Source organism: Rhodonellum sp., from assembly GCF_030656585.1.
GTDB classification, from domain to species: domain Bacteria; phylum Bacteroidota; class Bacteroidia; order Cytophagales; family Cyclobacteriaceae; genus Rhodonellum; species Rhodonellum psychrophilum.
The window spans coordinates 1-55,332 of record NZ_JAUSPP010000021.1; the positions used below are offsets into that span (position 1 = coordinate 1).

The 55,332-nt window shown below is 43.5% G+C and carries 34 protein-coding genes and 1 tRNA gene; 18 read left to right on the top strand and 17 right to left on the bottom strand.

The window, feature by feature from the left end; genetic code table 11:
• Positions 1-331 precede the first annotated feature (331 nt).
• Complete coding sequence (locus tag Q7J63_RS04675; RefSeq protein WP_304884354.1) at positions 332-544, top strand: hypothetical protein; 213 nt, start codon at positions 332-334, stop codon at positions 542-544.
• Between the two features lie 43 nt (positions 545-587).
• Here the strand turns inward: Q7J63_RS04675 and Q7J63_RS04680 are convergent, their stop codons facing one another.
• From Q7J63_RS04680 to Q7J63_RS04700, 5 genes are all read right to left on the bottom strand, one after another.
• A complete protein-coding gene (locus Q7J63_RS04680) occupies positions 588-1,628 on the bottom strand; it encodes a hypothetical protein (protein WP_304884356.1) in 1,041 nt (346 codons plus the stop codon).
• A gap of 139 nt (positions 1,629-1,767) precedes the next feature.
• On the bottom strand, positions 1,768-3,321 hold the full coding sequence (locus Q7J63_RS04685; protein ID WP_019597599.1) for a hypothetical protein: 1,554 nt from the start codon (positions 3,319-3,321) through the stop codon (positions 1,768-1,770).
• The gene (locus tag Q7J63_RS04690) at positions 3,318-5,015 is read right to left on the bottom strand and encodes a DUF6044 family protein (protein WP_304884358.1); all 1,698 of its coding nucleotides are present in this window, start codon (positions 5,013-5,015) and stop codon (positions 3,318-3,320) included. Before Q7J63_RS04690 ends, Q7J63_RS04685 begins: the two co-directional genes overlap by 4 nt.
• Complete coding sequence (locus tag Q7J63_RS04695; RefSeq protein WP_304884360.1) at positions 5,008-6,633, bottom strand: hypothetical protein; 1,626 nt, start codon at positions 6,631-6,633, stop codon at positions 5,008-5,010. Before Q7J63_RS04695 ends, Q7J63_RS04690 begins: the two co-directional genes overlap by 8 nt.
• Before the next feature lie 162 nt (positions 6,634-6,795).
• Positions 6,796-15,495 (bottom strand): glycoside hydrolase family 94 protein, encoded by an 8,700-nt coding sequence (locus tag Q7J63_RS04700; RefSeq protein ID WP_304884362.1) that lies wholly within the window; start codon positions 15,493-15,495, stop codon positions 6,796-6,798.
• Between the two features lie 349 nt (positions 15,496-15,844).
• On the opposite strand from Q7J63_RS04700, the gene Q7J63_RS04705 reads away from it, so the two are divergent.
• Positions 15,845-18,022 carry a DUF5916 domain-containing protein gene (locus Q7J63_RS04705; RefSeq protein ID WP_304884363.1) on the top strand — a complete coding sequence of 726 codons (2,178 nt, stop codon included), beginning with the start codon at positions 15,845-15,847 and terminating at the stop codon, positions 18,020-18,022.
• Between the two features lie 1,313 nt (positions 18,023-19,335).
• On the opposite strand, the gene Q7J63_RS04710 is transcribed toward Q7J63_RS04705, so the two are convergent.
• Complete coding sequence (locus Q7J63_RS04710; protein ID WP_304884365.1) at positions 19,336-20,076, bottom strand: NYN domain-containing protein; 741 nt, start codon at positions 20,074-20,076, stop codon at positions 19,336-19,338.
• A gap of 191 nt (positions 20,077-20,267) precedes the next feature.
• Between Q7J63_RS04710 and Q7J63_RS04715 the strand changes: the two genes are divergently transcribed.
• From Q7J63_RS04715 to Q7J63_RS04730, 4 genes are all read left to right on the top strand, one after another.
• On the top strand, positions 20,268-20,432 hold the full coding sequence (locus tag Q7J63_RS04715) for a hypothetical protein (RefSeq protein ID WP_019597609.1): 165 nt from the start codon (positions 20,268-20,270) through the stop codon (positions 20,430-20,432).
• Positions 20,433-20,470: 38 nt separating this feature from the next.
• Positions 20,471-20,543: transfer RNA gene (locus Q7J63_RS04720), tRNA-Gly, on the top strand.
• Between the two features lie 153 nt (positions 20,544-20,696).
• The gene (locus tag Q7J63_RS04725) at positions 20,697-21,020 is read left to right on the top strand and encodes a YbjQ family protein (RefSeq protein WP_026333606.1); all 324 of its coding nucleotides are present in this window, start codon (positions 20,697-20,699) and stop codon (positions 21,018-21,020) included.
• A gap of 579 nt (positions 21,021-21,599) precedes the next feature.
• Positions 21,600-24,395 carry a TonB-dependent receptor gene (locus tag Q7J63_RS04730; RefSeq protein WP_304884367.1) on the top strand — a complete coding sequence of 932 codons (2,796 nt, stop codon included), beginning with the start codon at positions 21,600-21,602 and terminating at the stop codon, positions 24,393-24,395.
• A gap of 550 nt (positions 24,396-24,945) precedes the next feature.
• On the opposite strand, the gene Q7J63_RS04735 is transcribed toward Q7J63_RS04730, so the two are convergent.
• From Q7J63_RS04735 to aceB, 6 genes are all read right to left on the bottom strand, one after another.
• Positions 24,946-25,182, bottom strand: coding sequence for a ferredoxin (locus Q7J63_RS04735; RefSeq protein ID WP_019597614.1), 237 nt, complete (start codon positions 25,180-25,182; stop codon positions 24,946-24,948).
• 80 nt (positions 25,183-25,262) lie between these two features.
• Positions 25,263-26,516, bottom strand: coding sequence for a DUF819 domain-containing protein (locus tag Q7J63_RS04740; protein WP_019597615.1), 1,254 nt, complete (start codon positions 26,514-26,516; stop codon positions 25,263-25,265).
• Positions 26,517-26,571: 55 nt separating this feature from the next.
• Positions 26,572-27,210 (bottom strand): CoA pyrophosphatase, encoded by a 639-nt coding sequence (locus Q7J63_RS04745; RefSeq protein WP_304884370.1) that lies wholly within the window; start codon positions 27,208-27,210, stop codon positions 26,572-26,574.
• Complete coding sequence (locus Q7J63_RS04750; protein WP_019597617.1) at positions 27,207-27,884, bottom strand: hypothetical protein; 678 nt, start codon at positions 27,882-27,884, stop codon at positions 27,207-27,209. Before Q7J63_RS04750 ends, Q7J63_RS04745 begins: the two co-directional genes overlap by 4 nt.
• A 513-nt stretch (positions 27,885-28,397) precedes the next feature.
• Positions 28,398-29,678 carry an isocitrate lyase gene (gene aceA, locus Q7J63_RS04755; RefSeq protein WP_304884373.1) on the bottom strand — a complete coding sequence of 427 codons (1,281 nt, stop codon included), beginning with the start codon at positions 29,676-29,678 and terminating at the stop codon, positions 28,398-28,400.
• Between the two features lie 52 nt (positions 29,679-29,730).
• On the bottom strand, positions 29,731-31,332 hold the full coding sequence (gene aceB / locus Q7J63_RS04760) for a malate synthase A (protein ID WP_304884375.1): 1,602 nt from the start codon (positions 31,330-31,332) through the stop codon (positions 29,731-29,733).
• A gap of 165 nt (positions 31,333-31,497) precedes the next feature.
• Here aceB and Q7J63_RS04765 point away from each other — a divergent pair, with 165 nt between their 5' ends.
• Positions 31,498-32,967: a helix-turn-helix domain-containing protein gene (locus Q7J63_RS04765; protein WP_304884377.1), complete on the top strand. Its 1,470-nt coding sequence runs from the start codon at positions 31,498-31,500 to the stop codon at positions 32,965-32,967.
• Positions 32,964-34,691, top strand: a complete 1,728-nt coding sequence (gene aceK / locus Q7J63_RS04770; protein ID WP_304884379.1) for a bifunctional isocitrate dehydrogenase kinase/phosphatase — start codon at positions 32,964-32,966, stop codon at positions 34,689-34,691. The genes Q7J63_RS04765 and aceK overlap by 4 nt, the downstream gene beginning before the upstream one ends.
• Before the next feature lie 312 nt (positions 34,692-35,003).
• On the opposite strand, the gene Q7J63_RS04775 is transcribed toward aceK, so the two are convergent.
• The 4 genes from Q7J63_RS04775 to Q7J63_RS04790 form a co-directional block, all read right to left on the bottom strand.
• Positions 35,004-37,295, bottom strand: a complete 2,292-nt coding sequence (locus tag Q7J63_RS04775) for a BamA/TamA family outer membrane protein (protein WP_304884381.1) — start codon at positions 37,293-37,295, stop codon at positions 35,004-35,006.
• Entirely contained in the window at positions 37,285-42,327 is a 5,043-nt protein-coding gene (locus tag Q7J63_RS04780; RefSeq protein WP_304884383.1) for a translocation/assembly module TamB, read from the bottom strand. Before Q7J63_RS04780 ends, Q7J63_RS04775 begins: the two co-directional genes overlap by 11 nt.
• Positions 42,328-42,495: 168 nt before the next feature.
• A complete protein-coding gene (locus Q7J63_RS04785; RefSeq protein WP_304884385.1) occupies positions 42,496-44,010 on the bottom strand; it encodes a catalase in 1,515 nt (504 codons plus the stop codon).
• A gap of 104 nt (positions 44,011-44,114) precedes the next feature.
• Positions 44,115-44,693, bottom strand: coding sequence for a DJ-1/PfpI family protein (locus tag Q7J63_RS04790; RefSeq protein WP_304884387.1), 579 nt, complete (start codon positions 44,691-44,693; stop codon positions 44,115-44,117).
• Positions 44,694-44,946: 253 nt separating this feature from the next.
• Here Q7J63_RS04790 and miaB point away from each other — a divergent pair, with 253 nt between their 5' ends.
• Genes miaB through secG form a run of 5 tightly spaced genes read left to right on the top strand, consistent with a single transcriptional unit; the run spans position 44,947 to position 49,480 of the window.
• Positions 44,947-46,407 (top strand): tRNA (N6-isopentenyl adenosine(37)-C2)-methylthiotransferase MiaB, encoded by a 1,461-nt coding sequence (gene miaB / locus Q7J63_RS04795; RefSeq protein ID WP_019597628.1) that lies wholly within the window; start codon positions 44,947-44,949, stop codon positions 46,405-46,407.
• 15 nt (positions 46,408-46,422) lie between these two features.
• On the top strand, positions 46,423-47,706 hold the full coding sequence (locus Q7J63_RS04800; protein WP_019597629.1) for a sigma-54-dependent Fis family transcriptional regulator: 1,284 nt from the start codon (positions 46,423-46,425) through the stop codon (positions 47,704-47,706).
• Positions 47,693-48,238, top strand: a complete 546-nt coding sequence (lptE, locus tag Q7J63_RS04805; protein ID WP_019597630.1) for an LPS assembly lipoprotein LptE — start codon at positions 47,693-47,695, stop codon at positions 48,236-48,238. Before Q7J63_RS04800 ends, lptE begins: the two co-directional genes overlap by 14 nt.
• A gap of 35 nt (positions 48,239-48,273) precedes the next feature.
• Positions 48,274-49,119, top strand: coding sequence for a hypothetical protein (locus Q7J63_RS04810; RefSeq protein WP_304884390.1), 846 nt, complete (start codon positions 48,274-48,276; stop codon positions 49,117-49,119).
• Positions 49,120-49,123: 4 nt separating this feature from the next.
• A complete protein-coding gene (gene secG, locus Q7J63_RS04815; protein ID WP_304884392.1) occupies positions 49,124-49,480 on the top strand; it encodes a preprotein translocase subunit SecG in 357 nt (118 codons plus the stop codon).
• A 49-nt stretch (positions 49,481-49,529) separates the two neighbouring features.
• Here secG and Q7J63_RS04820 read toward each other — a convergent pair whose 3' ends face one another.
• The gene (locus Q7J63_RS04820) at positions 49,530-50,237 is read right to left on the bottom strand and encodes a hypothetical protein (RefSeq protein ID WP_304884394.1); all 708 of its coding nucleotides are present in this window, start codon (positions 50,235-50,237) and stop codon (positions 49,530-49,532) included.
• Positions 50,238-50,449: 212 nt separating this feature from the next.
• Here Q7J63_RS04820 and groES point away from each other — a divergent pair, with 212 nt between their 5' ends.
• The 5 genes from groES to proB form a co-directional block, all read left to right on the top strand.
• Positions 50,450-50,728 (top strand): co-chaperone GroES, encoded by a 279-nt coding sequence (groES, locus tag Q7J63_RS04825; protein WP_019597634.1) that lies wholly within the window; start codon positions 50,450-50,452, stop codon positions 50,726-50,728.
• Positions 50,729-50,776: 48 nt separating this feature from the next.
• Entirely contained in the window at positions 50,777-52,405 is a 1,629-nt protein-coding gene (gene groL, locus Q7J63_RS04830; RefSeq protein ID WP_304884397.1) for a chaperonin GroEL, read from the top strand.
• 218 nt (positions 52,406-52,623) lie between these two features.
• Positions 52,624-52,998, top strand: coding sequence for a response regulator (locus Q7J63_RS04835; protein WP_304884399.1), 375 nt, complete (start codon positions 52,624-52,626; stop codon positions 52,996-52,998).
• Positions 52,999-54,006, top strand: coding sequence for a magnesium/cobalt transporter CorA (gene corA / locus Q7J63_RS04840; RefSeq protein WP_304884401.1), 1,008 nt, complete (start codon positions 52,999-53,001; stop codon positions 54,004-54,006).
• Between the two features lie 529 nt (positions 54,007-54,535).
• A partial coding sequence (gene proB / locus Q7J63_RS04845; protein ID WP_304884403.1) for a glutamate 5-kinase occupies positions 54,536-55,332 on the top strand: 797 nt, incomplete at its 3' end.

Consider the following 55,332-nt stretch of genomic DNA (forward strand, 5'->3'; position numbering starts at 1 on the left):
AGGATTCGGAGAGCGTGAAGAAAATGAGTTAGCTCGTGAGTTTTTCCGAACGAGATCCACTCATTTTTAGCTCGCCGAAGCCAGACAAAAATCAAATTGGAAGCGAATCGTTAAACCTGATAAACACCCGCCCCAATTTGAAGAAGAGATATCAGCCTTGATTTTTTGGTTCCTTTTTGATCAAGCAAAAAGGGACAAAGGAAAAAAATCGCGATTAATGTCAACTACCTGCTTTGGCGAAAAACCTTTGAGATTCAATCTTTTTCTTTAGCCAAAGACAAACAACCACGACATTCCAATTCCCACGGGTTCAACCCGCGGCTATTCAAGGTTGAAGTCCTTCAGACTTCGCGGATATTGGACGGTAATTGGGAAGTGGTCTGCGAGGACACAGACCACGGATGGAACGGATGGAGCTAATGACAATGGAAATACAAGCCAAACGACCTCAGGACCAAGCCTGAAAGACTTGAATTTGAAATTGATTGAAAACCCATTCATCGTTGGAAACACAATAGACAACATCCTATTTCATGACCTTTAAACCTTCCGGAATACTACGAACCCAATTGGGAACTTGGAAATACCTAGTGGTACTTGTCCAGCCACAGCAGACGGATGAGATACAGCATGCCTGAAAATACATGAAGGGAATACAGAAAAAGGAGCATTTGGGTTTTCCATGGCAAGTCCTTGAGCTTGGGGACAGATTGGATTTCGAAAAGGAGATGTTTTACGAAGACCAGATAGAGGATAAATAGGGAAATGGGAATTTGCCAATAGAAATTGGCATCCAGCATTCTGGTTCCGGATTCCGCAATCAAAAAATAAATGGATATGGCTCCCAATACCATAATCAAGGCATATTGGAAATGCCAGTCATTCCACAACCGCTTTCCCATCAAAAAAATCCCCGCGAAAACAAACAGAAAGCTGGTGGCCACATCCTGAAATTTGTTCTCCACATAGAAATCCCAAACCTCAAAAGGTGCTAAAATAATTTCAGATTTAGCCGAAACACCAAATACTTGGTCCGTAAAGGGATTTTGATGATAAATCAGGTATTTCTGAAAGAACACACCTCCCAAGAGCATTCCTGATAGCAATACTGTCAGAGCAAAGTTTTGGTCAAATCGCTTTCTTTTGAGGAGATCAATCAAGGGCAGGGCGGGAATAAACACAAAAAGAAAACTGGGTTTGATCGACAATACCAAGACGCCCAAGAGCAATTGCGCCCACCACCACTTTTGTTTGGGAGATCCAATCCATTCTAAACTCACAAAAAACAAGGCAATGGAAAAAGGAAATACAAAGATCGTGGTGGAATTGTGCCAGACATTGGGCGTAAACTTGCCTAGATACCAATAGAGTCCCTCAAAAACATAAACATAAACTGGAAAGAAAAACATCAAGCCAAAAACAAGCATTCCCGAAAACCAAGAATGTGCGCGGAAATCAATTTCTTGGGATTTCAGATAAAAAAGAGAAATGAAATATTTGGCTAGGGAAGCAAATCCCAATACAAGGATAGCTGCCAATACAAAAGGATACCGGAATGAGCAGAATTTATCGACAAGCCCGATGGTCCAATAATAAAGGGGCGGCATTGGAAGTATATCTTTTTCCAATAAGTCCATATAGATATAAACATGGCCCTTCATATCCGTGGAAAAATTGTATTTGAAAATCTAGGAAAAGGCAAAAAGCACTATCGAAAAATACAACATGGAAAGGAATCCATTGACTATCCCCACCTTTAAAAATTCCTTATTTTTCATATTTCAACATTTCAAATATAGTATTGCTTAGGATTTTGGTTTTAGTCAATTCCAACTCTAAATACTGAAAATAGCCGGGCATCTGACTGGACTCATCCGCCTTTTGCTGGACCAAGTAGTACCGGTCAATTTCTCTGAAAGCATTGACCCCGAACCTCTGAAAAGCCCTTTTTTGCATGGGACTACGGGAAATCCAGCCCGTCTGAAGCATCGGCGGTGGATTTTGGAAATCATACTTTCGATTCAGCAATTCAACACTGTACGCATGCACAAAAACCTTTTCCCCATCAGGGACCTGATCCAAAAGCTGATAAAAATCCTTGTTCCATACCGCCCATTTGGCCTCCGCTTTCACAACATTGAGGGAATGAATACCCATTAGCGCCAAACAAAGGAGGACAAACACTGACCCTAGGATCATTGGTATTTTTGCCAACCGGTTGAGGAAGGCAACACCCAACAAAATCAGGATAAACAAGGTCTGCACCCTGCCTGCTAACAAGAAAAAATGGTTGACCGACAAAAAGAAAACCACCCAAATGAAGAGAAACCAAAACGTCTTTTTTTGTCGGAATCCAACCCATAAGGCCAGGGAAAAGAAAAAGAAAAAGAGCGCTTTTTTATAATACTCATATTTGGTGCTTACCAAAACCCTTGACAAAGCAGTTTTGAAATAAAATAAATCGAAATATCCCTTGTTCAATCCCTTCTTTTTTTCGACCAGATCCGCTGTGGATATTTTTTGGGCATCCTCAAAAAGCCATTCCTTGAAATAAAACCATTCCGGCTCCTCCTCCCTGTCGATCAGCGCCTTATTCATCTGAAAAACTGGATGGTCAATGACGCCCGACCGGGCCTTGTTGAAGGCGACATAGTCTTTGATTTCCTCCCGATTTTCGTAGTGAACTCGGTAACCAATCAGAAATAAAACCCCGAAAATCAGCCATTTTTGCCTCCAAATCACCAGATGGATTTCCTTGAACCCTTGATGCAACAGCCAATAGGTGCCAAATCCGATGACCATCAGGAAAAAGGCGTCTGTTCTGATCAGGACCGAAAGGAGGATCAGGACGTAGGCAAGAAAACTAGAAGTCCCCTTTTTGCCCTGCAGCTGGAGAACAAGACCCAAAATTCCTGAAAATGCAGCAATCCCGGCAACGGCTGTAAACTGGAGGAAATAAAGATGATGGATGGCATAGGTCAGAAACAATACAATCCAGAAAATCCTTTGATTCAATAGCTTTTCCTGGGAAAGTACGATCCGGACCCACTGCACATAGGCCAGATACACCACCAGAAACCAAGTCAGAGGATACCAGGGAATGGATGGGAAATTGCGGTAGCAAAAAGCAAAAAAATGGGAGAGCAAGGGATGGATAAACACCGCATAAGTTTCGAATTCGCCCGTATAGGCGCCCGATACTAACCACATCATCAAGACGTCATCATTGACCTGAAACCTGAAAGGTAGCAAGTAGGCGACCATATACAGAATTGCCCCAATAAGGATGAATATATGGTAAGTGGTGATTTTAGCAATCATTTGATTTGATAGAGATAAAGATCCCAAGCGGATAATTCATTTTGAAAATAATGCAACAAGACAAGTTCCGGCACCTCCACCAAAACGGAGGAAAGGAGATAATCCACTTTCAGGTCATTTTTCAAGGTTGTAAAATCGAAATCAAGGTCTTGGATGGGTTGGTGAACCCTCCATTTGAAAGCTGTAAAATCATCCGGATAGGTGGCGTTCTGCAAATAGCATTTATTTCCCCAAAGGTAAAATTGATCAGATAAGAATTCATTTTTGTTTAACTCCTGGGCGATGGCTTTTCCCACAGCATGTTTGTGTGTCAAATCATAATTTTGGAGGTAACCGTCCAGACAGGTCAATCCATTGTAAGCACTCACGGCCGGAGGAAAATTGAGATGGCCAATCACTGCATGCTTCCACCCTTCTCCCAAATAGGTTTTGATCTCCTCAAATTGGGTTACCGCAAAATAAGACTGGAAACTTGGAACTTGCTGCTCGGTCCAAGGGACAACTCGACTGAGCCAATGTCTCCACTCATATTGATAGACGAAAATATTCAAGCCGATAAGGAGAATCAAAAGGTGGTTTTTGAATCGGAAATCCATTTGCAATATCAGGATGCCGAGAAGAGCAAACAACAGAAAGGGAAGCAGGTGATTGAACCTTAACAGGTTAATGGAATTCAATTTGGATATGACTGTCCCCATTTGGTCCAAGAATCCAAGATTGGAAATCCCCCAACAGCACAGGAGTATCCCCAACAATGAAACCAACAAAAGCAGGCTTGTCTCTTTTAGCTTTTTTTGGACTGCTGTGGAAATCAACAGAACACCCGCTAACAGTGGATAAACCACCGAATGAAAAATACCGCTGTAATCCCCGGATTTGAGCATTCCCCAAAGGGTCCAATCGGTCCATAAGCCCCAAGAAAATGTGAGTTCCTTTCTATGGCTTTCAAAACCATGGTTTCCAAACAATGCATACAACAACTGATATTCCTGGACAAGGGAACAAAACAACCAAAATCCCAAAAGAAAAATATGCGGAACATGCCATTTTCGATCCCTCCACATCCAGAAAATGGACCAAATGGAAAAGGTTACCCAGATAAAGAAACCTGCTAGGGCAAACATAGAATAACCCGCATACACAAAAATGATCCCGAAATGAAGGGCGGAAAGTTTCTGGAAACGCAGTTGGTCCACTAGCACAAAAATCAGTGGCAATGCCGCAATAGAAATCCCTCTGTGCGGATAAAAGACCAAGGTTGCCCAGACGAGGCTAAAGAGAACCTTGGTCAGGGAGGTACTGTTTTCTGGCTTTTGATGCGATAGGAAAACAAACATGCAGGCAAAAGCGATCAACCCAATCAGAAATTTATTGAGGGCATAGGCCAAAAAGGGAGGGAAAAAGAAATAGAGCAACAATTCCAGGTTCAAGCCGGAAGGATAGGACATCCTTGGGGTTTCGATGACCATGCCCTTTACCATTTCCATTGGTCCCGAAAAAATCATTCCCTGATCCCTGAGCATTTTATACCAGGCGACATTGGAATCCAAATTGTCCGACACGATGATGGGGACTTGCTCACCCAGCCAGAGATATGGAAACATCAGCAACCATAAAACCACGGTGACCAAGGACCATCCAGCGATGGAAATCTCCCCGAGACAGGACAGTGGATTATTCCCCCTTTCAATCATGGTTTTCCTTTAAAACATATATTTCTACCCCAATCAAAGGCTTTTCCGGGTGTTCATATCGCAAGTAATTTTGTTGAACTGCATATGGCAATGAATCCAAACCGTTGAATAAAATCACCTTTGCATTGAGGTCCTTTGCAAAATAGGCTTCAAAGTGGGAAGGGCTCCAGATCCCCGGCGTCTTGGGGATTTGTCTATTCAGTAAATACAAAGGTCCCGGTATACTATAGAGCGGAAGTACCTGTAAGTTTTCGGCTTGAAGTTTTTCTAAAATCCCTTCGAGATTTTGGAGGAACAGGATTTGTTCCCGATCGAGGAAAATGACTTTTTTTCCTTGATAAACAAACCTTTCCGTCTGATGAAAGATCGGTTCTAAACCAAAAGGTCGCCACCACAAACCATCCAAAACAAATGGGAGAAAAGAAATACAGATGGCCAAAACCGCTATTCTGAGTTGGTGAAATTCTCCATTCACTTTAAGCCAAACCATAATCCAAAGGATCCATAAAAAAAGATAATGCACGCCGAGCCGCATAAAATACACATTGCTCCCAAAATGGAGAACAAAAGGCAAGAAAAACAAAACCAAGAGCAGGAATTTGATTTTGGGACGGCTTGCCTTGGTTGATTTGTTCATTGTCAAAAACCCCATGGCAAACAGGATACCGAATAAGAGGTAAAACGTCGATTCCTCCGTAATGGTGATCCAATAAATACAAAAAAAGGCAATGGAAAGGGAGCAAAAGGCAAAGGCTGTTTTAATCCTTCTATTGTTGCTTTGAAAAAAAAGAGCGCCCAGAAGACCCGATCCAAAGATCAATCCACTCCAAAAAATCCCCACCAGAACGGACTTCAACACATGAAACAACCCATACCCGTCCCGCAATTGGCTGAATTGGAACCCTTCAATCATTGACAACAGTCCTGATTTCCCCAAAACCAAACCAAATATGGCTTCCATGATCACCAATGGAAGCAGCAACAGGAGAAGGCTGATGATTATTCTCTTTTTTGCGAACAAGTCAAATCCAAGAATCAGAACCAAAAAGCCAAAAAAGACCGTGATTTTGATGTAAAACAAAAAAGCAAGAAATGTTCCGGTGAAAAGCATTGTGATGAGACTGCTTTTTCCCTTCCAATATGCCGTTCCATAAACCCCAAAAAGAAAACAGGTCAAGACTACTGTCAGGGAATTGTAGGACAAAGACTGTGGCAAGAAAGCGTATCCGCCAAACAACGAAATCAAAATCAGGGGAACGATCTGCATCCCGGTTCCTTTTTGCCAATCGTCGGGAAAGAGAGCAAGCCAAAACCGGAAAACAAAACCCGCCGCCATAAAATACAACACCAATCTCAAAATCCTGAGTTGCACAATACCGAACTGGAAACCAGTAAACCGGTAAAACAATTTGAAAAAAAGATCATAATTCAACAAGCCGTACTGATTGGGTTGATGGGGATCGGTCAGCATCAGGTACATGCCCTCATCGGAAAAATCAAAGCCTTTGTCCAATCCAAAAAGGATGATCGCCACATAAATCCCCAATAACGCCGACACCACCAATTTGTCCATTTGGATAAAGGCATTTTTTACGAAGAGGCTGGACGATTTTTTCAATTCAATTGTTTTGAACACTATTCGGTAAAACTATCTGATTTTTACTTTTAAAGGAAATGAAATATGCGGACAATTTAGAATCCAAAAAAACCACCCAAATTTTTCAGTTTTGGGTGGCTTTGAATTGAATGAACAGAAAATTACTTTACGGATTTATTCAGGTCAAATCGGCACCTGCATCTCGATTACATGTTCCTTTCCATCATCTTCCAAAACTATTGAAGCACCCAATCCTTTTTGATCATCCATTTTCCACCAAGATTCGGTTTCCGCCGCAGTCTGGAAAACAGTGATCCGGTAGGTGGAACTTCCCTTTCGGTAAATGACGGATACCGATGGCCAAGACAATGGGAAACAAGGATTGAAGCTCAGTACATTGCCCTGGATTTTCATCCCGATAAGAGAACCTGTGATAAATTGATACATCCATCCCGAGGAACCCGTGTACCAGGTCCACCCTCCCCTACCTTCGTGGGATTCATTGGCATAGACATCCGCTGCCATCACATAAGGTTCTACTTTATAAACCTTGACTTTATCGGCATCAGAGGCATGACCGATGGGTTGTACCATACTGAATAGTTCATAGACTTTTTCTCTTTGGCCCAGGGCGGCAAAAGCCATCAGCGTCCAGATGGCGGCATGGGAATATTGCCCTCCATTTTCCCTTACACCGGGGACATATCCTTTGATATATCCTGGGTTCGGTCCTTCTTTGTCAAAAGGTGGATCCAGCAATTGGATGAGTTGGAGGTCTTTTCTGACCAGATGTTTTTCCAAGGAATCCATGGCTGTCAAGATTCTCTGACTGTCACCGGCGCCGGACAAGACCGCCCAGCTTTGGGAAATGGCATCAATGCGACAAGCCACATTTTGTTTGGAACCCAAAGGGCTGCCATCATCAAAAAAGGCCCGAAGATACCACTCCCCATCCCATCCCGATGCTTCAATTTTCGCTTTCAGGGTCTTGGCTGTTGTCCTGCAGGTGTCGGCAAATAGAGAATCTCCATAACCTGATGCAATGGCTTCATATCTACTCAATACATCATATAGGAAAAAAGCAAGCCATACGCTTTCTCCCTGGCCTTTGTGCCCCACCTGATCCATTCCATCATTCCAGTCTCCAGAACCTATCAGGGGAAGGCCGTGGCTACCAAACCGAAGAGATTGGTTAATGGCGCGGACACCATGTTCATACAGACTTGCCTTCAGGTTGCTTGTCGAGGGAAGGTCGTAAATGGAATCTTCACCTTCTGCCAACAATCTGCCTTCCAGAAAACCAACCTGTTCATCGAGTATTTGGGAATCACCTGTATCTGTGATGTATCTGGAAAGCACATAAGGCAACCAAAGCAAATCATCCGAACAGGTGGTACGAACACCTCTTCCTTCTGGTGGATGCCACCAATGCTGTACATCTCCTTCCACAAACTGACGGGAGGCACTCAGAAGGATTTGCTCGCGAGCCAACATGGGTTTGGAATGAAGCAGTGCCAATACGTCCTGCAACTGGTCCCTGAAACCAAATGCACCTCCGGATTGATAGAATCCGCTTCTGGCAAATATCCTGCAGGCAATCGTTTGGTAAGTCAGCCAACCATTGGTCAATATATCCAAGGCAGGGTCAGGCGTGGTCACTTGCACCGTACTGACCATTTCTTCCCAATATTCCTTTACTGCCTGAAGGGAAGTCTTCACAGATTCCTGGTCAGCAAACTTTTGGAGAAGCGCTTCTACTTCGGCTGGATTATTTCCGGTCCCTAGTTGAAAGATTATCTCTTTTTCTTCCCCTTCAAGCAAGTCGAACTTGACCTGTAATGCTGCACAGGGATCCAACCCTGCGCCTAGGCTACCAGAAAGTTTGGTCCGGTGAAGGGCTTGGGGATCTTCAAGATTTCTGTTTCTTCCGATAAATTCTCCGCGATCGCCGGTGAAACATCTTTCAGCTCCTTCCACTTTGAAAAAGCATATCTTCTCAGCAAATGCGGTATTGTACCTGTTCCTGAACAGAAGCGCCCCATTGGGCTGATCCCATTCGGAAAAAACATGCATGTTTGTTTTGGAGCGAAGATCCCCCAAAATCATTTCCATGAAACCTACAGCTGAAATTTTTCGATGCGTTCCCGATTGGTTTTTGATTTTCAGAACAATGAATTTTACAGGAAGGTCCTTATCCACAAATACACACATTTCCGAATGAAGACCCATTTCTGAATGCTCAAAAGTGGAATATCCAAAACCGTGTGTCGTGATATAGGGTGTTTTCCCCGCTCTTGGAAAGGGAGAAGGTGACCAGAAATGACCTGTTTTTTCATCCCGGAGGTAAAAGGCCTCCCCTCCTGTATCCGAGACAGGATCGTTGTGCCATGGGGTAATGCGGTATTCGTGCGCATTGATTGACCAGGTATACGCAGACCCATTTTGAGAAATGACCGAACCAAAACCAGGATTAGCAATCACATTTACCCATGGGGCTGGTGTGGTTTTCACCTTGTCTGTTAGGATTTTATAGGATTTTCCATCTGGAGAGAATCCACCCGTCCCATTAAAAAACAACAAGTCGCGAGGCAGAACCATTGGCGTTAGGTCCCCAAATTCAGGCATGGAAGCCGCTTCCAATAGTGGCGGAAGTGCTTTGGGTACAATCTCTCTGTTCACTTGTTCGGACAATGTTCCGTTGCTATCGTGAATGATGATGCGGGCAACACTTTCGAAAAGGACTCTGTCTTCCGGAGAAAGCTGATCAGCGGATTTGACGAAGATATTTCCAGGTTTGTTATTGGTTTCATGTCTGAAAGACTCCATGGTGATGAGACCAAGGATTTGTTCCTGAAGAACCTTTCTATAAGCTCCATGGTCCTCATTCCAAATGACCAAATCCACTGCCAAGCCCTTGAGACGCCAATAGCCATGGGCTTGGACCATTTGCTTGACAAGCTCCATGTTTTCGGGATTTTGAATATGCAACAAAACGATAGGGATATCTCCGGAGACCGAATGGCTCCAAAGCCCGGACTGTCCCCTGGAATTGGCAAGGATGACCGATGGATCCGCCCGAAGCGAAGGATGGGGATAAATCAAAGAAGCGGCCAAGCGGTCATATAGATGCGCATCTGACTCTGTGGCATTGATCTGTCTCAAAAGCACCTGATTATGGGTCCAAGAAAGTTCAAAGGCACGCTTTTTTAGGTGACGGTCACGGTACTTGTGCATCAGCGCCTCACAGCTTTCCCTCGTATCGCTGATCCCATAGATCAGGTCTACCGTTCCGGTTTGTTGGGGTTTGATGCTGATTTTTAAACGGATTGAGACAATTGGATCCAAGACAGACCCCTGCTTCCCCGACAACCTGTTCACCTTCAGGGCTTGCGGATGGGCCAGGGTGTTTCCCCTTCCAATAAACTCCATCCGATCGGTTTCGTATGAAACCTCTTCCAATTCAGCTCCATGGGTCTCCATCAGGTGAAACATCCACGGGGGAATTTCTCCTTCCGACCGGGGTCTGCGTGTACATATTACCGCTTTTTCTTCCGGAAGTATTTCTGTTTGGACAAAAAGATTGCTGAATGCAGGATGCGCTTCATCAGAAGCCTGGCTGGCCAGCACAATTTCGGCGTAGCTCGTCACTTCCAAGATCTTGGTAAAGTTGGTCTTGTTGGTGATTCTGATCCTTCTCATTTCGGTATCATCCTCAGGAGAAATGACAATTTCAGTTTTGGTTTCCACTCCATAATCCTGTCTGTAAAACTCAGCATGACCCTGGGAAAAAACCGCTTGATACACTTTCGCTGGATGCATGGTGGGTTGATAGGTATTTGACCAGAAAACACCACTGCTGATATCCTTGATATAGCAGAAAATACCCCTATTGTCTTGGGTAGTATCTTCCCGCCAACGCGTCACGACGATATCTTTCCATCGACTGTAACCTCCACCGGAATTGGTGACCATTACCTGATAATTTCCATTGCTGAGCAATTGTACTTCAGGCATTTGGGTGTTTGGTATCTGGATGATTCGGGCCTTGACCCCATCATCCGTTACTGAAGCATCCATCAGGTCGGCAGTGTGGGCGAAAAACAAAGTCGTCCTCGGTATCCGCTCCTGAAGCAATAAAATCGTCGCCTGAAAGCGGAGTTCAGAAACGAATCTCTGCTGCATGGGCTGATCCAGAAGCAAATAAGCCAGGGACAAGAGCCCCATTCCCTGATGATGTACCATATAGGAGCGTACAATGGCATTTTTCTCTCCCCTAGGCAGACGGCTTACGGTATAATCTATGGCTTCATAAAAACCAAATTCCCCTTCAAAACCTTCTTTGTAAAGCAATTCAAGATTTTGGTAGGCTTTTTTGGGTGAAACCATCAAAGCCATCATCGTTGCATACGGGGCGATCACCAAATCCTCTTCCAGACCACGCTTAAGACCGATTCCAGGAACCCCAAAGGCATGATATTGGTAATTCAAACTGGCATCTACCTGATTGTACCCGGATTCGGAAATTCCCCAAGGCACCCCCCGTTGCGCACCGTATTCAATTTGTCTTTTGACTGTGGCTTTGTTGGTTTGAAAAAGCAGGGTGTTTTCATAAACTGGCATCACCAATTGGGGCATCAGGTATTCAAACATTGACCCACTCCAAGAAAGTAAAATCGGACCTCCACCCGAATCGGTCAACAAGCGCCCGAGGGCAAACCAACTTTCCTGTGGCAACTTGCCTTGGGCAATGGCCACAAAAATCCCCAACCGTGCCTCTGAAGCCAGCAGGTCATAATTTCCACTGTCCTTTTTTCGTTCTTCGACATTGTAACCAATACTGAGGAGACTTGTGGATTTGTCAAAAAGAAAGTCGTAGTCAACCTCAGACAGTTGCTCGCAGTATTCGGCAAGTTGGGTGATCAAAAGGTTCCTTTTGCTTGCCATAATGCCTCCCTGTGCCAAGGCTTCCCTTACTTGGGCCAACCATTCCTTTTGCTCTTGACTATTTTGCGCCATGGCATATTCATCCAGTATTTGGGAATAGGTTTCTGATGCGGTTTGGATGGCGTGTAAAGTTGGGTTGTCGATTATTGGCGCAAGAAGTCCAAATTGTTCTGGAACTGGGGTCAATCCCAACCAAGGCGCCAGAAGAAGCCAATCTTCCCGTGTATTTTTGATTTGGGTCAACAATCTTTTGATCCACCTTTGGTATTCAGTTTCAATTCCCGGATTTTGGGTTTCTCCCTGTTCAATAAAAGAAACCAAATCATCTAGCAGGTTTTTCAGTTTTCTCAGAGAAAGGGTTTCTGTAGCCAATGCTGTTTCCAGCATGCCCATGATTTTTGCAGAAATTTCATTTTGTTTTCCAACAGAAAAGTCCATTACAATCCCGGCGGTAGTTCTGAGTCCTTCGATTACCCGCTTGCCCACAATCGGGTCTTCGGGCAAAGCCAATAGCCCCTGCCGAAAAGTAAGCAAGTGCCCGATCAGATTGCCACTGTCCACTGTTGAAATATATTTGGGCTGTAAAGTGGTTAAGGAAACAGTGTCATACCAATTGTAAAAATGACCTTTGTACCTTTCAAGTTCCAGCATCGAGGACATCGTCTGCCTGGATCTTTTGACCAGTTCACCGCTCCCAATGTATCCAAAATCATATGCGGATAGATTTGCCAACAAAGCCAGCCCCATGTTCGTGGGTGAAGTTCTGTGGGCGATTTTGGCAACAGGTTCTTCCTGAAAATTATCCGGAGGAAGGAAATTGTCAGGCTCGGCAACAAACTGCTGAAAAAACGACCAGGTTTTTCTGGCTGTTTTGTGCAGAAAAAAGAGCTCATCTTCAGGTAATCGCACATTTTTCTCCGATTTGGGTTTGCCTAGACGCCATGCAAGAGCAGGAGCCAAAAGCCATAACAATAGAATCGGAGAAGCCACCAGTAGGGATATAAATTGGCTGTTGTAAACCAAAATCCCTATCAAAACCAGTGACAAAAGTGGAGGAAAAATCATTTTCCCGTATATCTGTAGAAGTTTATTTTCGGTTTTCCTTGCTGTATTGGCTGAAGGCGTCCATTCCAGTAATTTTTTTCCGGAAATGAAAATCCTCCAAATGGTCCGAAAGACTGCATCTGCAAAAACGAAAGCCTCATAAGGCAAAACCGCAAGTCCAAAAACAAACCTGATCAAGAAATCCCTGACCACACCGCCCACTTCCGAAAGGTGTGCAGTTGAATTCAGCTCTATGGGTTTATGGAGCAATTGCCAGCCTGCGGCCATCATCAATGGCAACAATACTATCAAAGTCACGGCTGCAGTCCAGAACCAAGAAAAAGGCAAAATGGTCCAACCCATCAGTAAAACCAACAGCAAACAAAGAGGCACCAAGCTCCTTCTCAGGTTGTCAAACAATTTCCATTTGGAAAGGCTGGAAAGCGGATTGCTTTTCCATTGGCCATCTGCATCCTTTACAAAAGGAAAAATCCAGGCTGCAATCTGCCAATCCCCCCTTGTCCACCTGTGGTAACGTTTGATGTCGGCATGGTACTGGGAGGGATTTTCCTCATAAAGCAGCACATCGCTAAGCAAGCCCGAACGCACATAACAGCCTTCCAGCAAATCATGGCTCAATATCCTGTTTTCAGGAAACACCCCGTTCAATCCCTGTTCAAATACATCCACATCATAGATTCCTTTTCCGATAAAGGATCCTTCCCCAAAAAGATCTTGGTACACATCGGAGGAAACTCTGGTATAGGGATCTATGCCGGTGACATCTCCCTGCATTCGGGAATATAAGGATACTGCCGATTTAGAAATGGCCGCAGCCACTCTGGGCTGAAGAATACCATATCCCTCTGTCACTATCTGTCTTTTTGGATCAAAAACAGGATGGTTGAGCGGATGTGCCATGGTGGCAATAAATTTCCAGACCGTTTCCCTGGGCAATTGTGTGTCTGAGTCAAGCGTGATCACATATTTTACACGTGACAATATCCTTTGATTTCCAGAGATCAAGGAAAACTCATTTTTATCTTTCCCTCTTAAAAGGGCGTTCAAAGCCGATAATTTGCCCCTTTTCCTTTCATAGCCCATCCACTTTCCTTCCCGTTCATTCCAGGTTCTTGGACGGTGGAAAAGAAAAAATATATCCTCTTCGTTTTGATATTTCTGATTCAGTACTTCTATTTTTTCACTGACAAGTTCGAGAAAACCATCATCTTCCGGCATTAATTCAGAGCCCGCGTCCATAAAGTCGGTCAATAAACCATAATGCACATTTTTCTCCTTGTTGGCCAAAAACCTGATCTCCAAGGCCTCAACGAGTTCTTCGATATAAGCCTTACTCGAAAGCATTGTCGGAATGACCACCAGGGATCTGAATTCTGTGGGAATACCCCTTGAGAAATCCATTCTGGGCAGCATTTTGGGATTAACACTGATCGTTGCGATCCAATTCACCAATGAAACCGCAAGCTGTGCCGCACCTGAAACCGCAATCAATGCCAGCACTGCCAAGATCGGCCATTCGAAATTACTGTAGCGATTGACCAAATGGAGCATGCCATAAGAGGCAATTCCGGTCAGTGCAGCAATGGAGAAAAAATAAAGAAACATGGGTATTTTCCCGGAAAATCTTTTGAATTTTTGGGTGAAGGTGTACCTTCTTTCACAGATTTTTTCTGTCTGTTCCAACCCTTTGTCCACCAAGAAATAACCCACGTGGGACATCCTGGCCTCAATACCTTGGCTAATCGCATTTTCGTGTGCCAAATCCACCGCCTTTTGGGCAACTTCAGTTTCGGAAAATGGACTGTATTTGGCAATGGCTTCTACAACATGCCTGTACCTGTCCCTGGTCGCAAAATCCATGAAAGGATAGGTGCCGGAAACATCCTGTCTCAGGATTTCCTCCACGCTGCTGAGTGTTTCTACAAATTCACGCCAATCATTGGCTCCCAAAAATCTCAGGGTCCCGATGCTGTTTCTTACCGAAACTTGGTTGGCTGCCTGCTTTTGGTTTTCCTTGCCGACAAGTTCATTGCTGGAATAGCCCATTTCGACAAGCTTTTGCTCCATCCATGTCAGAGGCAATGCCAGAGCGGGTCCCTTCCCTTGAAGTTTCCTCACCATGCCAGCTACAAAAGGGCTGACCAAAACAGGATTTGACCTTGCCATATCGGCAAGATCCAAAACCAAATTTCCCGGACTTTCCTTCACCGTGGCAATCATCCTGTCTGCCCAATAATCGGCAAAGTTATGATCCACCATATCCAGTGCGATCTTATTGGCAATCCTGCGTAAATTTTCGATCACGGCCAAGCGAAGCATGATCGGAATGGCCCAGAGTTCTCCAAGAGTAAGGAGGCTTACTGTCTGATAGGCGGAGATGAAATTGCTCAAGCTCTTTACATCCACCCGACCGTCACTGTGGGAAATAATTTCCAACACGATGTCGTACACACGTGGCAATCCTGAAGACAATCCATTCCCCAAACTTGGGAGGGTTTCACTGTATCCTTTTGGTAAATGGTCTCTTGCAATGACCACCTGCTCTTCTATCAGGTAAAAATTGTCCAGCAGCCATTCGGCGGCAGGCGTAATGGTTTTGCCCAGCCGGATGCTTTCCACCAATAAGTTTCGGGCCTCGACCAGTGTCGTTTCATTTTCATCCAAGCGTTTGAGCAACTTGTCTGCCGGTTTTTCAACCTGAAGTTTATGGGATTTGGCCAGTACTTTACCATGGGCATAGATTTGGTCCATACTGAACAATTCAGAGCGGAAAGGCTCTTTTGTTTCAGCAATCATCGCCGCATTCCCTCCTTGAAAATAGACCCTCCAATGGGACAGTATATCAAAGACAGAACTAGTTGTTACCTTCATCATATAAATTTTATTTAAAGCATGAGCTTAAATTGAATAAATGGGTAACCCAGACCTAAATAGTAAAAAGGCCTTTTTCATCTGAAGGAAATTAGCAAGAGAAGGTTTGGGATTTTTACCTTCCAAAAAAAGATAAATAGCTTATTTCAATTTAATTTTTTTCAAGTTAGATAAAATTGATTTAAGATAAATAATTAAAGATTTGCATAAATTAAAGATTTACTTCTCGCGAAATTTCAGATGCATTTTCCCATTCATCCCCTCCTACGACGCATTCACACACAAAATTTATTCTTGTCATTCAATTCACAGTACCTTTGGAACAATTCAATAACCCAATCGCCAGAATTTAATGAAGAAATTTACCGTTTTGACCATACTATATTTTAGTTTGGTCGCTATACTTTTCGGTCAGAAGATAAATGACAAATATAAGCTGCCGATCCGATTGGCGAGTTCCCCCATTGTCATCGATGGCGTGTTGGATGAGCAGGCATGGTTGGATGCTTCGGTCGCAAGCGAATTTTTCATGATTACCCCGATGGACACCAGTTTTGCTCAAGTCAAAACCGATGTGAGAATGACCTATGATGCGGACAACCTCTATTTGATCGTCGTCAATCACCATGGCATGGAGGGGCCTTATATGGTAGAATCCCTCCGCAGGGATTTTTCATTTGGCAAGAATGACAATTTTCTCCTCTTTATGGATCCCTTCGATGACCAAACCAATGGATTTTCTTTCGGCGCCAATGCAGCCGGTGCCCAATGGGATGGCATCATGTTCGAAGGCGGAAAAATCGACTTGAGCTGGGACAACAAGTGGGAATCCACCGTGAGGAACTACCCCGATAAGTGGGTTTTTGAGGCGTCCATTCCATTCAAGTCCATTCGTTATAAGAAAGGAATCACCGAATGGGGAATCAATTTCAGCCGAATGGATCTCAAAACAACCGAAAAATCAAGTTGGGCGCCGGTTCCAAGGCAGTTTCCCTCAGCATCTCTGGCTTATACGGGTACTTTGATCTGGGACAATCCTCCGCCTCAAGTAGGTTCCAATATTTCCCTGATCCCCTATGCGATGGGGGGAGTAACCAAAAACATCTCCGAAGGTGGCCAAGAAGTATTCAAGAGGGAGGTTGGCTTGGATGCTAAGATCGCCTTGAGCTCTTCCCTCAATCTGGATTTGACGGTGAATCCTGATTTCTCACAGGTGGAAGTGGACAGACAAGTGACCAATCTGGACCGATTTGAATTGTTCTTTCCCGAAAGGAGACAGTTCTTTCTGGAAAACGGAGATTTGTTTGCCAATTTTGGATACGAGAGCATCCGTCCATTTTTCTCGAGGAGAATTGGCTTGAATGCACCCATCAATGTTGGGGCAAGGCTAAGTGGTAAAATCAACAAAGATTGGAGGATCGGCGCCATGAACATGCAAACCGGTGAGGTGGATGAATCCGGATTGCCTGCCCAAAATTTCAGTGTTTTGGCCCTCCAAAGAAGGGTCTTCTCCAGGTCCAATATCGGCGTCATCTTTGTAAACAAAGAATCCCTAAACTATCGCCCTGACCCCAGCGAAGACAAACCCGTTTATTCCAGATTCAACAGGAATGTGGGCTTGGAGTACAATCTGGCTTCCTCCAACAACCTTTGGACAGGAAAGGCCTTGGTCCTAAAATCCTACAGCCCCGGCCAAACCGGAGAAAGCATGGTCCATGCGGCAAACCTGCGGTATAGCAGTGGAAACTTGACTTGGAATTGGCAGCATGAATACGTGTCCGAAAACTACACTGCGGAAGTTGGCTACGTGCCAAGAAACGGATATTACAAAATCAACCCCAGCATCGGATACCTGTTTTTCCCCAAAAGTAAAAAAATCCTCAGCCACGGTCCAGAATTCAACACCAAGTTCTTTTTCAATACGGACATGAAGGAAACCGACAACGAAAGTTACCTGTTGTATCGGGTGAGGTTCAGAAGCCAAAGTGTTTTCAGCGCATGGACCGCACACGATTACGTCCAACTCCAAAGGCCATTTGATCCGACGAATTATAGCGGGGATACTTTGGCCACTGGAACCCAACACAAATGGAATTCCTGGGGAACGGAATATACATCAAAGCCCCAGAGCATTTTCACCTATGCCTTTTCGACTCGGATGGGAGGATATTATGCAGACGGAGATCGCTACAATGTGGCCGCGGAACTCGGCTACAGGTTCCAGCCCTTTTTCAGTCTTACCCTAAATGCCAACTACAATGAAATCCATCTCCCTGAAACATGGGGAAAAACCAGGTTTTGGTTGGTGGGGCCGAGACTGGATGTAACGATGACCAACAAGGTCTTTTTCACGGCATTTGTCCAATACAACGAGCAGATCAAAAACATCAACTTGAATACCCGCTTTCAATGGCGATTCAAACCCGCCTCCGATCTCTTTTTGGTTTACACAGACAACTACCTTCCAGCACCTTTCTATGTAAAGAACCGGGCATTGGCATTGAAATTCACCTATTGGTGGAATGTCTAGGTGAAATTTCGGACAAAGTTCACCGTGTATTTCTTGAGGTTTGTAAAGAAATAGTCCATAATTGAATACACTAAAATTTATTCAACATCAACAATAAAGCTGTCAAAAATCCTTGGAGGCACCCGTTTAAAAAATTCATGCAAAAACCACGGAGTGTTTCGCAGAGAACGCAAAGAAAAAACAAATTCTTCCAGATCTTCCGAAAACCAACAGATTCTAAAAACCACAGTAAAAACCTTTGCGACCTTCACGAGACACTTGGCGCTCTCTGCGTTAAAACAACCTCTCGCAAAGCCCGCAGAGTTTTTCGCGGAGAACGCAAAGAAAAAAACCTAATACCCTCCCTCATCTTCCGAAAACCAACAGATTCTAAAAACCACAATAAAAACCTTTGCGACCTTCACGAGACACTTGGCGCACTCTGCGTTAAAACATTCTCTCGCAAAGTCCGCAGAGTTTCTCGCGGAGAACGCAAAGAAAAAAATACATCCTCCCAAATCTTCCGAAAACCAACAGATTTTCAAAACTGCCAAAAAACCTTTGCCGCCTTCCCGAGACACTTTGCGCACTCTGCGTTAAAACATTCTCTCTCAAAGTCCGCAGAGTTTTTCGCGGAGAACGCAAAGAAAAAAATACATCCTTCCAAATCTTCCGAAAACCAACAGATTTTCAAAACTACCAAAAAACCTTTGCGACCTTCCCGAGACACTTGGCGCTCTCTGCGTTAAAACAATCTCTCTCAAAGTCCGCAGAGTTTTTCGCGGAGAACGCAAAGAAAAAAATACATCCTCCCAAATCTTCCGAAAACCAACCAATTTTTAAAAACAAAAAAACCTTTGCGACCTTCCTGAGACACTTGGCGCCCTCTGCGTTAAAACAACCTCTCGCAGAGACCGCAAAAAAAACAATGGGTTCGAACCCCTCCCTCAATTCAAAACCTGAGATTAGGTCCAAAAAACCTTTGCGTCCTTCGAGTAAAACTTAGCGCCCTCTGTGTTGAAAATTCAGCAAAAACAGGTTTTTCGCAAAGCACGCAACGTGTTTCGCAGAGAACGCAAAGAAAATAACAACACATCCAAACCCCTCCCTCAAATCCAAACCTGAGATCAGCTCCAAAAAACCTTTGCGTCCTTCGCGTGAAACTTAGCGCCCTTTGCGTTGAAATTCCGCAGAATGAAGGTTTTCACAAAGCAAGAAGCATGTTTCGCAAAGACCGCAAAAAAAACAATGGTTTCGAACCCTGATTTTAAAATCAAAAAAACCTTTGCGTACTCCGTGAGAAACTTACCTCTTTGGGTGAAAACAGTTTCAGACTAAATGGCCTTATTCCTTACGTAGATCAATTTAAACCTTCCTTTCTGGTTTTCCCTTTTTTCGATTTCGAATTTGTTGATGGCGCTGATCAAGGGTGTTAATTTTTGGAAACCAAAGTTTCGCGCGTCAAAATTGGGTTGCTTTTTTTGGAGCAGATTGCCCACGTCTCCCATGAAAGCCCATCCTTCCTCATCTGCCAAATCCGAAATCGTGCTGGCGATCAATCGAATCAATTTCGGATTGATCTTGTCCACCTGAGGTCTCGGAGCGCTCTTTTCTTTTGGATCATCCTGATCCTCAACTTGTTGGTTCAGTATTTCGAGATAGATGAATTTGTCGCAGGCAACGAAGAATGGTTCAGGCGTTTTCTTTTCCCCGATTCCGATGACCAACATCCCCGCTTCTCTCAGACGTGTCGCCAACTTGGTGAAATCACTGTCGCTGGATACCAAACAGAATCCGTCTACCCTTTCTGAATAGAGGATATCCATGGCGTCAATGATCATCGCCGAATCTGTTGCATTTTTGCCCGTGGTATAGCTGTACTGCTGAATGGGGCTGATGGCATTTTCAAGCAGGACATTTTTCCATTTCCCAAGTTGTGGCTTTGTCCAATCCCCGTAAATCCGCTTAATGGTGGGGTTGCCGTATTTGGCGATTTCCTCCATCATTTCTTTCACTTGGGTGGCGGGAACGTTATCGGCATCTATCAACACGGCAATTTTAAGATCAGTCTGCATAAGAAGGGAAGGGTGTTAAAAATTATTCAATAGCACCTAAAGGTAATCAAAAATTGGGAAGCCGCTGTTTCTGGATTTAAAGATCCCCCCGTTCCCTGCTCTTTAAATCGAAATAATGGGTTTCTCCTGTAATAATTTCTTTGTCTCCTTAAAAAAATAATAGAGTTTTCACGCAACCCACTTGTTTCAAAATGGATGACATAACCTATAAAATCTTCCCTAAAGCACTTGGATACCTTCTTGACCCCATCCTAACAAACCTAAGCCAATTGCTGGAGGAAGGGAGATTGATCCTGAGAATCAGGGGATTGGAAGAGAGGAAAATCAATCCAAATTTAATATCCATTGTGATTTGAAAAAGTCACAAAATTCAGCCTAAATTTGCGCTATAAAAGCGGGTGTAGCTCAGTTGGTAGAGCGTCAGCTTCCCAAGCTGAAGGCCGTCGGTTCGAACCCGATTACCCGCTCTTTTTTTGAAAAACCCTTTGATTTTCATTCCCGATTCTTCCTCTAATTCCTAGATCTTATTGCGTTCCTTTCTTTTGGTTTCAAAAAACCTTGTCTTTTCGTTGACTCAATCGATGTATTTTTTAAATTCAGCAAAAAAACAAAACAACAAAATGATAGTATCCACCACACCAAGCCTTGAAGGCTACAGAATCACCGCCTATTTGGGCATTGTCACGGGAGAAACCATCATCGGGGCAAACATTTTCAAGGACTTTTTCGCCAGCATCACAGATATTGTCGGGGGCCGATCTTCCGCCTATGAAAGGGTTTTGCGAGAAGCAAAATCGACTGCAATGGCAGAATTACAACAGCAAGCACAAGCATTTGGCGCCAATGCCGTCGTTGGAATAGACCTGGACTATGAAACCATCCGAGAAGGTATGTTGATGGTAACTGCCAGTGGAACTGCCGTCCGGGTGGAAACCATCCTTTAAAAACCTGAAAGCAATCCAGCAACTTCCTTTTAGTAATTGGACCGACGGGAATTGAAAAACATTGACTGTTCCAAACCAATAAAAAAGATACCCGTACTTTAGAAAACCAGTCTTGAACATCGCTGTTTTTCGCTGTTTTTCAACAATTCTTAACCTAAACGGAAGGAGTGATCGACCAATTTTAGGTTGATCCTCCCCCGTTTGGAAGATGCTCATTTACTGAAATAGATGCCTTCCCGATAAAGAGTTGCGATAGGTGATGTCCTGTCGGAGCCACCTTGATTGTATATTATTTTGGTTTTCGCATAATAAATGGTTGAGGCAAGAATTTTTTCAGACCTATGGCATTTCTTGGCTTGCGAAAATGGTGGATGATTTGGAAAGAACGACCAATAACCCATTGATACGATACTTCATCCTGAATTTTTTCACTGTTCTATTCCTATTGAAAAATTCAAATATTCCAACTAAAGTTCTGAATAACATTGAATTGTCAATTAAAAAGGACTGACTTTTCCTTTTCTAAACAAATACAGTTAAATTTAGTTAAAATATCATTCAAAACTTAAAAGAAACTCTATGAAAAAATCGTTACTCTTTTTATTGGTGTGCATTGGGCTGAGTTTTTCTCAAACCCTACAAGCACAAACAAGAACGGTCACTGGGAAAGTGATCACAGAAGAAGATGGATTGGGCTTGCCTGGGGCAGCTGTCCTGATCAAGGGGACGACCACTGGCACCACGACAGATATGGAAGGTAAATTCTCAATCGACGTACCCGCTGGAAGGAATATTTTGGTGATTTCGTTTATCGGATTGAGATCCCAAGAGGTGAATATTGCCAACCAATCCAGTATCAATGTCACAATGCTTGCGGATGACACGGATTTGTCTGAAATCATTGTGACGGGAACCAGAGTAGGTGCGAGATCAAGGATAGATTCTCCCGTACCGGTGGATATCATACCGGTATCCAAGGTAATCGACGCTTTGGGTCAAGTCGACCTGAACCAAATCCTGACCTATATTGCCCCTTCTTTCCAATCCAGCAGGCAGACCATTTCCGATGGTTCTGACCATGTTGACCCTGCACAATTGAGGGGTTTGGGAACGGACCAGGTTTTGGTCTTGGTGAATGGAAAAAGAAGGCACCAATCTGCCTTGGTAAACGTAAACGGTACTGTGAACAGAGGTTCCGTCGGTACGGATTTGAATGCCATTCCTGCAAACTCAGTGGAAAAAATCGAGATCCTGAGGGATGGAGCAGCTGCACAATATGGATCCGACGCGATCGCAGGAGTAGTCAATATTATCCTGAAAAAATCAGTGGGACTCAGTGGATCCTTTGCTTCTGGAACGCATGTCACCAATTATGACAAAAACTTCATCGTCAGCGGTGGGGAAAATTCAAGCGTGAGCGTAACAGATGGAACGATGGTCAGCGCAGGTTTGAATTATGGCATGAAAGTCGGAAAGGAAGGTTTTTTGAACGTTACCGGCGAGTACGTCAAAAGAGGCTTCACCAACAGAACAGGTACCTATGCCGGACAGATCTTTCCTGCAGTTGGCGGAGTAAATGTGGACAATGCCGAATTGCTGGCAAGAGGTCTTTCGCGTGATGATTTTGACATGCGTATTGGCAACTCTGAAGTAAACGGAGGAGGCATCATGATCAATTTTTCGCTTCCGCTAAAAAACGGAATGGAAATTTACTCCTTTGGAGGATACAACAATAAAAAAGGAAACGCTGCAGGTTTTTATCGCTATCCAAACAGTGTTCCCGCAGCAGTTCGTGGAAATGTATTTCAGGTTTACCCAAATGGTTTTTTGCCCAAAATCAATACGGACATTACTGACCTTTCCAATACCATTGGACTTATGGGCACACTTGGTGAATGGAGATTTGATTTGAGCAATACTTTTGGACAAAACATTTTCGATTTCGAAATCACCGAATCCGTGAATTACACCCAAGCACTTCAGACGGCCAATTTCCAAACAGAATTTGATGCCGGGGGATTGAATTTTCTCCAGAACACGATCAACTTCGATGCGGCAAGAAAATACGATGTATTGGCAGGTCTGAATGTGGCTGTAGGTGCTGAATTCAGGTTCGAGCAATTCGGAGTGAGGGCAGGTGAAGAAACCTCCTACAGAAATTTCAATCCTGACGCAGGAGTTCCAGCTGGCTCTCAAGTATTTGGCGGCTTCACCCCTTCTACTGCTGGATATTTCAACAGGAACAACAAGGCAGTTTATCTTGATGTGGAGCAGGAATTCACCAAATCCTGGAACGTAGCCGCCGCCATAAGATTTGAAGATTATTCCGATTTCGGAAGTACCTTCAACTACAAACTCGCTTCCCGATATAAAATCGCTGAAGGATTCGCCTTGAGAGCCTCCACCAGTACGGGGTTCAGAGCGCCTTCCATGCAGCAGATTTATTACTCCAGGGTGAATACGCTGTTTGTCACAGTGCCGGGCAGTGGCCTTATCCCGATAGAAAGTGGGACTTTCAGAAACAACAGTGAGCCTGCAAGGATCTTGGGCATACCCACCTTGAAGCAAGAAACCTCCAGGAGTTATACCATCGGAACGACCTTACAGCCCACGGAAAATCTGGAAATCACCGTGGATGCCTATCAAATAGACATCGATGACAGGATTGTATTGACCAACAACTTCAACGACGGTGGCAATGAAATCATTCGGCAACAATTGGCAGCAGCCAACGCCACTACCGCCAATTTCTTCACCAATGCCATTGACACACGCGCAAGGGGAATTGAATCTGTCATCACCTACAATGTCAACCTGAACAGCACCTCTTCGATCAGTTTTATCTTGGCCGGTACATTTATCAACAACACCGTCAAGAAAGACAGTGATGGCAAAGCGATTATCAAAGGGTCTCCGATATTGGAGCAAACTGGACAATTGGGCAACTATTTCAACAGAGAAGACCAAAGCAGGATCGAAGTAGCCAATCCAAGGGATAAAGTGAGTTTTATGGCCAACTATAACGTGGGAAAATTCACTTTTATGGCAAGAGCCGTTAGATTTGGGCAGGTGGTGTTCCTTGATCCAACGATGGGGAATGATCCAGGTACTTGGCCGGTGAATACGCTTACAGGCAATAGGGAAACACTTGACCAGACTTTTAGTCCCAAAGTGGTCACCGATGTGACGCTAAGCTATAAATTCACGGATCATTTAAGATTGAATGTGGGTGCAAACAACCTATTTGATGTCTATCAAGACATGCACAACCACAGTGGAAACTTCAGTGCAGGAAGATTTGTCTACTCCAGAAGAGTCCAACAAATGGGCTTCAACGGAAGGTTTATCTTTGCCAGAATGAGCTTCAATTTCTAGAATAAACAAATTTATATTTACTCAAAAAAGGCTTTCCAAATGATTGGAAAGCCTTTTTTTATGGTCCCAACAAAAAAAAATTTGAACCCGAAATATGCAATAGGTTGCCAAATGGGATTGAAACTGAAAGAAAATCAGCCGATTGGAAGAATAATTCCTGACACCAATAGGGTGAAATCAAGAATAGTCAACATCCAATTGATTGTCATTCAATTACAATATTGCGTTGAGTCCGTAATGCGTAAAACGGATTGAATCAAGCAGACATGATTTAGGAGATTGGGTTTTTCAGGAACGGTTCAACCCGAAATATACTTTCCACTTCCGAATAGGGCTTGAAACTGCAGGAAATCAGTCCCTCTTTAGACCAACTGGAGCTTATATGGTGAAGTCAGAAATTAAAAAAAGACTGATGATGAATCAATTTCAGGGTGAAATGGAACATGCATAATACAGGTTTACAAAGACAGCCATCTTAAAATGAAAACCGCAATGGCTTTGTCCTTTCAAAATATCGCCTTAGATGTTTCCAAAAGCAAAGATCACAAGCCTAGAGCATTTTTTTCTTCAAATCCGTCAAATCAGCTTTTTTGATCACCTCATTGTTGATCACCACCACGGGTGCGGATTTGCAAAAGTCCATACATTTGGTTTTGATGATCTTGAACTTCCCCTTGTGGTCCTCGGATTTGATCAACTCCTTGATTTCAGACTGGAGGTTTTTGCAACCTGATTTTTTACAATCGGATCCGTTGCATACGAAAATGAATTTTCTATAAGTTGGCATAATTTGATTGTCTCTGTGATAAATTTAAGGCAATTGCTTCAATGCAATTTTCGAACCCGTATTTTTCCCTGGCACTTTTCTTATAGTCCATGGACAAAACGCAGGAGCAATCCCGCCAAATAGGCCCCATAAGTACCCACCGCATATCCCAATACCGCCATCAGAACCCCTACTGGAGCCAAGGAGGCATTGAAGGCAGAGGCAACGATGGGTGCAGAAGCTGCACCTCCCACATTGGCCTGAGACCCCACAGCCACGAAAAAGAAAGGAGCCTTGATCAAATAGGCTACTATAAGCATGATGGTGATGTGGAAAAACATCCAAAGGATCCCGATCAGAAACAGGATTGGACTGTCAAAAATAGCCATCAAATCCATCTGCATCCCAATGGTCGCTACCAAAACATAGAGCAAAACCGATCCCAACCTGGAGGCTCCGGCACCTTCAAGTTCCCTTGATTTGGTAAAGGAAAGCATCAATCCTCCTGTCGTGGCAATGATGACAATCCAGAAAAAAGTTGAATCCAATGAATACTGGGCCATTTGGGGATAATTTTCGCCGATGTAGGGCGCCACATTGTCCGCAATCAAATGCGCAAGACCCGTCAGACCAAAGCCAATACCCAATATCTTCATCGTATCCGCCATATTGGGCACCTTGAGGATGCTCTCCCTGTATTTTTCTACCTTTTCCTGCAACTCCAAAATTGCAGAACTGTCAGCCCGGAAGAGCTTGTCAATTTTTTCGGGTTTCGCAGCCCAATAGAGCAACACTGCCATCCAGACATTGGCGACCAAGACATCCACTGCGATCATTTGGCTGAACAAGGCTGGACTTGCTCCGAAAACCTCCAGCATGGCTGTCTGATTCGCTCCTCCACCAATCCAACTCCCGGCGATGGTCGCCAAACCCCTCCACACCTCGTCCGGCCCAACACCTCCCAAAATCTCCGGATAAACTGCTGAAACCACCAACAAAGCCAAGGGGCCTCCCAGTATGATTCCCAATGTACCTGCCAAAAACATGATCAGGGCTTTTGGCCCCAATTTTAGAATTCCTTTGAAGTCTATACCTAAGGTAAGCAAAACCAAGGATGCCGGTAGCAGATACCTTGACGCCACGAAGTAAAGTCTGGATGTTTCGCCTGAAATCAATCCAAAGGAATTGAGCAGCGCTGGCACAAAATAACAAAGCAAAATGGAAGGGACAACCCGGTAAAATTTAAGCCAAAAATTTCTCTTGCTGGAAGCCGTGGCAAAAACCAAGGCCAATATGGTCATCAAAATTCCAAAAACTACGGCATCATTGGTGATCAGTGGGCTATTTTCCTGCATTTTCTGTTCATTTGAGAATGCATAAATACCACAAATGCATCAGATGCCCAAAAAATCATTCTCTGGAATTTTCCCAGAGTTGCATAAACTCGCCCAGGATCATCGCCGTGGCGCCCCAAACCATCTCTTGGTCAATGTCAAAATAAGGCGTTTCCAATTTGAGTCCCGAATCAATATTTACGGACCCCATTTTTCTGATTTTTTGGTCCAACAAGTCACTTAAAGGAAAAGTGATGATCCTTTCCACTTCAAAGGGATCGGGTCTGAATTCCGGCTTTTCATGGGTAAAACCGATAAATGGAGAAACCATGAAATTGCTCGCCGGAATGTAAAGATCCGTCAACCTGCCGATCAGTTCCACTTTGTTGCGGTCCACCCCTATTTCTTCTTCCGCTTCCCGCAGTGCCGTTTCTCCGAGATTCAGGTCGGTCAATTCCCATTTTCCGCCCGGAAAAGCAATTTGTCCGCTGTGGACGCCTTCGTAGGTCGGTCTTTTGATAAAAGGAACCAAGCAACCCTCCCCATCTTGATAGAAAAGCATCAATACGGCCCCCTTTCGATGGTTTTCAGGAATGTTCAATGAGAACCTGCGCGCATCAATCGGTTTTGGCGCCATTGTCCCCTGCCCCATCTTTCCAGGCAAGGGCTTTTTCAAAGCTTCTTCGAGTTTACGAATGACTTTATCGAGTTTCATTTCAAAAAATTGATCTTATTTAATTTCTTCTTTAGATATCCTTCTCGGGGATACTGACTGGAGACCACGGGACTTTCAAAATACAGGTATCGATTTTCGCCTGGAATGATCAGCCAAACGATGGGCCTGACCCCGGTTTCCTCTTCAAATATCCCTGCCACCAGCAGGTGATCGGGACTTACCCAAATGGCCTCCTCAAAAGCTCCGGAGGGCCCAATGAAAAGGAGTCTTTCCCGCATCCCGTTGGATTTGAAATAAATGACTTCGGAATCCGGATTGAAATAGGGCTTTCCTTCTTCATTGAAGGAAACTTTATAGCTGTAGATGTCCACTACGCCGTTGCCATCTGGCTGAGGAACCAGATAGGGATAAAAGGCAGTGTTGGGCATGATGAAATTTTCCTCGGGCCATTCCAACACCTCATAGGTATAGCCTCTGGCAAAATCGAAAGCCGTTGCGTCGAATCCAGGTTCAATGCTTTTCCAATTGGCCGTCCATTCCGGAAATTGCCCCAAACCTTCCAGGACCATGGTCATTTCTTTTTCTTCCACGGTCAAGATCAGAGCTTCACTGGTTTCTTCCTTTGTTTCTTTATCAGAAGAACAAGAAAAAGCCAAGATCAAAAGAAAGAACCAAATGGGATTTGATGTCCGATTGAAGAAAACTACTTCCATTTTTTCAGAGTGGGATTTGGTAGACAAAAATTGAATGTGTTGTTCATTGCTTTTATTGGATCAGGCCTCAAATACAGTCAAGCCAGACATTCCAGATCCAAAGTTAATGGAAAAACGGGTTAAACCCGAAATATGCATTCCATTTCCAAAGGGGATCGAAGCTGGAAGAAAATCAGACTATAGGGAGACTAATTCTTCATGCCAAAAGAGCAAGTTCAAAAATAGTCAAGACCTCATTCATTATCCGTTAATTACAAGCTTGAATTGAGTTCGGAATGCATAAAACGGGTTCAACGCTTTTGCAGAAAAAACCAGCAGCCAAAAAGCAAAACCGCAATACAAATCAAGCATGTTTTGGCCAAAAATCAAAAAAGGTCCAGACATTGCCTGGACCTTTTTTATCTCTCAAACCTATTAAACCTATTGTAGATATTCAAAGTATGAATAACATGATCGAAAGGTATAAAATGTTTTTAAAAACTGCAAACAATCGATTGCGAAAATTTTATTCTGTTAAAATTGCGCCTCTTCTGTACTCCCTTTCAAAGCCATTGTAGAAGATTCTCCACCAGTGACAACTTGCTGAACTGCATCGTAATAACCCGTCCCAACAAAGGCTTGGTGCTTCACTGCCTTAAAGCCATTTTTTTGTAAAGAAAATTCTCTTTCTTGCAATTCGGAGTACCCCGCCATTCCCCTGTCTTTGTAAGCCAAAGAAAGTTCGAACATGCTGGTGTTGAGTGCATGGAATCCGGCTAGGGTGATAAACTGAAATTTATAGCCCAGTTCAGCCAAATTCTCCCTGAAAGTCAGCATCTCGCTCTTCGAAAGATGCGCCGCCCAGTTGAAGGATGGAGAGCAGTTGTAGGCCAGCATTTTGCCAGGAAACTTTTCATGGATGGCTTGGGCAAACTCCCTCGCATAACCCAGGTCAGGATTGGAGGTTTCCATCCAAATCAAATCGGCATAGGGCGCATAGGAAAGTCCTCTATCAATTCCCTGTTCGATTCCATTATTCACTTCGTAAAAACCTTCCGAGGTTCTTTTCCCCGTAATGAACTTGTGATCCCTGGGATCAATATCCGAGGTGATCAAATTGGCTGCATCAGCATCCGTTCTTGCAATGACAATAGTGGGAACACCACATACGTCTGTTGCCAACCTTGCCGCCAAAAGTTTATTGATCGCTTCTTGTGTCGGGACCAATACTTTGCCTCCCAGGTGTCCGCATTTTTTGGCAGAAGACAATTGATCTTCAAAATGGACACCTGAGGCTCCTGCTTCTACCATCATTTTCATCAACTCAAATGCATTCAGGTTTCCACCAAAACCAGCTTCGGCGTCAGCGATGATCGGGACCAAGTATTCCAAATCCGTGTTTCCCGATACGGACTGAATCTGGTCTGCTCTCAAAAGTGCATTGTTGATTCTTCTGACCACTGCGGGAACTGAATCAGCAGGATACAGACTTTGGTCGGGATACATTTGACCAGCCAAATTGGCATCTGCAGCCACTTGCCAGCCACTCAGGTAAATGGCCTCCAGTCCTGCTTGGACTTCCTGGATGGCTTGATTCCCCGTCAGTGCGCCAAGGCCTGCAATAAAGGGTTGATTGTTAAGTTTGTCCCAAAACCGCTCTGCACCCATTCTGGCAATGGAAAACTCCAACTTGTAACTTCCGGTGAGTCGCAAAACATCCTGTGCAGAATAATTTCTAAGGATGCCTTTCCATCTTGGATTGTTTTTCCAGTCGTTTTCCATCGCCAAGGCATTTTCGATTGATTGATTTTTCATAATTGTTAGGGTTAAATTGATTGTTGTGATTTAAGAATAAGGTCATTATAGTTTAAAGCATTGCATAGGCAGGGAGCGTGAGAAAATCGACAAAATCGTTAGAAAGCACCAGCTTATCCATCAGCGCAGATGCCTGTTGCAGAGCCCTTCCATTGGCCCTCTCCTCCCCCAAAAGGGTTTTTATTTTTTCCATTTCCTGGAGTTTGAGGCTCAAATAAAATTCTCCGGTGATGGTTTGGCCGTCCTTGGTTTGGACACCATGCCTGATCCATTGCCAAAGTTGGGCGCGGCTAATCTCGGCCGTGGCGGCATCTTCCATCAGATTATACAATGCTGCTGCACCCACACCAGAAAGCCAGCTTTCCAAATAAAGAATACCCACATTGATATTGGTCCGCACTCCGGATTCCGTGATGCTCCCATCTGGAATCCTCACATCCAATAAATCCTCTGTTTCAAATCCTGAAAGAAAGGGACGCTTATTTTTTTGATTGACATGTCCCTGATCAAAGGCCTTTGTAAAAACTTCTTCAGCAATGGGTACCAGAAATGGATGGGCTACCCAGGTGCCATCATACCCAATGGAGGCTTCCCTCTCTTTGTCCGCCTTCACTTTTTCTTGGGCCATGCGGTTGATTTCTGCATCTTTGGCGGGGATAAAAGCAGACATCCCACCGATGGCATGCGCACCCCGTGCATGACATATTTCCACAAGTTTGGTGGCATAAGCCCTCATAAAGGGCGTTTCCATCGTTACCAAGCTTCTATCGGGAAGTATGAAGGAGGGATTATTTCTGAATTTTTTGATAATGCTGAAAATATAATCCCATCGGCCGGCATTGAGGGCCACGAGGTGATCCTTAAGCTCATAGACGATATTGTCCATCTCCAAAGCCCCAAAAATGGTTTCTACCAAAACAGTGGTTTTGATCGTCTTTTGAGGGATTTTCAAGTAGTCCTGAGCCGCTACAAATACATCGTTCCACAAACGGGCCTCAAAATGACTTTCCAACTTTGGCAGGTAGAAGTAAGGTCCTGAGCCATTTTCCAATAATTTTTTTGCATTGTGGAAGAAAAACAATCCAAAATCAACCAATGATGCGGAAAGTGGTTCCCCGTTGATGACCATGTTTTTTTCCTCCAAGTGCCAACCTCTTGGTCGCACTTTCAATACCGCATGCTTGGCATTCAACGCATAGGTTTTTCCGTTTTCGGCTTCAAAATCAATTTGATTTCGGATGGCATCGTAAAGATTGATTTGTCCGGTAATGATGTTGTCCCAGGTGGGAGAAGTAGCGTCCTCGAAATCCGCCATAAAAACCTTTGCCCCACAATTCAGCGCATTGATGACCATTTTCCGATCCACAGGACCTGTGATCTCCACTCTCCTATCTTCCAAATCTTCCGGTATGGCCGCGATCCTCCAATTCCCGCTTACATCCGGAATCTCCGCCAACACCGATTTCAACTCCCCCATTTCGAGCTGCTGCTGGACTCGCTGCCTTCTGACAAGAATTGAAAACCTCTTTTCCCTGAACTTCAATTCAAGAAAAGCCAAAAACCCCAATGCTTCGGGCGTTAGAATCTTTTCATACGCTTTGGACATCTCTCCCAAAACCTTTAACTGTAAAGTATCTGATACTGCTATGGTCATGATGATAAATGGTTTATGTGATTGATGTGATAAATGTAGGAAAACGAATTTAATATAAAAAGCGAAATTTCGCTTTTTATTACTTTTCTTTTATTTATGATTTTTCACAAAAAATTATTTCAACTGATATTTTTAATATCTTCGCTTAATCAAAAAAGGTAAATCGTGAAAGAAGAGCATATCAGGATAATTTTCGGATTGAAAGTAAAGCATCTCAGAAAGGAGAAAAACCTTTCCCTTCTGGAACTTTCCGATTTGACGGGAATCTCCATCTCCTATCTGAATGAGATTGAAAAGTCAAAAAAATACCCCAAATCTGACAAAATATTCAAATTGGCAGAAGTGCTGGGGGTAAACTATGATTATTTGGTTTCCCTCAAGTTGGAGGACAAAATGAAAACCATCTCTGATTTGCTCCAATCGGACATCCTTTCTGAACTTCCCCTGGAACTGTTCGGGATAGATGTCAGCTCATTTATTGAATTGCTTTCCGATGCTCCCTCTAAGCTGAATGCCTTTATCATCACCCTAATGGACATCAGCAGGGCATACGACATCTCCAAGGAGGAATTTTTCCTTTCTTCCCTCCGCGCCTACCAAGAGATGCATGACAATTATTTCCCTAAAATCGAGCTTGAGGTAGAAAACTTCAAAAAATTAAACTCTTTGGTTCACTTGCCCAATTCAGCCATTCTGCATCAGATTTTGGTGGAAAAGTACAATTATCAAATCGAGTCTTTTGATTTTGATCTCGATCAGAGCCTCAAGGGAACACGGACGGTTTTATTCCCTGGCAAAAATCCAAAATTGCTTTTGAACCCCCATTTGACTGAAAACCAAAGGGTTTTTGCCTTGGGCAGGGAACTTGGATACAATCATTTGAATCTCCAGAAAAGGGCCTATACCTCTTCCTGGGTAAGTGTCAATTCCTTTGAGGAAGTATTGAACAACTTCAAAGCGAGCTATTTTAGTTGCGCACTTTTGATTCCGGAAAAAGAAATCACCAAAGACTTGGAGGCTTTTTTTGCACAGGACAAATTGGATGAAGAGAAACTTTTGTCCTTGATAGAGAAGTACAATGTCACTCCCGAAACACTGGTTTACAGAATGACGAATATTCTTCCAAAGCATTTTGGTCTCAAGGAATTGTTCTTCTTAAGAATCACCAAAAACTTGAATTCAGGGGATTTCTCCCTGAATAAGGAATTGCATCTCACGGGAATTCACCATCCGCACGCCTCCAAAAACAAGGAGGATTACTGCCGCAGATGGGTTTCGGCTACGATTTTCAAAGAGTTTGAGATGCACAACAAGAACCGAATCGGAAAAGGCCAGTATTCCTTCTATCCAGATGGACAATCCTATTTTGTTTTTGCCATCGCATACAGATCAGGTCTGGAAAAGCAAGAGCAGGTGAGTATTTCATTTGGGTTAAAAGTGAATTCCCAATTCAAGAAAAAGGTGAAGTTCCATAATGATTCCAAAATCCTCCTCAAACATGTGGGGACAACCTGTCAAAGGTGTCCCGTGGAAAATTGCGAGGTGAGAGTTGCTCCTGCACACATTCTTGAAGCACAGAACAAAAAGGAAGAGAAGGAAAAAAGATTGGCCGAAATCAAAAGAGAATTTTCATGAATGCCGAATTAAGCAAAACCATCGTTCATCTCATCCATCAGGGATTTGAAAGCTACATCAATTCTTTTAAGGAATTGACCAGCCATGCCCCACATTTCTTCAAATCAAGGGATTGGAATGCAAGTCAACAAAACCACAGGAGGAGATTACTCCTTTACAAGGATCAGGTGCATGCTACCCGCCTCATTTTGGAAGGAATTTTAAAGGATCAGGTGGGGAATATCATGTTGTGGAAAGAAATAAAATCTGATTACAATTGGGAAATCACAGAAAGAAAAGACAAAGAACTTGCGGAGACCTTTTTCAATTCGGTGATCAGAAAAACATTTCCGGGATTGGCCATTTCCGATGAATTGATGTTTGTCCGTGAAGGCTATGACACCTGTGACATTCATCCTCAAGAACATTTGTTCTACAATTATCCCTCCCAATGGGGTTTACAGAAAATCATCAGAAAAATCGTTGCGGATTTTGATTTCGGTGTTCCCTATATGGAAAAGGAAAAGGACATCCAGTACCTGGTGAAAGCCGTCCGGGAGGTGATCCTTACCCGTTTTCAAGCCACTTCGGAAACCACCACCCAAGTGCTCAAGAGTGTTTTTTACCGAAACAAAGCGGCCTATCTGATCGGCAGAACCAGAATTGGTGGAAAATGGATGCCTTTTATCATTCCCTACATGAATGGCCCCAAAGGCATTTATGTAGATACCCTGATTTTTGACCCCAACATCATGAGTGGGCTTTTCAGCTTTTCCAGGTCTTATTTCATGGTGGAGGCAGAGATTCCATCCCAAATCATCGCCTTCCTGAACTCTGTGATTTCCCAAAAACTCATCCATGAACTCTACAATGCCATCGGCTTTAACAAGCATGGGAAAACAGAGTTCTATCGGGATTTTCTAAATCACCTCGAAAGGACTTCGGATCCCTTTATCCAAGCAGAGGGGATCAAGGGGATGGTCATGACGGTGTTTACACTGCCTTCTTATAACATCGTATTCAAGATGATCAAGGACCATTTTGAACCCCCAAAAAGCATGACCAGGCTGGAAGTCCGGCAAAAATACAAATTGGTCTCCCTCCACGATCGGGTGGGAAGGATGGCTGATACCCACGAGTTCGAATTTTTTCGATTGCCGCTCGACAGGATTCACCCGGAATTGGTCACGGAATTGAAAAATACCTGCAATTCCCTGCTCGAATTCACGCAGGATGAATTGATCATCAAACACCTTTATACCGAAAGGAGAATGGTCCCACTGAACATCTACCTGGACAGCTGTACACTGGAAGAGGCCAAACACGTGGTCGAGGAATACGGCAATGCCATCCTCCAATTGGCACAGGCGAACATTTTCCCCGGAGACATGATGGTCAAAAACTTCGGCGTTACGCGGCAAAAGCGGGTTATTTTTTACGATTATGACGAAATTGAGTTTTTGACAGACATGAATTTCCGGTGGAAACCTAAGGCAGAAAACTATGAGCAGATCTATGCATCGGCACCTTGGTATGACATTGCCAAGAACGATGTGTTTCCTGAGGACTTCAGACGTTTTATGATTGGCCGTGCCGATGTGAAGCCCCATTTTTTGGCGTTTCACGAAAAGCTGTTCAATCCAGACCATTGGACCGAAATCCAGGAAAAAATAAGGACGGGCGAATTGCTGCATGCTTTCCCCTATCCAAAAAGCATGAGGTTTCGACCTGAAGAAGAGGTTTAACTCAAAGAACCATGAGGTTTCCCTTAGAGCAATGCCTGCATGAAAATCAGGCTTTTTGAAAAATAAGGCATCACACCTATGTGGTGAAGTCAAAAAAATTAACCAAATATATCATTATCAGGAATTTACATCCTTAAATTGAATTGATAATGCAAATCCAGGTTTAAAGAAAAACGGATAGCACCGATCGGTGAAGTCAAAATTTCGAAGAACCGACTGATTCCTAAGTAATTTGAGGATCGAGTAGAAATATAAATGCATAAAAGGGGTTAAAACCCGGCATAAAACGGGTTAAAGCCCGAGATAAACGGGTTAAAAAGGATAGCCGATGGCAAAATTGAACACCAGGTTTTCCCTTCTCCAATTTCGGTCCCGAAAATCGAAGGAATTTCCCCAGCGCTCATTTTCTGGCAATGATGGAACCCTAAGGGGTGTGGCGAGATCAAAGCGGATCACAAAAAACTCGATGTCAAACCGCAAGCCAAACCCTGTGCCTACTGCAAGTTCGTTCCACCATTTCGAGGTGAATTTACCCCCTGGAAGGGCTTCGTTTTCGTTCATCAACCAGACGTTCCCGGCATCCATAAAAAACGCCCCTTTCAATATTGACACAATCGGGAAGCGGTACTCGATATTTCCCTCCAACCTGATGTCTCCTGCCTGGTCGAAAAAAGAGCCCAAATTGAATTCTTCGGGACGGTAAGTGCCCGGACCAATGGACCTGATCCGGAATGCGCGGACGCTGTTTGGCCCCCCAGAGAAAAACTGTTTGACGAAGGGCAAGGAATTGGAATTGCCATAAGGAATCCCCACTCCACCAAAAAGTCTGGTTGCGATGGTGTGCTTTTGATTCATCCTGAGATAATATCTAAAATCAACATCGCCTCGTGAATACTGCGCATATCTTAGACCCAAAAAAGTGTTCGGGTCTCCACCAAAAACCCTGTTGGCCAGATTAATCCCATTTCCAGCCAAATCAACTGTGCTCGCCACAAAAATCCCATGGGTCCTGAATTTGTCTGACAACTTGTTATAATTGAACGTGTAATTTATTCCCGCAATAAACTGCTGGTCAAAACTGCTGCGCAAAAAGGGATTTTTGTTCAAAATTTCCTCAAATTCATCCGATGTTCTGGACAAGTTCACCACATTGATACTGATCGGATTGATTTCATGGTAAACAAAACGGTTTGCATTCCAAAAATAACCATAGTTACCGGAGAATGTATTTAACTTGTACAAGCCTCCCCTGCTGAGATATTCGGTACCCAAGCTGATTTTGGTTTTCGGTACAGAATAGCTGAAACGTTCTTTGATTGGGATAAAAAAGACCACCCTTGGATAGATCAAGTCTGCTTTCAGGCCCAACTCAATAGAATTCAAACCCGCTCTTTCCCCACTTGAAATCTGCGTTTCGTAGCCAAATTTCCCTGTTATGTTCAGTGATTCCCCACCCAGAAAAAGATTTCTGTTGCGATAGGTAACGTTTAATGCCGGACCCGCGAAATTATTGGATTTGGATACCGCCTGAAGCTCTACCCTTACCGAGCGCTTGGTCTGCGGCGAAAGGTAAATGCTTGCTTCAAGTGATCCCTGATCCCCCCGGTTTTCCAATTCGGTGTAGCGAAGATTGACAAATCTATAATTCCCAATAGAGCTCAAACGGTTACTGGTGAGCCTTGATTTTTCTGGACTGAAATAGTCTGCGCTGTCTATCAGGATGTATTCATCCAGGAGAGCAGGCTTGAACACCACTTTCCCTTGGATAAATTCCTTTCCCTCCAGGAAAACGGTATCCAATTTTTCGCGTTCATCATCAATGGAATAGTTAGGGAAAACCTTGATTCTGTCAATTTTGTAGGGAATGATGCCGGAAGTCGGTACACTTTTTTTGAACCTGAGAAAAAGGTCAAATTTCCTTAGGGTATCGCTGATATTGGTGTCCGCCTCAAATACGAGATAATCCTGATTGAAATTATAATACCCTTTGTTCTTCAATGCTCCATCCAACCTCAAACGCTCCTCTTGAAGTGTGGCAAGATCAAACCTCATTCCTTCCTTGATCTGAGTATCCTCCAACAAAGCGATAATTTGCTTGTCAATTTCCAGAGAATCCCGGTCTATCTTAAAATTGACCAATGTATAGGGCGCTGAAATCTTCACCGTGTAATCCACCTTGGCGAATTTTTCCTTTCGGGTCACATCTGAATTGGTGACGGAATAAAAAAAACCTCTGTTTTCCAAACGGTTCAAAATCAATTCTTCGGTTCTTTGTGGATCAACAGCACTAAAGTAAACCGGTTCCTGCCCCAGCTTTTTTTTCAAAAACCGATTGATAAAACCAGGCTTCTCCTTGGACCCTTTATAATGCGCCCAGAGCCCAACGTACATTCCCAATATCTTCTTGTTTGGAATGGGCCTGATCAAACCCTCTACCTCGGACTCAATTGCCTTAAGGTCGGAAACCCTTTCTTTCGTTTCCAACTTCAGTTCAGCACCTTCATAGAGAAATTCATCCTCAGGGATATATTTTTTTACACTACATCCTATAAATAGACTGTTCAAAAAAATCAAAAAGACAATATATATGTTCCTAATCTTCATTTTCCTCCTTAATTTTTTCCTTTTTGGAAGGTTTGGATTCTTTTTTTCCTTCGGAATTTTCGCGATTTTGATTTTCAATCTCCTCTATTGGATTGGTATTGTCCTTGTTCAAATCAATACCGCGCCACAATTCAGTAAATCTGTTGAATTCCCTGTTGAAAATCAGGCCAAAGCCTGTCACGATCAACTGGCCGTCAATGATACTCTCGAATTGGTTTCTCCGGAAAGCCCTGAGACGGTACCTGCCGTTTTCGGTCAACATGTATTCAAGGCTTATATTTCCCAAAACTGCATTTTCCTGATCGGGGCTTTGGGAACTCCCCTCAATATCCACCTGACTTCCCACCTGGACGATCAGCCGATCATCGAACAGTCTTTTCCGAGCACTCACGTTCAATTGCGTTCTGTCTTGTGGCCGACCCGATTGGTAATCCGTGAAACTGTCCAAATCAAAATCCAACTCCAGTCCACTTTTTCCAAAAACATTGCTGGAGAGTGCGTTCAGCTGCCCGGAAAGCACCTGGCTCACACTGTTCCGTGCGATCGCTGAGGTTCCTCCACCGGAACCATCGCTTCCCGTTGTTGGGAAAAAACGGTTGAGAACCAAAAGAGAAAACACCTGTTTGTTCAATTCGTCTTCCTGGTCATTTACCTGCAAAACCCTGGAATACACATTGCCACCAATGGCTCCACGCTGGTCTTCGGGCATATCCAATCTAAAGGATATTTCAGGTCTTAGCAGTGGCCCATTGACATTCAAAAACACCAAAAAAGGCAATTCTTGTAAGTATTGCGTCCTAGACCCTGCATCGGCTCCAGAAAGTTGGCTGGACATCAATTCGGAAGAGGCAGTCCTAACTGCATAAATTGCACTGATGTTGAGATCTGCATCCATCGGGTCCCCGTTCCAGGTGATCCTACTTCCCTGACCAATCTCGAACCTTTTGCTGACCAAGTTGTAAAGCGACATTTCATAATGGCCTTTGTTGATTTCATACAAACCACTGAGTGTAATCCTTCCATTCGGATTGATTTCCATATTGAGGTTGGCCTGACCGGAAACAAGGAGATTGTCCCCTGAATTTTTATCCACCACGATGTTGAATTCCGCGGCTGGATCAATATTCAACCTTGCCCGAATATCGTAGCCAACAAACCCGGAAGTGGTTTCTTCTATGGATCGCGTAAGAATGTCGTAAGGATCCTGACGGTTTACAAACACCACAATCCCGTCTCTCTCCACCAGATCCAATTGGGATTCCGGAACAATAAAAGTCAATTTCGTTCCGCTTTTTACGCCCAGAGTAGCCACAACCACAGGTAGATTGAGGTCCCCTTTTACAGTCACATCCGCATCGATAATCCCCTTACCAAAGAAGAGGTCATTGTCCTTGATGGTAGAATTTATTGCTGAAAAATTCTTGGCGTTTATCTTTAGATCAAAAGACGGATTGGTATAAGTTTCTGTGAAGACACTTCCGTCTATGGAAAATGTATTGTTTTGAGCATCCGAAAAAGTGAAATTCTTCAAATACACCCCATCGTTGTCAATGCGGATCGCCTCATCGGAAAGCAAAAGTTTGGAGTTCAATTGCGACAGGACAAAGCCCGCTTGGTTGAACCGGATATCCCCTGAGTAAATCGGGTCGGTGGTAGATCCACTGGCTTTGATGTTACCAGAAATATATCCAGAGCCATCTCTCACTTCATCTCCCGAAAGTCCTGCGAAGACCTCCATATTTATTTTGTTCAAATCAAGGTTAAGATCAAATGTGCCCGCTTCCTCATTTGCCTTGAAATCACCGGTGAGGTCAAGGTCGATTCCTCCATCCTTGAGTGCTAGATTGACTTCATAATTCCCCATTGTCCTGGAAGATGCATCCAGACTCAGATTCCCCAAAGCAACATCCAAGGCCTTCAAATCCGTGATTTTCAGATTCGCCAACAAACCAGTGGCACCGAAAGGATTTTCGACGATAAACTGTCCATCCATGAGACCACCTGCAACGAACTGATCGGGATTCAACAAACTGGTAAAAGTCTCCAGTCTAAACCCCTTGAAAACAAGGGCCAAATGATCGTCCTCAATTTCAGCCAAGTCATCCCTGATCTCCAGTTCCTGTTGCTCCCTGAAGAATCTGAATTCCTCAAAATGAAGGTATTTGTCAGAAAAGGCAATAAGGTTGTTTTCAGGTATTTGCCAAGCTTCCTTATTCAGGAGCAAATCTTTTGGACTGATATGGATGCTTAGGGTATCCCCGCTAAAGCCGATATCGGACGCCAAGTGCATCAATTTTTCTTCCCCATCAAAGGAATTGAAATCGAAATACAACCTGGAGTTTTCCAGCTCGCCTGTGAAATACGTCCTACCCATGGACAAGGGGCTGGATTCCAGTGCCAAGAATCCAAATGCCAAATTCAAATCCTCTTGGTCAGATCTGACCCTTAGCCCAAGACTGTCTATTTCGACAGCGCCATATTTAATATAAGGCAAATCCAAATCAGCGTCCAGTTTGTTTTCACTTGCTTTGAAATCCACCCTTAATTTCACACTATCGAGTTGATCCAATCCTTTCAACAATACCTGGTTCAGGATGGGCGCTTGATTGATGACCAGGTCCAAACGCATCTCAACCGTCCCGTTCACTACGGAATCTTTCTCATCCAAATACTGCCTTAAATGGCGCTGAATCGCTTCAGATAATCCTTGGGGTGAGGTATTGGATCTTAGTTTCCCATTGACCATCAAACTCTTGATATCCACACTGGTACTGTCTTCCCTTACATGCGCCACCAAATCGAGTGCTCCCAAAGGATAGGTTCTTTGGTCAATGATCACAATGGAATTCTCCAGGGAGGTTTTCACATCAAAACTGGAAGGATTTCCTTCAAACTGTGCATTGAAGCGGAAACTGCTCCGGAGATCTTGTGAAGAGAGTCCCAATTCAAAAAAATTGGCCCCTACGAGATCCAAGGTCAGGTCAATCTTGGAATTGACCGTATCAAGGTCAAGTTTTGTCAACAGTTCAAAATCCAAAAACTCTTCCTTCAACCACATTTTCACTTCCCCCACACCGGATTCGAGTTGGCCTTCCAAGGCCAAGCCGGCATAATCCCTTCCATAAATATTCAGCTTCTCAAAGGTGGAATTCAGAGATGCATTCAGCGTACCCATCGATTCGCCCTCCGCTGAAGCCTGAATCTGGAAGGTCAAAGAACCAATCTCTGGGTTTTCTATAATCTCTCCCAATTGTAGATCTTTCACTTTCAAATCCGCCTCAAATGCGAGCTGCCCAATATCCCGGTATTTTCCATCAAGAATTATTTGGCCCAATTCAGTGTCCAGCTGGACAAAAGCCACCAGATCATCCAGTTTTCCTGAGGCATAGGCCTGAATCTCCAAATCCTCAGGCAAACGGATGCCCAGATTTTTTTCCTCGACAAATTTGGCAATTGTTTTCCTGTCGGTTTTCAGGTTCAATTTGGGGAAATCAAATGCCAACAAGTCCGTATCCATAGGATTGGTGATCTGTCCATTTGCGTTCAAAACGGTTTTGGGCCCCCATGAAAGATTGAGTTTTGGGATATCGATTTGGGAAAGATCCCCATTCGCCCTCAAGGATAGGTCAAAGGGAAATACCGCAAGTTTTCGGATCATTTCTTCCCTTGCCAATGTCTGATCAAAATAATAAGCATCCCGGACATCCGCCCGCAATTTATCCACTGACAAATCAAATTTGATCCGGTCGGGAAATTCAATCAACTCCTGGAGGGAGGCAAAGGACAAATCCACTTCCCCGGAAAGAATACTGCGGTTTGTCTCCAGAGACAATTCCTCAAGGTGGATTGCAGTATCCGAAGCTTTGGCTTTAAAAGAAAATTCCTTCAGCTGGAATCCTCCGCTTTCGGTGAAAACAAGCTTTCGAAGGTTTAATCCCCCTTTTTGATTTTTCAGAAAAATATTAGAGGCCGACAAATTGAATTGATCCAAGAGGATGGCTTCAGGGTTGAAATAGCCAGCCCGTACAGGCTGATCCTTGCTTTTATATTCCAGGTAGTTGTCTTCCAAATCAAACTGCCCAATTTCAATGTTCCATTCAGGCCAAGAAAATCCTGTTGGATCACCGTCCACGCGCACTGCAGCTGTGGCGGCGCCGGTCTTTTCAGAAAAATCGTGAAAAAGAATCGAGGATTGATTCAGGGCAAAGGTTTTGACGGAGATTTTTTGGGATTGAAGATCCGCCTCTGGTATCTGGAAAGTCAGCGAACCTATTTTGACGTCTGCTTTTTGGTTGTCCGGATCATTCTGATAGAGGAGTTCCACGTTTTTCATCAGGAAATTCTCCACCACCAACAGTGGCATTTGCGTTTCTTCCAAGGAATCCACCTCTGAAGGTAGAAAGGGTTTGGTTTGATGGTAATGGATTTTGCTGTCTTGGAGGGTTAGATTTTGGATATAGAATTCAAATTTTTCAAGATTCAACTGCTCTGTTTCCAATACCAATTCACCGATGATCAGGGATGCATCCATCCCGGTCACTTCATCCTGATAAATCAAGTCGAAATCTTTGAAACTTACAGGCCCTAAAGTAATGGACAGGGCATTTTCTTCTCCTTCGGGAGTATCGGAAACACTCACCCCTACTTCTTTATTCCCTTCTTTGGGAGAAAACGCTTCGATAAAAAAGTTGAAATTGAATTGCTCGGTGTTTTCATCCCTTCGTATTCTGGCCACCAATCCTTCCCATTCCAGTTTGGAAATCCTGATTTCTCCATCTTTTATCAAGGGCATAATGGCCACGCCCGATTCCAAGCTTTTGGAATACAGCAAGGTGTCTCCAACCAAATCTTCGATGTATAATCCTTCCAGATATACATTTCCCCGGAATGTCAAAAAAAGTTTTTCGATTTCAACCTTGGCACCTGTTTTTTTTGAAACAAAGGATGTTGCCTTCTCCACGATTATGCCTTGGCCCCAAGGACTTCTGATAAAAAATACCAGCGAAACCAATAGGATAAGCAGTATAGCCAAGGTTATCCCTATGATTTTTAGCAGCTTATAGAAAAATTTTTTGATAAGAGTGCGCTTTAGTGAGTGTAATCAACAAATATAACAGAATAAAGAATTTATTGATCAAAAATAAAGCCACTCTCGCTACACAAGAGTGGCCTTTTAAGGAAAAGAGAAAAGAATTAAGCCTTAATCATGAATTACATTCATGCTTTCCATCACGGCGTTTACGTCCACGCCAAGACCCTCGGCAACTCTTGACCCGAATTCATTGTCCATCCTAAACCAGTGACACAACTGTCTGTTGACAATCACCTCCCGCATAGGGCCGGAAATGCCTGACATCGCTCCTATGGTATTGTTGATCGTATTGGTTTGCTCCTCCTCTGACATGACATCCCGAAAGAGTGCCCGAGGCTGAGAGTAATGGTCATTGTCTCCGACCTTGGAGTTTCTGTCATACCAGTCTGCGATGGTGCTTTCCAATTGCTCTGAAGGCTCTCGGTAACTTTCGTCTATTTCGATATTGTCAAAGCTGTTCGGGAAATAATTCGGCTTTCTGCCTCCGTTCCCATCTATCCTCATTTGGCCATCCCTTTGATAGTTGTTGACGGCATAGGGACATCTATTCACAGGAATTTGCTCATAATTCCCTCCCAATCGGTGTCTATGCGCATCCGGGTAGGAAAGCAATCTTCCCTGAAGCATTTTATCGGGGCTATATCCGATCCCATCCACCACATGCGCCGGTGCAAAGGCAGCTTGCTCCACATCCTGGAAATAATTATCCGGATTGCGGTTCAATTCCATTACCCCAACATCGATCAAGGGAAATAGGCTATGCGGCCAAACTTTGGTCAAGTCAAAAGGATTGAATTCAACTTTTCTTGATTGCTCCTCGGTCATCAACTGAATCCGGAGGTTCCATTTTGGACAATCCCCATTCTCTATCGATTCCAACAGGTCCCTTTGGGCATAATCCATGTCCTTTGCCTTCATTGCGGAGGCCTCTGCATCAGTGAAATTCTTGATGCCTTGGGCAGTTTTAAAATGGAATTTGACAAAGGTCTTTTCGTTTTTTGAATTGATCAGCGAAAAGGTATGCGATCCATATCCGTTCATGTGTCTGTAACCATCCGGCGTACCCCGGTCACTCATCAAGATCAACACCTGATGCAAGGATTCGGGATTGAGGGACCAAAAATCCCACATCATCGTAGGGGATTTCATGTTGGTAAAAGGATCTCTTTTTTGGGTATGGATAAAATCACCGAATTTTTTGGCATCCTTCACAAAAAAAACTGGTGTATTGTTCCCCACTAAATCCCAATTTCCGTCCTCTGTGTAAAACTTCAAAGAGAAACCGCGTGGATCTCTCTCCGTATCGGCAGATCCTTTTTCACCACCGACGGTAGAAAAACGGGCAAACATCTCTGTTTTTTTTCCTACTTTATTGAAGATTTTCGCTTTGGTATATTGGGTAATGTCATGGGTGACAGTAAAAGTCCCGAAAGCGCCGGAACCCTTGGCGTGCACCACCCTTTCGGGAATTCTCTCCCTGTTGAAATGGGCCATTTTTTCGTGAAGAATATAATCTTCCAAAAGAATTGGACCTCTTGGACCCACCGTTTTCGAGTTTTCATTTTCCACATAAATCCTACCGGATGCCGTAGTGAGTTTATTGTGCTTGGTTTCGTCAGACATGGATGGCTTGTTTTGGTTGTTGTTATCAAAATTTTAAAATAAAAAGCTTTTCAGTAATGATTATCTACTAACCTTTTGATGGGGAAATTATTGTTTGCTTTGGATCAAGAAGAGATTTTCAAGCCCAATATCTTGTAGAATTCCTTCAAAATAGCAGGATGTCCGGGCCATGCAGGAGAGGTGACGAGCTGACCATCTACAACCGCTTGATCGACAGGGACATTTTCCCAAATCCCACCCGCCAACTCTATATCCGGACCAATGGCGGGATAGGCCGTCAGGGTTCTCCCTTTCAAAACCCTGGCAGCTGTCAATATTTGGATCCCGTGGCAAATAGCTGCTACAGGTTTGTTTTCATCAAAAAAATGTCGGGTTATCTCGATCACCTTTTTATTCAAACGCGTGTACTCGGGAGCACGGCCCCCAGCGATGTACAATCCGTCATAATCCGCTGGATTTACGGAGTCAAAATTGACCGTAATCCCAAATCGGTGTCCCACCGTTTCCTTATAGGTCTGATCCCCCACAAAATCATGTACCGCTGTTGGTACGGTTTCTCCCTTTTTGCGGTCAGGTGCTGTCGTATCCACAGCCAATCCTACCGACAACATGGCTTGAAAAGGGACCATTGCCTCATAATCCTCTACATAATCCCCCACCAACATCAATATTTTCTTGGTCATATCTTCAATAGTTTTTAATAAAAATCAAAATACTCATATTTTAAAGTTACCCATTCTTCACCAATTTCGAAAATTTTTCCTCGATATCTCAAATTTAAAAAAGGGGATGAATAGACATTCCTGAGCGTCGCCTCTGAGAATTACAATCTTGCAAGCGCCTTTGGAGTGGGGATGCCCGTGAAATATTTCCAAAATTAAGACTGTCATTATGTCCGTATTTTATTAATTTCGCTTTCTGAAAGTTTACTGATTTATGGAAAACATAATAAAAGACATTGACATCCTTACGGCAGAGGAATCACAGGCCTGTGATTTCAAAACGACAGGAGACGAAAATAACGGAAACACCAAAAAACTATACATTGAATCTTATGGCTGCCAGATGAATTTTTCTGATTCGGAAATCGTCGCATCCATTATGAAAGAAAATGGATTCGATACCACTTCCGACTTTGAACAAGCAGATGTGATTTTTTTGAATACCTGTTCGATCAGGGAAAAGGCGGAACAAACAATCCGCAAAAGGCTGAGTCAGTTCAATACCCTCAAAAAAAGCAAACCAGAGTTGACCATCGGTGTTTTGGGCTGTATGGCGGAGCGTCTGAAGGAAAAACTACTGGAGGAGGAAAAAATCGTGGATGTAGTGGCGGGACCGGATGCCTACCGTGACCTCCCCAACCTGGTTTCCATCGCAGAAGACGGAAGCAAGGGGATCAACACCTTTTTATCAAGGGAAGAAACCTATGCGGACATTTCTCCGGTACGTTTGAATTCCAATGGCGTCTCGGCCTTGATATCGATCATGCGGGGATGCGACAACATGTGTTCCTTTTGTGTGGTCCCTTTCACCAGAGGAAGAGAAAGGAGCCGCGACCCCCACTCTATTGTCAAAGAAGCTCAGGAACTCTTTGACCTGGGGTATAAGGAAGTCACCCTTTTGGGACAGAATGTGGACAGTTACAAATGGTCCGCTGAGGAAAACAACAAGGCCAGGCTAAACAAAAATGAAGACAATCTGACGCAAGTGGTGCATTTCGCTCATCTTCTTGAGATGGTGGCCCAAGTTAGCCCCCTGCTTCGGGTCAGATTTTCGACTTCCCATCCAAAGGACATCACGGACGAGGTATTGTACACCATCCAAAAATACGACAACATCTGCAAATACATCCACCTGCCGGTTCAAAGCGGAAATTCCAGGGTTTTGGAATTGATGAACAGAACCTATGACCGGGATTGGTACCTGGAAAGGGTGGCCAGCATCCGAAGGATACTGGGTGAGGAATGTGGGATTTCATCGGACATGATCGCTGGCTTTTGTTCTGAAACCGAGGAGGAGCACCAAGACACCTTGACGCTGATGGACATCGTGAAATTTGATTTTTCGTACATGTTTTTTTATTCCGAACGCCCAGGAACCCTCGCCGCCAAAAAGCTGGAAGATGATATTTCCCTGGAAGTGAAAAAAAGAAGGTTGGCCGAAATCATCGCAAAGCAAAGCGCGCTATCTCTGGAACGCAATCAACTTGATCTTGGGAAGACACAGGAAATCCTCATTGAAGGGGAATCCAAAAGGTCTTCCGAGCAATTGAAGGGGAAAAATTCCGCAAACAAAGTCGTGATCATTCCCCGGGGAAAATTCCAAAAGGGAGACTATGTGACCGTAAAGATTACGGATTGCACCCCCGCAACATTATTTGGTGAAGTCATTTCCTGAATTTAAACCGTCAACATGATCACAGCATCAGAAATCCAAAGTGTCAAATTGAGATTTGGCATCATCGGAAATAGCCCCTTGCTCAACCATGCCATCCAAGTAGCGATGCAAGCTGCTCCGACCGAAATGACCGTGTTGATCACAGGGGAAAGTGGCAGTGGAAAGGAATCATTTTCGAAAATCATCCATTCGCTGAGTGCCAGAAAACACGGCAAGTTCATCGCCATCAACTGCGGAGCCATTCCGGAAGGGACGATCGATTCCGAACTTTTTGGTCACGAAAAAGGGTCATTTACCGGTGCCCACGAAGCCCGAAAAGGATATTTTGAGGTGACGGATGGCGGCTCCATTTTTCTGGATGAGATTGGAGAGATGCCCTTGGGGACACAAGCCCGATTGCTAAGGGTTCTCGAAAATGGGGAATTCATCAAAGTAGGTTCTTCCAAGGTTTTGAAGACGGATGTTCGGGTCATTGCCGCGACAAATGTCAACCTTATCAAGGCTGTTGAAAAGGGGAAATTCAGGGAAGATCTTTATTATAGGCTGAATACAGTCCCCATTTACGTCCCCCCGCTTCGTGAAAGAGGTGAGGATATGGTCTTACTTTTTCGGAAATTCACTTCCGATTTCTCGGAAAAATACAAGGTAAAACCGATTTCCTTGGATGAAGATGCCAAAAAACTCCTTGTCAAATTCCCTTTTCCGGGGAATATCCGTCAGTTGAAAAACCTGGCAGAACAGATCTCGTTGTTGGAGGAGGAAAGGGAAGTTAGCGCATCGACTTTAAATCGATATTTACCTTCGGTCCAAAGCCGTCTTCCTGCCACCTATACGGGGCCGGGCGGACATGAATCCACGGATTTTTCAGAAAGGGACATTCTTTACAAGGTGCTCTTTGACATGAAAAAGGACATGAATGACCTGAAAAAACTTGTTCTGGAAAGTTACCAATCCGGTGGATTGAATTCATCCATCATCAACAAGCATCAAGGGCTTTTCGAAGACCTGGAATCACCGGTCACTTTTGAAGACAAAAAATCCAGTTCCCCGGCAGTTCACTCTCCTTTGGCCATTGACCTTCAAAAACAGAATGACCATGATGATGATTATGAGGAAGAAAGTGTAGAGGATATCTTGCATGAAGAAGATGACAACTCCCTTTCCTTGGAAAAAAAGGAAAAGGAGATGATCCTCCGGGCGCTTCGCAAGCACAACAACAAAAGAAAATACGCTGCTTACGACCTTGGAATTTCCGAAAGGACGTTATACAGAAAAATCAAACAGTATGATATTGAATAGGGTATTGAAAAAAGGCAGTTTATTGGGCATCCTGACCGGTATATTGCTGGGCTCATGCGCGATTAAATACAGCTTCACAGGAACCAACATCAACTATGAGTTGACCAAGAGTTTTTCGGTGGAGAACTTTTTCAACGATTCCGGTGGTGGCCCTGCCAACATGGGGCAGCTATTTACGGAATCGATGAAGGAGTATTACCAGCGAAACACCCAATTGGAATTGGTAAGGAACAATGGCGATCTTCAATTTGCGGGAGCCATCAGCAGGTATTCGATTACCCCACAAGCCACGGTATCCAGCCAAGACCCGAATTTGCCCGACAGGGCTGGACAAATGAGACTTACCATTTCGGTGGAAGTAGAATATCTCAATATGGCGAATGAGGAGGAAAACCTGAAAAGGACATTTTCCTTTTTCAGGGATTATGATGTAAGGACGACCTCCCTTCTCCAAGTAGAAGGAGAGCTGATTGAAGAAATCTTTGAAAACATCATCCAGGATATTTTCACGGCAACGGTTGCCAACTGGTAAAAACACCTATCTTAGAACCACTAAATCCCACTCACGTGAACGCCCAGCAGTTTTTGGAAATCATTCAACATAGCAATGCTCTTCATCGAGAGGAAATCTCCCAGTTGCTGAAGCTGCATGAAACTTTCCCTTATTTTCAGATTCCAAAAGTGCTCCTGGCCAAATACGAATTTGACCAAAGCGGTGGGCAGGAAAAGGACTTTCTCCATTGGGCTGCTGTCACCAGCCCCAACAGGCTATGGCTCCAATCTTTGGTCGAAACCAAGACCCCTTTAGAGATTCTGAAAAAGGAATTGATTCTAAAAACCCAAGAAAAAGAAAGAATTTCCTCAGCGAAAAAACCTTTACCTGAATTTGAGGACTCCTTGGAGGACGGTAAATCCCTCATGCCCGATCAAGTGCCCCTGGTCAATCCCCAAGAAAGGGCCGAGGCACTCAAAAAACTCGAAGAAACCCTCAATCCCAACAAAATCCAAACAGACATCGCAAAAGAGGATGCCGATGAACGGGTTTTGTCCAGGAAAATACCTGTTGGGAATCGAGATGGGGAAGAACTGATAGAAAACCTCAGGAAAAAGGAAAAGAAGGAGATCATCGATGAAAAACAAAAGGCGCAGATTGACATGATCAAGGCCTTCAGCAAGCGGGAATTCAAATTGGCCAGCTTGAAAGAGATGGCCAATTTCCAGAAACAGGATGATTTGTCGAAAACCAGTACGCAATTGAATAATGATCTGATTTCGGAATCCTTCGCCCTTTTACTGGTAAAACAGGGGAAAAAACAAAAAGCCAAAGAAATTTATCGGAAATTGATGGTGAAATTCCCAGAGAAAAGCGTTTACTTTACGGAGTTATTGAATGCACTAGAAGACAAAATTTAAAAACATGTTCACCGTACTTATCAGCATCATCATCATCTTATCGGTATTATTGATACTCGTGATCCTTTCTCAAAACTCCAAAGGCGGCGTAGGTGCTGCATTCGGAGGGGGTGCTTCCCAGGTAATGGGTGTCACCAAAACTGGAAATATCCTTGAAAAATCAACTTGGATCCTGGCTATCGCCATCTTGGTACTCTCCTTGGGATCATCAGCTTTTTATACCAGCTCCAGTGGAGATCAGTTTTCGTCTCCAAACGTGGAAAGCGCCAAAAAACAAATCGTAGCTCCTTCTTTTGGAGACTCTGAAGGTCTTTTGCCAGCTACTGAGCAACCAACAGAGATGGATACTACCGAAAATTAAAAGAATCTAACCTCAAAAAAGGGTCTGGAAGTACTTCCAGACCCTTTTTTTATTCCACTTTTTTGAGCAAAAGTCTTTTGCTGATGGGAAGAAAGCTTTCCTGAAGAGGAATCTGGAAGCGGCTGTGAATCCTATAAGTTGCAGGATTGGGCAATTCCCGGTAGGATTTGATCAAGTCCAATTTCACCTGCTCAAGGGTATTGACAAAGGTTCGTCTGACCCTTTTGACAAACTCCATCATGATGCCCTTGAATGAATCCACACTGTTCTGGAAAAGATTGATTTTATACCGGTACACATAGATGTCTTTTGATTTTTCGAGAGACAAAAACGCATACCCTTCCTTCTGATAAAGAGGTGACAGCCCAATGGGTTCGATCTTCATTTCATTTTCCAAAAAATCATAGATGTTTTTCCCCTCCTCGATGTGAAGCTGAAGTTTTGGCAGGGCATAAGCAACGATTTCTTCAAGTTGCCGCATGGTTTCATCGTCTTGATAAAGCGGCCTGTAATTCAATTTCATTTCCTTGAATGCCGATTCGTTCAGCATTTTTGGAAAAGCATCCTTCATCAAATCCCTGTTTTCCAAAAAGGATTTGAGCCGGGATTGATGGCGGATGAGGTCCGCCAAGGGTGGATAAAGTTTGACTTCCTTGAATTGCGAGGAAACTTCTTGAAGATAAGCCAGCAGGAGGTATTTTTTGTATTCAAAATCTATCCATCCTTCCGTAATCCAGTTTTCAGATAAGTTTTTCATAGGAATAATTTTGTAAAAATTTAACGAAAACTGACATCAAAAAAAAGTTCTTGGGAAAAATTGGCAGTGAAAAAGTCTATGAATTCTTAAGGATGACAGCAAAGCGGGAAGTAATTCCGCCTTTATGTCAGGATATCCAAATCGCCTTCAATTGGCATAGGAAATGATATAAGGTCAAAGAATTTTAGAACTAACATAAAAATAAAATAATTATGTCAAACGTGAACATCAAACCTCTTGCAGACCGAGTTCTTGTTGAACCTGCTGCAGCTGAAGAGAAAACTGCTTCCGGTCTTTATATCCCGGATACTGCAAAAGAAAAACCACAAAAAGGAACTGTCGTGGCAGTAGGAAGTGGAAAAAAAGATGAGCCCCTGACTGTAAAAGTAGGTGATCAAGTGCTTTATGGCAAATATGCAGGTACTGAGCTTTCTGTAGACGGTCAGGATTACCTGATCATGAGAGAATCGGATATCTTCGCGATCCTTTAAGCATCCTCTATTTTATTCAATCCAAAACATTTAAAATAACCAATTATCATGGCTAAACAATTATTTTTCGATACCGACGCAAGAGACAGACTTAAAAAAGGAGTGGATGCTCTTGCCGACGCCGTAAAAGTGACCTTAGGTCCAAAAGGCAGAAACGTAATCATTGACAAAAAATTCGGTGCCCCCATCATCACCAAAGACGGTGTGACCGTTGCAAAGGAAATTGAGCTTTCTGAGCCAATCGAAAACATGGGTGCACAATTGGTAAAAGAAGTGGCTTCCAAAACTGCAGACAATGCAGGTGACGGAACTACTACTGCCACCGTATTAACCCAAGCCATCTTCAATGTTGGGATCAAAAACGTAGCCGCTGGTGCCAATCCAATGGATCTGAAAAGAGGCATTGACAAAGCAGTTAAAGCTGTTGTTGCTTCTTTGAAAGCGACTACCAAACATATCACCACTGGAAAAGAAATCGAACAAGTTGCCACTGTATCGGCCAACAATGACGAGGAAATCGGCAAAATGATCGCCGATGCCATGGAAAAAGTGGGTAAAGACGGTGTCATCACGGTAGAAGAAGCCAAAGGAACGGAAACTGAAGTGAGAACTGTAGAAGGTATGCAGTTTGACAGAGGTTATCTTTCTCCTTACTTCACGACCAACACTGAGAAAATGGAAGCTGAATTGGAGAAGCCATTTATCTTGATCTATGACAAAAAGATTTCTTCCATGAAAGAACTGCTTCCAGTATTGGAGCCAGTGGCACAGACAGGAAGACCATTGTTGATCATTTCTGAAGATGTTGACGGAGAAGCTTTGGCTACTCTAGTGGTAAACAAAATCAGAGGTGCCTTGAAAGTTGCTGCTGTGAAAGCTCCAGGATTTGGAGACAGAAGAAAAGCAATGTTGGAAGACATCGCAATTTTGACAGGCGGAACAGTGATCTCAGAAGAAAGAGGTTACAAGCTTGAGAATGCAACTTTGGATTACTTGGGAACTGCTGAAAAAGTCAACATTGACAAAGACACCACGACCATCGTCAACGGAGCAGGTGAAAAAGCCGATATCCAAGCCAGGATCAATGAGATCAAGGCGCAGGTAGAGAAAACCACTTCTGATTATGACAAAGAAAAACTTCAGGAAAGATTGGCCAAATTGTCCGGTGGCGTTGCCATCTTGTACATTGGTGCAGCCACTGAAGTGGAAATGAAAGAAAAGAAAGACAGAGTTGACGATGCATTGCATGCAACTAGAGCTGCGGTTCAAGAAGGTGTTGTTGTCGGTGGCGGTGTTGCCTTGGTAAGAGCTGCTGCTTCTTTGGACGGCTTGAAAGGTCTAAATGAAGATGAAGACACAGGGATCAACATCATCAGGATTGCCATCGAGGCTCCATTGAGAACTATCGTGGAAAATGCTGGCGGCGAAGGATCTGTTGTTATCAACAAGATAAAGGAAAACAAAGGTAATTTCGGTTACAACGCAAGAACGGATATTTACGAAGATCTATTCGAAGCAGGTGTTATCGACCCTACCAAGGTTACGCGTTTGGCATTGGAAAATGCAGCTTCTATTGCAAGTCTGCTTTTGACTACCGAATGTGTGGTTGCGGATGTGAAAGAAGAAAATTCCGGCATGCCTCCAATGGGCGGTGGCGGAATGGGTGGCATGATGTAATTCATTCCCCTAAAAAAAAGGGAACCCAAAATGGGTTCCCTTTTTTTTTACCCCTATTCCCCAATGGCTTACAAGATTTTGGAGTTGATTTTAAAAAAATAAGTTCAATCTTTTTTTATCTTTTTATAATTATGTAAATTCAAGTAAATATTTCATCTATCTTTGTAATAATATTGTCATTATTTATAGAAACAAATACCACCCGAATCCATTTATTGATGCAATCTTTTTATTCAATTATTTTGGTTGACGACGATCCCATCAATAATTTGATTAACAAAAGATTAATATCAAAATTAAATCTTTCCCCCCAAGTTGAAGAATTTTTAGTGGCCGAAAGGGCCTTGGAAAGGATAAAATCATTGAATTGTGATGAAAGAATCCTTATATTTTTGGACATCAACATGCCTGTGATGAATGGATGGGATTTTCTAAGCAAGTATATTGAAGTTTTTCAGGAGAGGAATGACAAGATTGTGATGCTCTCCAGTTCGATTGATTTCCAAGACAGGCAAAAAGCAAAGCTATTTTCCTGTGTAAATGGGTTTATCGAAAAACCGCTGACCCCAGAAAAAATAAAAAAAATCTTGTAAATGGAAATTAGCGAGCCCCAAAACCAACCCACCCTCATGGATTTATATGTTTTTGGGGAGGATTTTTTAGAGAAGTACCTTATAAAGGACACCAAGGAAATTGAACCATTTTTACACCAGGAAAAGAAATTCTGGCTAAACATATCAGGGCTGGAAGACCTAAGCCTTTTGGAAGAAATCCGTGTCCTTTTTGATATCCACATTTTAGCCATGGAGGACATCAAGAACAATCATCAAAGACCCAAACTGGAGGAATTCGAGCATTTGATATTGGTTGTTTCCAAAATGATTTACACGAAAGATCACATTACAGAACTTGAGGTAGAGCAGGTCAGTCTGGTTTTTGGGAAAAATTTTGTGATTTCTTTCCAAGAAACCCCCTTTGATATTTTTGACCAAATCAGGGCTCGCCTCGAAAACCCGAAAGGGAAGATGAGAAAGATGGGGACAGACTATTTCACCTACACCTTATTGGATGCCATCGTGGATCAATATTATACCATACTGGAAATGGTCGGGGAAAAAATAGAGGAGCTTGAAGATCAAATCATCAGCCAAAACAAAAACATCAAGCTTTCCGATATTTATCTCCAGCGCAAATCCCTACTGGAAGTAAAACGCAATGTTTGGCCCACTCGGGAAATGATTTCCGCTTGGAGGAAATCGGAAAGTCCCTTGCTTAAACGAAAGACCGTCCCGTTTATCAATGATTTGTACGAGCACAGTGTCGAAATCATTGAAAACCTCGAGATCCAAAGGGAATCCATCACCACACTTGTTGAAATTTTCATATCCAACATCAGCTTGAAACAAAACGAGGTGATGAAAACCCTAACCATCATCGCTACCATTTTTATCCCGCTGACCTTTATCGCCGGTGTTTATGGAATGAATTTCGATTACATGCCGGAATTGTCCTGGAAATATGGCTACATCAGCATTTGGATTTTGTTCTTGGGAACGACCTTGTCCATGGTCGTGTATTTCAAAAGAAAACATTGGTTTTAAACCCGATAAATGCAGTAGGATTCGCAATAAGGGTTGAAACTGTACGATAATCAGACTATTTGAAGAATAAGGTAACCTACCGATAGGGTGAGCCAAAAACAGTGAGCAAGGACTGATTATTAAGTGGTATTGGGTTGGAATTGAATTCATTTTGCATAAAACGGGTTAAAATCATTTGCGCCTGATGCAAGGTTTTTTCTGCATTCCCATCTGATTTTTCGCTTATGCTTTGGCATTCCCGTTGAAAATCTCCAGAAATGGTGCATCCCCATTTCTCCACAAAGCAAGTAGTATAGCCGCTTTTCATAGTTCCTAAAAACCAGGTGGATACAACCCGCTAAATTTCGAATTCTCCAGAAGTGTCAATCCTTTTTTCAAATCGGATTTCATCCTACAATTCAAAAAAAAGAGAATTCCGAATATTTCAAATTTTTATAGGGTTTCACACCCAAAATTCAAAATACAGAAAGACTTTTAGCGAATTCTTAATATATCCTTTAATATTGTGGTTTAAATACATTTCTCCACAATGCGTCCTGAAATACAAAAATCCAAGTTGATGGTCATCAAAATCGGTTCAAACGTCTTGACAAAAGAAGACGGCAAACCGGATTTGGCACGCATGGCTTCCTTGGTCAAACAAGTTTCTTTTCTAAGAGAAAATGGAAAAAAGGTCATTTTGGTTTCTTCCGGTGCGGTGGCTTTTGGAAGGAAGGAAATCACCCTGCCTGAAAAGATAGATCCGATCCTGAAAAAACAGATCTGGGCTTCTGCTGGACAAATTGAGCTGATCAATACCTACAAGATTCTTTTCCGGGAATTGGGGATCACGATTTCTCAAATCTTGGTTACCAAAGAAGATTTCAGGGACCGAAAGCATTACCTGAACATGAAAAATTGTCTGCTTGGTTTATTGTCTCAGGATATTGTCCCAATCGTCAACGAAAATGACACCGTGGCCATCACCGAATTGATGTTTACAGACAATGATGAACTCGCTTCACTGACTGCCGCCATGGTTAATGCCGATACTTTGATTCTTTTGACAAATGTAGATGGTGTTTTTGATGGTCCTCCCTCCGACCCTACTTCTAAATTGATCCCCCATATCGGGACGAAAATGCCAGATCTTGATCATGTGATCAGTCCGATCAAATCCTCTTTTGGCAGAGGGGGAATGCTGACCAAACTGTCAATGGCGAAGAAATCCGCGGACCTCGGCATCCAAGTATTGATCGCAAATGGAAAGAAAGAAAACATCCTCCGGGATTTTCATGAAAAATCCATCACTTGTACTTATTTCGAACCCAAACCTTCCAAACAGAG

Coding starts and splice junctions, on each gene's coding strand:
- Q7J63_RS04690 (WP_304884358.1), bottom strand. CDS start 5,015: ATGATTGAAAGGGGGAATAATCCACTGTCCTGTCTCGGGGAGATTTCC.
- groL (WP_304884397.1), top strand. CDS start 50,777: ATGGCTAAACAATTATTTTTCGATACCGACGCAAGAGACAGACTTAAA.
- miaB (WP_019597628.1), top strand. CDS start 44,947: ATGGAAAACATAATAAAAGACATTGACATCCTTACGGCAGAGGAATCA.
- Q7J63_RS04790 (WP_304884387.1), bottom strand. CDS start 44,693: ATGACCAAGAAAATATTGATGTTGGTGGGGGATTATGTAGAGGATTAT.
- Q7J63_RS04775 (WP_304884381.1), bottom strand. CDS start 37,295: ATGAAGATTAGGAACATATATATTGTCTTTTTGATTTTTTTGAACAGT.
- Q7J63_RS04700 (WP_304884362.1), bottom strand. CDS start 15,495: ATGATGAAGGTAACAACTAGTTCTGTCTTTGATATACTGTCCCATTGG.
- aceB (WP_304884375.1), bottom strand. CDS start 31,332: ATGACCATAGCAGTATCAGATACTTTACAGTTAAAGGTTTTGGGAGAG.
- Q7J63_RS04685 (WP_019597599.1), bottom strand. CDS start 3,321: ATGATTGCTAAAATCACCACTTACCATATATTCATCCTTATTGGGGCA.
- Q7J63_RS04705 (WP_304884363.1), top strand. CDS start 15,845: ATGAAGAAATTTACCGTTTTGACCATACTATATTTTAGTTTGGTCGCT.
- Q7J63_RS04715 (WP_019597609.1), top strand. CDS start 20,268: ATGGATGACATAACCTATAAAATCTTCCCTAAAGCACTTGGATACCTT.
- Q7J63_RS04740 (WP_019597615.1), bottom strand. CDS start 26,516: ATGCAGGAAAATAGCCCACTGATCACCAATGATGCCGTAGTTTTTGGA.
- Q7J63_RS04745 (WP_304884370.1), bottom strand. CDS start 27,210: ATGAAACTCGATAAAGTCATTCGTAAACTCGAAGAAGCTTTGAAAAAG.
- Q7J63_RS04785 (WP_304884385.1), bottom strand. CDS start 44,010: ATGTCTGACGAAACCAAGCACAATAAACTCACTACGGCATCCGGTAGG.
- aceK (WP_304884379.1), top strand. CDS start 32,964: ATGAATGCCGAATTAAGCAAAACCATCGTTCATCTCATCCATCAGGGA.
- secG (WP_304884392.1), top strand. CDS start 49,124: ATGTTCACCGTACTTATCAGCATCATCATCATCTTATCGGTATTATTG.
- corA (WP_304884401.1), top strand. CDS start 52,999: ATGGAAATTAGCGAGCCCCAAAACCAACCCACCCTCATGGATTTATAT.
- Q7J63_RS04835 (WP_304884399.1), top strand. CDS start 52,624: ATGCAATCTTTTTATTCAATTATTTTGGTTGACGACGATCCCATCAAT.
- lptE (WP_019597630.1), top strand. CDS start 47,693: ATGATATTGAATAGGGTATTGAAAAAAGGCAGTTTATTGGGCATCCTG.
- groES (WP_019597634.1), top strand. CDS start 50,450: ATGTCAAACGTGAACATCAAACCTCTTGCAGACCGAGTTCTTGTTGAA.
- Q7J63_RS04820 (WP_304884394.1), bottom strand. CDS start 50,237: ATGAAAAACTTATCTGAAAACTGGATTACGGAAGGATGGATAGATTTT.
- Q7J63_RS04800 (WP_019597629.1), top strand. CDS start 46,423: ATGATCACAGCATCAGAAATCCAAAGTGTCAAATTGAGATTTGGCATC.
- Q7J63_RS04725 (WP_026333606.1), top strand. CDS start 20,697: ATGATAGTATCCACCACACCAAGCCTTGAAGGCTACAGAATCACCGCC.
- Q7J63_RS04735 (WP_019597614.1), bottom strand. CDS start 25,182: ATGCCAACTTATAGAAAATTCATTTTCGTATGCAACGGATCCGATTGT.
- Q7J63_RS04710 (WP_304884365.1), bottom strand. CDS start 20,076: ATGCAGACTGATCTTAAAATTGCCGTGTTGATAGATGCCGATAACGTT.
- Q7J63_RS04750 (WP_019597617.1), bottom strand. CDS start 27,884: ATGGAAGTAGTTTTCTTCAATCGGACATCAAATCCCATTTGGTTCTTT.
- Q7J63_RS04730 (WP_304884367.1), top strand. CDS start 21,600: ATGAAAAAATCGTTACTCTTTTTATTGGTGTGCATTGGGCTGAGTTTT.
- aceA (WP_304884373.1), bottom strand. CDS start 29,678: ATGAAAAATCAATCAATCGAAAATGCCTTGGCGATGGAAAACGACTGG.